The following is a 49,469-nucleotide window of genomic DNA, read 5'->3' on the forward strand; positions in this document are numbered from 1 at the left end:
GCAAATTTTAACACAAGATTTCATTTACAAGACTTAAAATTTATCTTATTTAAAAACAAAAATGCTAAAATCACAAAAATCACATACTTACTAGGTAAAACAATGAAAATACAAGAATTTATTTTAAACTTTATTTTTAAAGTTTCAAATCAACCTGTTAATTTAAAAGATTTATTAGAAGCAAATGCCTTGTTAAATGAAGGTATGATGATAGATCCTACGAAATTAAATTTTAAATTTAAGGTATTTAATTCTTATCTTATATATACCCTTTTTTGTATAGCTATTTTAGTTCCTATGCTTATCATCAGCCATTATTTTTTAACAATTATTGATTTTCATATTAGCATCTTGAGTGCTATTTTTGTTACCGCTTGTGTTTTTGTTGGCTATGATATTTTTAAAATTTATACTAGAAAAGTAATAAGCAAAAAATTATTGAAAAAAGCCTGGACTTTACATTTTCCATATTTTGCTTATGAAAAATATTCAAAAATAGCAGAAAATATTTATAATCAAGCTATTAAAGAAGAAATTCCAAAAAATCAACTTGAACAATATGTTTTGGAGAAAATCATTCAAACACAAGATTAATCTAAAAAGTCTAAAACTTGATTTTGAAAATACAATGCTTCAAGCTGTCTTTGAAGCTCTTTGTTTTCTTCATCTAAAACTAATTCTTGCGATCTTAAATCCGCTATTTCTCTACTTACATAATAAATTTGATTTCTAATATAAATTTGTGGGAAAAATATCAATAAAGCAAATGCTATCATCAAACCTGCATATAATAAATTTTTAGGGGTTAAATTTTTATTTTCCTCACTTACTATGCTATCTAAAAGTTCGTATTTATCTTCTTGATTATATTCTTGGTTTTCTTCAAGCCTTACCTTTTCTTCTAAAATTTTTTGCTCTTGCTTAGCTAATTTTTCTTTTTCTTTTAATTCTTCTTGAGCTTTTTTTATTTTTTCTTGTTCAATTTTTTTTTGCTCTTTTAATTCTTGTTTGAGTTTGACTTTTTCTTTTCTTTTTTCTTTTAAATCTTGAAATTTTGAAGTAACAAAGACATTACTTTGAGTAAGAATTTTAGATATTTGAATAGAATCTTTTTTTTCTTGTTGTATTTTTTCTACTTTTTTTACTTCCTGCAAAGTTTTAACATTTTTAGATGGCTTAAGATTTTTATCATTTTTTTTATCAAATTTTTCTTTTTGCTTTTTGAAAAAATTGAGTTGTAATTTAAAAGGCTTTTTTTCTTCTAATTTAACATTTATCAAATCTTCTTTTAAATAAATAGCGGATTGTTTTTTAGGTTTTTCTTTATATTCTTCATCAAAGTCTGTAAATTTAGGTCTTTTTTTACGCTGTATTCTATTTTTTAATATGCGATCGCTTTCATTGAAATTGTGCTCATACTCTTCATAAGGTCTACCTTCTTTAATAGCCCTAGAATATTTCAACATTTTTTCGCGTATATTTTGTTTTTCTTTTAAAAAATCATCTTCAATCATTATTTACCTAAAATAAAAAATTCTCATTTTTGCACAACTTGATCTACTATTATAGCTTATTTCTTCTTTGGAGGCACTTATAGCTTTTTTACTTAAAATTTTACCAAGACTATGTCCTTTACCGCATTCGCATTTTATAGCTCTTTCATCACAAATGCAGTCTTTTTCCCATCTTTTAAAAGTATTTTTTACTATTCTATCCTCTAAAGAATGAAAGCTAATAATAGCTAATTTACAATCTTTTAATTTTGCTTTCTCTATATTTTCAAGTAAGGATTTTAACTCACCAAGTTCATTATTTACTTCTATACGCAAAGCTTGAAATACGAGCAAAGCTAAAGATACATTGCGTCCTTTTAACTTAGCATTTCCTATAATTTGACTTAATTCTTTTGCACTTGTAATCTCTTTTTGACTTCTTGCATTGATAATTTTTTGAGCAAGCATTGAGGCAACCGGCGCTAGATCTCCATAGTCTTTAAAAATTCGTTCCAAAGATTCCTTGTTGTAAGAATTTACCACTTCTTTAGCACTTAAAGGATTATTTTGATCCATTCTCATATCTAAAAAATCAGAATTTAGTGAAAAACCTCTATCATTTTTATCAAGCTGCAAAGAAGATACACCAATATCAGCTAAAATTCCTCTTATGTTTTGCGTTGAAATTTGAGTTAAAATATCTTTAAAACCTATATGATTAAAACTTATTCTATCTTGAAAATTTTTTAAAAACTCTTTGGAAAAATTTAAAGCCTCTAAATCTTTATCGCAAGCAATTAATCTTAATTTTTCATGAGCTTGCAATAATGCTTTAGAATGCCCTCCATAACCCAAAGTACAATCTAAAAAATCTCCGCTATCAAAATCATCAAAAGTATTTAAAACTTCTTGTAATAAAACAGGAATATGTGGACTTTGCAAAATATACCTTTTAATATTTTTTAGTATAATACCTTAGCTAAGTTTAAAACAAGGTTTTTAATGAATAAAGAAAATATTATTTCCCAAATTCAAATTCTATCCTCATCAATGTTTAAAAAAAATTTTTTTGGAATTTGCCATGGTTCTGTTTCAGCAAAACTTTCCCAAGGCTCATTTATTATCAATAAAAGCAATGCTTTTTTGAATCAATTAGATGAAAAAAATTTAAGTATCTTAAAATTTGCAAAAGATTATAGCTGGGATGAAGCAAGCAGCGATAGTGAAATACATAAAAGCATATATGAAAATATACCTGAAGCTAAATTCGTATGTTTTGCTTATCCAGCTTATACCTTATCCATGAGTTTAAATCATGATTTCATAACACCTCAAGATTATTTTGGAGAAATTTTTTTAGAAGAAATTCGAGTTTACAATCCTAAAAGTTATGAGGATTGGGATGATAGATCGCAAACTGAAATTTATCGTTATATGTTAGAACAAAAACAAAATTTTGTCGTTGTGAAAGGATATGGAATATTTGCTTATGGAAGAACAAGCTATGAACTTGGAAAAATAATAGATTTAATCGAAAATTCTTGTAAAATTATCCATTTAGCAGAGACAAATTTATCATAAAATCATAAAATTAATTTTTTATTAATCACAAATTACCTATAATTTATGGTTTAATTTAATTAATTATGGATTGGGGTAAAAATGCTCACTTGGATGCAGCATCATAAAAAATATTTAGTTATTACTATTTGGATTAGTGTTATTGCTTTTGTTGGAGCAGGTTTTGTTGGCTGGGGAAGTTATGATTTTAACACCGATAGATCAAATTCTGTTGCAAAAGTAGGCGATGAAAAAATAAGCTATGATGAATTTAATCTAAAATATTCTCAATTATTTAACTACTACTCACAATTAAACAATGGCAATTATACACAAGAACAAGCACAAAAAGATGGCTTAGATACTCAAGCTATCAATAAACTTATACAAGAAAAACTTCTGCTTTCTTATGCTAAAACTTTAGGTTTAAATGTAAGCGAAGAAGAAATTGCTTATGATTTAGCGCATCAAAAAATTTTTCATAATGCTTCAGGTGTTTTTGATAAAGATTTATATTATAATTTACTTGCAAGAAACAACTATACACCAAAAGCTTATGAAAAAATTATCCATGATGAATTATTGCTTAAAAAAATCAATGCTATTTTAAATTTACAAATCAAACAAAATGAGCTTGATATGTTTGGTGCAAGTTTTTTAATGCAAGATAATTTAAAAATTCAAATAATAAAACTTGATAATAAAAATATTCCTATTGATGAAAAAGAACTAAAACAAACTTGGGAAAAAAACAAAAACCTATATAAAACACAAAAAAGCTATGAGCTTGCAACTTATTTTTTAGATCCTAATACAATCACAGTTGTTGATAAAGAAATTCAAGCTTACTATGAAGAAAATAAAAATGACTATAAAGATTTTGCAGGAAAAATTCTAAGCTTAGAACAAAGCAAAGATAAAGTTATAAAAGATTTAAAACTTTCCAAGCTTAAACTTAAAGCTAATGAAAGCTATGTTGCTTTGAGAAAAAACGAGCTTAGTTTTGACAAAAACATCACAATAAGCGATGCTGATATTTATTACCCTTTAGAAAACATACAAAAAGCTAAAGAAAATGATTTTATTAAGCCTTTTAAATTTGAAAATGGCTATATGATTGCAAAACTTATAAAAATAAATCCTATACAGACTATGACTTTTAAGCAAGCCAAAAATGAAGTGAGCAAACTTTACATCAGAGAAAAAACTAAAACTTTATTAGAAGAAAAAGCAAAGCTTGCCCTAGATAATTTCCAAGGCATAGATATAGGAACTTATAGTCGCGACTCAAGCAAAGGGGCAAAAGTAGGTGAAATGATAAACGATGCTGAATTTAGTGAGTTTTTAATGCATGTATTTGACTCAAATAAAGCTAAATCTTATGTTTTATTTGATGATAAAGCAATAGTTTATGAAATTACAAAGCAAACTCTAGAAAACAAAGATAAAGAAGAAATTTATAAATTTATCATAGAACAAAGTGCCAAACAAACTAAACAAGCTTTACTTAAGGAAGAATTATTAAAAAAACTTATAGAATTATATCCAATCCAACGCTATTATAAAGGAAATACAAATTGAATATTTTAGGAATTGATTTAGGCTCAATACAAACTTGTGCTATTTTGGCACAAAAAAGCGAAGAAGGACTTAAAATCATTGGTTTTGGAAAATCAAAATCAAATGGTATAAAAAAAGGAGCAATTACCAATATAGAGCTTGCTTCAAAATCTATAGAAGAGGCAGTAGCCGATGCACAAATGATGTCAGGTGTGCATTATGATAAAGTAATTGTATCTATTTCAGGTGCTTATGCAAAAAGTGTAGACAGTATAGGTGTAGTTAATATACCAAATCATGAAATAGGTATTAAAGAAATTCACAGAGCAGTAAGCACAGCAAAACATACCGCAAATATACCTAGTGGATATGAAATCATTCATGTATTGCCTTATAATTTTAAAGTAAATGATCTTGAGCATGTAGAAGATCCTTTGGGAATGAGTGGAAATCGTCTTGAAGTTTCTACACATATTGTAATCTCGCAAGAAGTGCATATTAAAAATCTAAAAAAAGCAGTTGAGCTTGCTGATCTTAGAGTAGATAATATCGTTCTTTCAGGATATGCTTCTTCTATCGCATGCTTTGATGATAGTGAAAAAGAATTAGGTGCTATTTTAATCGATATGGGTGGAGCAGTTTGCGATATGGTCATTCATGCGGGTAATTCTATACGATATAATGAATGCTTACAAATTGGTTCAGTAAATATCACTAATGATTTATCCATAGCTTTACATACCCCACCAAAAGAAGCAGAAAAACTAAAATTAAATTATGCATCTTTAGCACAAAATGAAAACTCAATTATACAAATTCCATATATGGGTGATGAAAAAAGAAAAAATGAAGTTTCAGTAGAAGTTATATCTAATGTTATTTATGCAAGAATTGAAGAAACTATTATTATTTTGGCTAAAATGCTAAGTGATAATGCTTGTGCAAATCAAGCAGGAGCAGGCATAGTATTAACAGGTGGAATGACAAAATTTGCAGGACTTGACAAACTTGCTTCAGCTTATTTTGATAATAAAGCTGTTAGAATAGCGACCGCAAAAAAAGATACTATGGATGGCTTTAAAGAAATTTTTGAAGATGCAGAAAATAGCTGCGCTATAGGTCTTTGTTTATATGGTGGTGGACATTTTACTCCTTATGAATTAGATTCTAATGAAAAACTAAGATACAAAGGAGAGCCTGAATTTATCAACAAACAGATAAAACAAAATCTCACCATAGAAGAACATGAAGAAGAAAATAAAAATTTTGAAGAAATTTTTCAAGAACAGAGAGATTTTGAAGATGAAAAAACAGAATTAACAAAAGTTGAAACCAAAAAAGATAAAAAATCAAGTTTTATGCATAATTTTTGGAATAAATTAATAAACCAGTTCTAATAGGAGATACAATGAGCGAATATCTAGTAGAAGAAATGCAACACGCAAAAGGTGCAAAAATAAAAGTCATAGGCTGCGGTGGCGGTGGCGGTAATATGATAGATCATATGGTAAATATGGGCTTACATGATCTTGATCTTATCTCAGCAAATACTGATGCACAAGCTATAGCAAAATCTTTAGCAAAAACTAGAATTCAACTAGGTGAGAAAAAAACTAAAGGTTTAGGTGCTGGTATGCAACCAGAAATTGGAGCAGAAAGTGCAAGAGAAAGCTTTGAAGAAGTAAAAGCAGCTTTAAGTCAAAGTGATATAGTATTCATTTCAGCAGGACTTGGTGGTGGAACTGGTACAGGTGCAGCTCCTGTTGTAGCACAAGCTGCTAAAGAAGTAGGCGCATTAACTGTTTCGGTTGTAACTATGCCTTTTGCTTTTGAAGGAAAACAAAGAAAAAAATTAGCTGAAGCTGGCTTGGCTGAATTAAAAAAAGAAAGTGATTCTATCATTGTAATCCAAAATGAAAAACTTCTTAGTATACTTCCAAAAAAAGCAGGTATAAAAGAAGCATTTAAACTAGTTGATGATATCTTAGCTAGAGCTGTTAGAGGTATGGTGTCTATTCTTTTAGAAGATGGCGATATCAATGTTGACTTTGCAGATGTTAGAACTGTTATGAGCCATAGAGGTTTAGCTTTAATGGGTGTGGGTCATGGAGAAGGTGAAAATGCTATCATGGACGCATTATCAAGTGCTATAGAATCTCCATTATTAGATGGTATGACTATGAAAGGCGTTAAGGGCGTGATTATCCATTATAAAATTGGACCTGAATGCTCATTGATAGAAATTTCACAAGCTACTCAAAGCATTAGCGATATAGCAGATGAAAATGCAAAAGTAATCTTTGGTGCAACTACTGATGAAAGCATGGGCGATCGTGTTGAAGTAACTATCATTGCTACAGGTTTTGAAGATAAAGCTGAAATAGAAAGTGCTAAAGAACAAGAAGAAAGTAAAAAAAATAGCTATATGAATTTGCGCAAAGCTAGCGGTGGGTTTGATGAGGAAGTAATTTCTCAACTTGATGTTCCTGCTTTCTTGCGTCGTCAAATGGATTAATTTGTAAGTAAAAATCCTTATATGAATTCTTCATTATTATGTGATTTTTACGAACTAAGTATGGCTTATGCTTATTTTAAACAAAATATGCATAAGCAGATTGTTTATTTTGAAGTTTTTTTTAGAAAAGCTCCTGATAGTGCTTCTTATGCTATTTTTTGTGGATTAGAACAAATCATAAATCATATTAATCATTTTTCTTTCTCTAAAGATGACATAGATTTTTTGAAAAATACTAAAAAATTTGATGATGATTTTGTAAACTACCTTTCAACTTTAAAATTTAGTGGAGATATACTAAGTGTTAAAGAAGGTGAATGTATTTTTGCTAATACACCTTTAATGATTATCAAAGCACCTATAATAGAAGCTTTATTATTAGAAACTTTCATACTTTTAACTCTAAATCATCAATGTCTAATTGCCACTAAAGCTAGCAGAATTGCTCAAATTGCAAAAGAAAAATTACTCTTAGAATTTGGCTCTCGCAGAGCCCATGGAGAAAGCGCAGCTTTAAATGGTGCTAGAGCTGCTTTTATAGGTGGTTTTCATGCAAGTGCTTGTACTTTAGCTGGGAGAAAATTTAATATTCCTATTAGTGGAACCATGTCTCATGCTTGGGTACAAATGTTTGATGATGAGCTAAGTGCTTTTAGAGCATATTGTCAAGTTTATAAAGATAATATAAGTCTTTTGATTGATACATATGATTATAAAAAAGGTATTGAAAATGCTATTTTAGTTTTTAATGAGTTAAATACGCAAGATTCTATGCAAAATTATTCCATCCGTATTGATTCAGGAGATTTGCTGAAAATCTCTAAATATATTAGAAAAAAACTAGATCTTGCTAACTTAACAAAATGCAAAATCATAGCTAGCAATGCCTTAGATGAGTTCATCATAGAAAAATTACTAAAAAACAAAGCTCCAATCGATGCTTTTGGTATTGGAGAAAAGCTTATTACTTCAGCAAGCTCGCCTATTTTTGGAGCTGTTTATAAGCTTGTTGCATTAGAAAAAAACAATCAAATCATCCCTAAAATAAAAATCAGCGCAAGCTCAAGCAAAACAACCTTGCCACATTTTAAAAAACTCATAAGGTATTATAAAAACAATAAAGCAAGTTTTGATATTTTATATACACATGATGAGAGTATCAAAAATTATCAAGGTTATACATATAAAAATTTACATGAGCTTATTTTTAAAGATGGAAAATTAATCTATGGGCTTCCTAACTTGAAAAATATTCAAGAGTATCATAAAAAAAGTGTTGATAGTTTGGATTTTAAACTAAAAAAACTTCAAAATCCAAGTATTTATAAAGTAAAAATTTCTAAAAAATTACAAAATATGCAAAAAACTTACTTAGAAAAAAATTAATCTTTTTCTCTAAGTTTTACTTCATCTTCTACTTCAAGTAAAAATCTATCAACAAGCTCATCTTCTTTTAATTTTGCCACCACTTCACCATGTCTTATAACTAAACCTTGATTTTTTCCAAAAGCAATAGCCACATCAGCACCCTTAGCCTCACCCAAGGCATTTACAACACAACCCATAACACTTATATTTAATGGTTCTTTTATATGTTTAGTTTTTTCTTCTACTATCTTAATCGCTTTAATCAAATCGCTTTGAATTCTTCCACAAGTTGGGCATGAGATGATATTTACTCCACTCTTTTGCACTCCACTATCTTGCAAAATAGCCCTTGCTACCTTAATCTCTTCTTCAAGCTCCCCTGTCATAGAAACTCTCATTGTATCGCCTATACCTTTTAAAAGCAAATTTCCTAAGGCAATCGAACTTTTAACCGTACTATGAAATTTAGTTCCTGCTTCAGTAACCCCTAAATGAAACGGATAATCACAAAGTGGTCTTAGAGCTTCATAAGCTTTTATGGTATTTTGCACATCTGAAGTTTTCATAGAAATTTTAATGTCAAAAAAGTCTAAATCTTCTAGTAATTTTATATTATATAAAGCGCTCTCAAGCATAGCCTCTATATTATAACCATATTTATCGCTAAATTGCTTTTCTATAGAGCCATGATTTACCCCTATTCTAATAGGAATTTTTCTTTGTTTACAAGCTTGCACCACTTCTTTTATATTTTCTTTTGAGCCTATATTTCCCGGATTAATTCTCACCCCATCGATAAATTCAGCACAAAAAACTGCTAGCTTATGATTAAAATGTATATCCACTATTAAAGGCAAGGGACTTTTTGCTTTGATTTCTTTTAAAGCTCTTGCATCTGCCATGTCCAAACAAGCTAAACGCACTATATTTGCACCGGCAAAATAAAGCCTATTAAGTTGCTCTAAACAACCTTCAATATCTCTTGTTTTAGTAAAAAGCATGGATTGCACAGAAATAGGTGCATCACCACCTATTAAAACATCGCCTACTTTTATTTGTCTTGTTTTATATCTTGTCATTAAAATCACTCTAAAAATATTTTTATATAATTTTAATAATTTAATCTAAAAATATCAAGGATTTAATATGAAAAATTTACTTAATTTTTTATCAGCTCATTTAGATAGCAAAAAAGCAAATTTTTTATTAAATTCACTCAAAACCAATCAAGATTATTTTTTTCAAAAATTTATACTAGATAATATAAATCATATTACAGCTTGGCTTAATAGTGACGATTTTAAACAATATGAAAATAAGACTTATCCACCATTAGTAAATCCAAAAAATATCGATATAGAACCTAGTGATTATTGCACAAAACTTGCTTGGAAACTAAACATACCTCTAGAAAATGCTAAATTTATCTATATTTCCCCTCATGGTGTTGGCGCTGCTGCTTTTTTAACACTACTCAATGAAGCATGCAATGTTTATTGCTCTGCTTCTTGGGTATCTCCAAACAACGGATATTACAGATATAATTTAAATTTTAAATCACTTCTTCAATACTCTCAAACAGCTATTAATATATCCGAGACAAATATTTTAGATTTGGATAAATATTTAAATTTAATTAGTTGTGATATACCTATACTAATTCAAACACGAGATCCCATATCTTTATTAAAACATTCATATGGAAGAGATTGGAGTAAAGTTCAAAGAAACTATAATCAAAATTTTAACTTAAATTTTAACTACCAAGAATATATTAATTTTTTAAAACCAAACAAAACTTACATGAAAGATGATTTTGAAAATTTACTAGAAAATACTTTTATAATGCATACTCTACTTAATAAAATTAACACAAACAATATTACTTATATAGATATGTGTGACTTAAACGAAAAGAAGGCTTATAATACTTTTATTAACTTGGCAGATAAATTTGATTTTACCCCCCCCCATAATGATGAAAATCTTTTTAAAAGAAAAGAATTTAGAGGTTATATAAGATATTTGCTTCCTTTAATTTTTCAAGTAGATTATGAAATAAAATTAATTATTAATAGATATCATATAAGCAACGAGCAAATAAATATTTTTTCCTACATTAGCAATAATGATCTTAAAAATAACATTGGCATTTATATCGATAAAAATAAAATATCTAAATTTTTAAATCATAAAAATTATGCAAGAATCAAACAATATTTATCCAATTTTTTAGATGCAATCAAAGAAATTGTTGACTACACAGAAACAAATCTTATGAAAGAAGATGAAGTATTAGACTATCTCAAGAAAAACAAAACAGCAAGGCTAAAACTCAAAGATATATTAGATAAAGAACTAATACATATTAAAAATTTCCGCCCTGATATTGTGAAATCATGGAAATATTACCAAGAATTTGAAAAATTCTTTAACTAAAATCAACCGGATCTATATCGCAAGTAATATTTTTAAAATTTAAAGCAAAGTGCTCAAATTTTACAAGTTCTTGATGAGTATTAGCGCGCAATAATACATAAAAACGCCATTTTTTATTTAGCATTTCAATGCCACAAGCACCATGGCCTACTAATTGCACTTGTTTTAATTCTTGAACTTTATTAGCTATAAATTCACATAAATTTAAAGCTTTGTTTTTATCCTCATCTTCAATAATTAGCCTTAAAAGTCTTTTAAATGGGGGATAAAGCTCATTTCTGGCATTTAATTCATCTTTTAAAAAACTATCATAATCTTGTATATATTTTTCAAAAAAAGATCTATTTTTAGTTTGTAAAAGTACCCTACCCTCACCCTTTCGACCTGCACGACCTGCTACTTGCATAGCAAGAGCCAAAGTCTCTTCCAAAGCTTTAAAATTAGGTCTGAATAAATACTCATCAAGACCTAAAATCACACTCAAATCCACATTGTGATAATCATGTCCTTTAGCAAGCATAGAAGTGCCTACTAAAATATCAATTTTTTCTTGATTAAAATCTTTTAAAATCATATCAAGCTTTTTTACACTGCTAATCTCATCACTATCAAATCTTTTTATGATAGGATTAAACTCAGCTAATTCTCTTTCTAAAAGCTCACAAAGCTCTGCTGTGCCCATTTTTTTAGCTTCAAGCATAACTCCATTGCAAGTTGGGCAGGTTTGATCGATTTCTTTAGTAAAATTGCAATAATGACATTTTAATGCATTTTTATTTTTGTGCAAACTCAAAGCAATAGAACAAAAAGGGCATTTAATGGTATTAGCACATTCTTTACATAAAATTTGTCTAAAATTTGCCCTTGTAGGTAAAAATACCACAGCTTGCTTTTTATTTCTTAAGCTAATTTTTAATTCTAAAAGTAATTTTGACGAGACACTAAGCTCGCTCTCATCATATAAAAACTGCTTTTTGCTTTCAAAAAAGGTTCCTTTAAGTCTAAAACAAGGATGTTTATAATAACTTACAACACTTGGAGTAGCAGAACCTAAAAGAACTTTTATATGCATTTTTTTTGCTATAAATAAAGCCAAATCTCTTGCATTGATTTTTGGATTATTAGAAGCTTTATAAGAATTATCATGCTCCTCATCAATAATAATCAAACTTAAATTCTTAAAAGGTAAAAACAAAGCCGACCTAGCTCCCACCACCAAAAGAGCTTTTGAATTTGTTAAATCTTGCAAATATTCTTGCTTTTTTTTCTTAGTAATTTTAGAATGCCACAAGAAAAAATGCTCGCCAAAATACACTTTTAATCTTTTTTGCATTTGCGGAGTTAGAGCGATTTCTGGCATTAAAAGCAAAACTTGCTTTCCTTGCTCTAGATATTCTTTTATCAAGCTAATATAAATTTCAGTTTTACCACTTCCTGTATCGCCAAATAACAAACTAGTTTGTTTAGTTTTTATAAATTCCAAAGCCTCTTGCTGGTTTTTACTTAAACTAGGTGCTTTTTCTATATGAATTTTTTCATTTTTATACTCTTTAATGCTTTCAAACATACCCAAAACAAAAGCTATTTTACTAGCATAATAATAAGCAATAAATTGAGCAAGTTCGTATTGGTATTGCGTTAGTTTAAAACCTGTTTTTTCTTTTATAGCTTGGGTTTTAAAATCAGGCTTTGAACATTTTTGTAAAATTATAGCTTTGAGATTTTTTTTCCTTGCAAGATCAACTATCACTTCATCTAAAATTTCAATTTCTTCTTCACTTTCATAAATTAAGGTATCTAAATAATATCCTTTTATAGCAAGTTGATAAAAATTCAAAACCCATAATCCTTACAATTTAAACTCACACATTCTAAAAAAACTTTTTCACCATTATAAGAAAAATCTATGTAATTTTTAGCATTTATAAAAAATCTATATTGAGTATTTGCTATTTTCATCCATGATTTTTTACTTGAAACAATTGGCTTATCTAATACACTATATGTACAATGATTTGTTTTTTTGTAATTTTGCAAACTATCACAAAAAAATAATTTTTGATTTTCACTATTTATCAAAGCTTCATCTAAAATGGCTGGAAAATCCTTACTTTCTTTAAATAAAAACTGATTTTTGAGTAAGGCCAAAGAAGCATTGATGAGCTCTACCTCACTTTTTGCTTGGATAAGTTTAGCATCATTTTTTCCAAAAGAAAAATACGGATAAGCAATTGTGCTAAGAATAGCAATAATCATCATACAAAAAATAAGCTCTACTAAAGTAAAAGCTTTTTTTACTTGCATTTATTGTATTTCTTCATCGATAGTGTTTATAAGTTTGTTGAGTTCTTTTTTTAAGATATAGTTTTCGTAGCTAAGTTTTACAAAAGCATTAATGAAATTTGCAAGTTCTATCTTACCTGTGCCTCCAGAAATTAAAGCAATCTCATCTTCAAGATGATTTGCAAATTCATTACTGCATGTTACAACAAAGTCTTTTGCATAGACATTGATTGTAACTTTTCTTTGATTATTGTTTGCCAAGAACTGCCTCTATTTTTTTGATCACATCTTCACTTTCAATATTTTTATTTTTAAGCTCTTCTTCCAAACGCGCAATTTGATTGTTTTTGGCTTCATTTTGTGCTTTTACGCTCACTAATTCATTTCTTAAATTTTCATTTATTTCACATACTTCATTATATTTAGCCAAAAGCTCATTTACTTTATCTGTCATTGTGTTGATTATTCTTTCATCATACATAATTTTTTGCCTTTATTGATTTTATATTTTAGAGTATTTTAAACACATATTGTAACAAAAAAAAATTTAATTTTGCATAGCTTTTTGTTTTAAAATTTAAATTTTTAGAAAAAATTTTGTGTAAAATTAGTAAAAATACAAGTTAGGAAAAATTATGTTTGAACTTACTAGCGAATTTAAGCCAAGTCCTGATCAAAAGCAAGCTATTGATGGTATAGTAAAAAGCATTAAAGCAGGTAATAAATACCAAACCTTGCTAGGTGTTACAGGTAGTGGAAAAACTTTCACTATGGCAAATATCATTAAAAACTTAAACATGCCTACTCTTATCATGAGCCACAATAAAAGCCTATGCGCGCAACTTTATAGTGAATTTAAAGGCTTTTTTGCAAATAATCATGTGGAGTATTTTATAAGCTATTATGATTATTATCAACCCGAGGCTTATATACCAAGAACCGATGTTTTTATAGAAAAAGACAGCTCTACTAATGAAGACTTAGAAAGATTAAGACTAAGCGCAAGTGCTTCGCTTTTAAGTTATGATGATGTTATTTGCATAGCTAGTGTTTCAGCAAATTATGGTTTGGGAAATCCAAGTGAGTATGTGGGTATGGTTTTGATTTTAGAGCTTAATATGCAAATAAATCAAAAAGAACTTTTAAAAAAACTTGTAGATATGGGTTATAAACGCAATGATAATTTCTTTGACAGAGCTGATTTTAGAGTCAATGGAGATATAGTAGATATATATCCAGCTTATTATGAGGATGAAGCTATTAGACTTGAATTTTTTGGCGATGAACTTGAGGCGATGTATCATTATAATATCTTAGAAAATAAAAAAGGTAAAGACTTAAAAAAATTTATACTTTATCCAACTAGTCAATTTAGCGTAGGTGAAGCTAGACTTAAAGAGGCTATAAAAGGTATAAAAGCTGAATTAAATAAACGCCTTGCTTATTTTGAAAATGAAAATAAACTCGTAGAAGCACAAAGACTAAAACAAAGGGTAGAATTTGACCTTGAAATGCTTCAAAGTACTGGCATGTGCAAAGGAGTTGAAAATTATGCCTTGCATTTAACAGGGCTTAAGAGCGGCGATACACCTTATACGCTTTTTGATTATTTTGCCATTAAAAATCAAGATTTTTTAGTCATTGTAGATGAATCTCATGTATCTTTACCACAATTTCGCGGAATGTTTGCAGGGGATAGAAGCAGAAAGCAAACTTTGGTTGATTATGGTTTTCGCTTGCCAAGTGCCTTAGGTAATAGACCTTTGATGTTTGATGAATTTATTAATAAAAATTGTAAATTTTTATTTGTTTCAGCCACACCTGCACCTTTAGAACTAGAATTAAGCAAAGAAAATATTTTTTATCAAATCATGCGTCCAACAGGGCTTTTAGATCCTAAAATAGAAATCAAAGATAGTGAAAATCAAGTAGAAATTTTATACGATGAAGCTAAAAAAGTTATAGAGCGTAATGAAAGAGTTTTAATAACCGTTTTAACTAAAAAAATGGCTGAAGAGCTTAGTAAATACTACTTGGAACTTGGCTTAAAAGTAAAATACATGCACTCAGAAATTGATGCAATTGAGCGCAATGAAATCATCCGTGGCTTAAGAAGTGGCGCTTTTGATATTTTAATCGGGATTAATCTTTTAAGAGAAGGACTTGATTTACCTGAAGTTTCCCTTATAGCAATTATGGATGCAGACAAGGAAGGCTTTTTAAGAAGCACCACCGCACTCATTCAAACGATGGGACGCGCGGCTAGAAATGTCAATGGAAAAGTATTGCTTTTTGCTAAAAAAATCACAAAATCTATGCAAGAAGCTATCGATACTACCAATGAAAGAAGAACCCTACAAGAAGCTTATAATAAAAAGCACAACATCACACCAACCTCAGTAAAAAGAAACATAGAAGAAAGTTTAAAACATGAGCTTGAACAAAGAGAAATTTATCGTAAAGGCAAAGAACTTGAAAAAATGCCTGCGAAAGAACGCGCTAAAATAGTAAAAGAATTAAGAAAACAAATGCTAGAAGCAGCTAAAAATCTTGAGTTTGAGAAAGCGGCAATGCTTAGAGATGAAATTAATAAATTAAGAACTTTATAATCCCTTAAAATAAGGGATTATTTATTTGCTCTTTCTATATACTCTCCACGCACAGTATCAACGCGGATTACTTCCCCTTCTAATACATGGAAAGGAATTTGCACTACCGCACCTGTTTCTAAAGTAGCTGGTTTTTTATTTGAGCCTTGAGTATCACCTTTAAAATTTGGTGCTGTTTCAATAATTTTAAGTTCCATTACTTGAGGTACTTCCACACCAATTGCTTTTCCATTGTGAAATAAAACATCTACCAAGGTTCCATCAAGCATCCATTTTTTAGCTTCACCCACATCTTCATCGCTAATTGCAACTTGCTCATAAGTTTGGGTATCCATAAATTGACAATTTTCACCATCATCGTATAGATATTGCATTTGTTTTTCTTCTAAAATTGGAGATTCACATTTATCCCCTGCATGGAAAGTTTTTTCCAAAACCTTACCATCGATAAAAGATTTAATTTTAATACGAACAAAAGCAGGACCTTTTCCTGGTTTTACATGTTGATATTCTACGATTTTAAAAGGAATACCATCAATTTCTATTTTTAAACCTTTTTTTAAATCTCCCATTCCATAAGAAGCCATATATTTTCCTTAATTTTAAAATTAAAAAATAATTGTAACAATTAAGGCTTATAAAAAGCCTTAAATTTCTGCATATTCTGCAAAAATACAAGCATCAATAGCTCTTAATTCCTCAAGCAAAGCTTTTGAAATTTTTGTATCAAGCAAAATTACAGCCAAAGCTTTTCCAAAGCCATTTCTACCAAGTCTAAAATCAGCTATATTGACATTATTTTTGGCTAAAATTCCGCTAACATTAGCAATAACTCCTGGTATGTCATTATTGTTTAAAATTATCATTTTCCCTTTTGGTTTAAAATCTACATCAAAACCATTTAACTCTACTATCCTTTGTTCATTTTCACCAAAAATAGTCCCTGAGATAGAAAGGTTAGAATTATCTGTAATTACTTTTATAGTGATTTTATTACTATAACCACTACTTGGTAGAATACAAGAAGAAAGTTCTACGCCCTTATCTTTAGCTACAAAATGTGCGTTAATATAATTAATATTCTCACCTAAAATTCCTCTTAAAACACTCACTGTTGCAAAAGTTAGTAAAGACTCATTATACTCGCTAATTTGTCCTTCGCTCTCAAGTTTAATAGCCTTAATAGGAGTTTTATCAAGCTGAGCAGCCAAAAAGCCCATTTTGGAAATAAGCTCAATATAAGGTGCTACAAAACTTGGTAAATCTTCAGTTTTAATCGGTAAATTTAAAGCATTAGGATAAGAAATTCCTCTTGCAGCATTTAAAGCTTGCTCGCATGCTTGGATAGCGATATTTTCTTGACTTTCTAAAGTGTTTGCACCAAGATGAGAAGTAACAGAAACATTTTCAAAGTCTAAAAATGGATGATTAGTTGCCGGTTCTTTATTAAACACATCAATACCAAGCCAAGCTATTTTACCACTTTTTAAACCTTCACACAATGCATCTTCATTATAAAGACCACCTCTGGCACAATTTATCAATCTTACCCCATCTTTCATTTTAGAAATTTCTTCAAAAGAAATCATATCTGTTGTTTCTTTTGTTTTTGGCGTATGTATGGTAATAAAATCACTTTGAGTTAAGATTACATCTAAAGAATTCACACACTCTATACCCAAATCAGTCATTTTAGAAGCTACCACATAAGGATCATAAGCTATAACTTTCATACCAAAAGCTTTTGCACGTACAGCCACTCTTGAACCTATATTACCAAAACCTATAACTCCTAAAGTTTTATTCATAAGTTCAACACCATACCACTTTTCTCTTTCCCATTTTCTTTGTATTTTTAAAAAATTATGAGCATTTACAAAAGATCTTGCAGAGCATAATAAATGATTCATAGTAAGCTCAACTGCTGCTATGGTATTAGCCGTTGGTACATTCATTACTATAATGCCTTTTTTAGAGCATTCATCTATATCAACATTATCAACCCCAACGCCTGCTCTAACTAAAGCTTTTAAATTAGAACATGCATTGATAAATTTCAAATCCACATCCGTTGAACTTCTAGTAATAGCAACATCTACATCATTTAATTTTGTTAAAAGTTCATCTTTAGGTAAATGTGCTGCTTCGATAAGCTCAACATCATCAGCTTTTCTTAAAAGTTCTACGCCTTTGTCTAATATCGCATCACATACAATAATTTTTTTCATAACCAAACCTCCTTTAATTTTGCATTTATGTTATAAATTTTTAATTTGTCGATCAGTGTATTTAATACTTTTTCATTATTTGTATCTAAATAAATTGCCACTTCATCTTTACTCTGTGTTAAAGTGTATTTGATAAAAAAAGAATGCAGAGTTTGCTTTAAACAAAACATAGAATAAACATCATTTTTATTTACATCGAGCATATAAAATTTTTGTTTTGGCTTTACTACAGAATCATCCATATTAAAACTCATATAAAATTCATTTGCTGCTGGAGAAAAATCATTGATTTTAATATTTGAAAGTTTATCTTGCCAAGTTTGTGGTAACTCTTTTTTTATTTCATCAAAAGAATATTTAACATTTTGTGAGATAGGTAAATTCCCAATATCTACATATCTCACCATAAAAATAAAAACAATAAATAAAATTAGGCTTAAAAAACCTAAAATACCATAAAGGGTATATTTTTTCATTTTTTATTATAAAAGTTGATCTTTGATAATATCACCTAAAGTTACTTTGTCATTATCATTGATTTCATTTAATGCTTCTCTTTCTTTCATTCTTGCAAGGCTTTTTACGCTTAAACGAATTCTATTTTTCTTTTCATCAATGAAAACAATCAAAGCTTCTATTGTATCACCTACTTTTAAACTTGAAAAATCAATATTTCCCAAATCCTCTTTATGAATAAGCGCATCAACGCCTTCTTCAAGCTCTACAAAAACTCCAAAATCTTTAATATCTCTAATTTTACCAGAAATAACATCATTTACTTGGTGTTTTTGAGCATAAACTTGAACAGGACTTTTTTGTAATTCTTTAGTACTTAAAGAAATTTTTTGATTTTCTTTATCTAGTTTAATGATTTTAACTTCTACAACATCACCAACTTTATACATATCTTTACATTTATCACTTCTATTCCAAGAAGCATCTTCATTATGCAACAAACCTTCTAAATTAGCAATTTTTATAAAGGCACCAAAATTAGTCACGGAAGTAACACTGCCTTTTAGCACATCACCTACTTTATATGATTTTAAAAACTCATCAAAAGGTTTTGCTAATAAATTTTTTAAAGAAACCCTAAGCCTTCTTTCTTTAGCATTAATTTCAATCACTTCCACATCAAGCTCTTGACCTTCGTTAATATAGTCTTTTGGATTTTTAGCATTTTTATCCCAAGAAATTTCACTTATATGTAAAAATCCTTCTATATCATTTCCTAAATCTACAAAAGCACCATATGGTTCTATATTTGAAACCGTAACTTTAATAGTATCGCCAACTTCTAAACCATCTTTAATTTCATCCCAAGGATCAGGCATGGCAAGTTTTATAGATAAAGAAAGATGTTTTTTATCTTTATCATATTTAATCACTTTTACAGGAACTTTATCACCTTCATTATACAACGAACTAGGATTTACTGGTCCTTTATAAGAAATTTCGCTATAATGAACTAAACCATCAACACCACCTACATCAACAAACATACCGTAAGTAGTGATTTTTTTAACAACACCTTCTATAATTTCTTCTTGATTTAATACATTTGAAATAATTTCTTTGCGTTTTTTTCTTTCCTCATCTACTATTTTTTTTCTAGAAACTACTATACTCTGAGCTTCTTTATCTATTTTTATAATTTTAACTTTAAAAGTTTTATTGATAATATTGTTTGAATCTTTAAAACTGCTTTGTGATTTTGGTAGGAAAAACTCCACTCCATTTTCATCCACAGCTACAAAGCCACCTCTATTTTTACCAATGATTTTTACATCAAATATACTTTCATCATCTTTATAATTGTTAATAAATTCTTTAACTTTTTGTTTTCTTAAAGCTTTTTTATGAGAAAGTAAAGATCTGCCACCGCGAGAACCTACTATAGCAACTTCTAATGTATCACCTTCTTTGAAGATAAATTCGCCTTTTTCGTTTTGAATTTCTTCTGCTACTAAAATACCTTCTGATTTTTGTCCTACATTTACAAATACCTCATCGCCTTTAATCGCGACAATTATACCCTGTGTAGTTGCCTCCTCATCAGACTTAAAAGATTCTTCAAGCATTTGCTCAAAATCTTCTTCTATGATAATATCCTCTAGTCTGTTTTGAACTTTTTTGTTCACCTCGCTCATTGTGGTCCTTTGTTTTAAATTTTAATTGTTGATTATAGTATTGTTTTCTTTAAACTTAGTTAATTTTGGCGTATTCTTTGATTTTTTCCAAAACCAAATCAATCACCCAATCAGGTGTAGAAGCACCCGCACTAATGCCACATTTTTCTTTACCGCTAAACCATTCTTTCTGAATTTCTTTTTCATTTTCGATTAAATAACTATCTTCACAATAGTTTTTTGCTATCAAAAAAAGCTGTTTAGTATTGGCTGAGTTCTTCCCTCCAACTATTATCATTACATCACTTTTTTTAGCAAGTTCATTGATTGCTTCTTGATTTTTAAAAGTCGCATCACATATTGTATTAAAAACACGCACTTCCTTAACCCTAAGCATTAAAAAATTTACAATTTCCATAAATTTTTCTATCTTTTTTGTAGTTTGTGATACTACTGCAATTTTAGAAGGCAATTTAATATCAAGCAATTCTTTTTCATCAAGCACTACATAAGCTTTAGTACTTACATAACTTCTAACCCCTTTTACTTCAGGATGATTTTCATCCCCAAAAATAACAACTTCATAACCTTCATTGCTCATTTGTTCACAAATTTTTTGAGGTTTAGTCACAAAAGGACAAGTTGCATCAAAAATTTCTATATCTTTTTGTTTTAATTTTTCTAAATCTTGCTTTGTAATACCATGAGTTCTAATGATGGCTTTTTTTTCTGTGCTTAATTCATTGATATCATTTAATGTTTTAACATTATAATTTTTCCAAAGTCTTGTGATTTCTTCATTATTATGAATTAAAGGGCCTATGGTAGCTGCATCTTTAATCTGCTCAGCCTTTTTAATAGCTCTTTTTACCCCAAAACAAAATCCATAACTTTTTGCTAATTCAATCTCCAATCTTAGCTCCTATTTGCTTTAAAATCTCAATAAAATTTGGAAAAGAAGTTTTGATGCATTCACTATCATCTACTTCCATTCCACATCTTAAACCTAAAATTAAAAAACTCATCGCAATTCTATGATCTCCAAAGCTTTCTATTTTAGCATTTTTAACTTCGCCACCTTCTACTTCAAAGCCATCTTCAAATTCTTTTACTTTTATGCCACATTTTTGCAAATTTAATACAATTGATTTGATTCTATCACTTTCTTTTACGCGCAATTCTTTAGCATTTTTTATAATGCTTTTTCCTTTTGCACAAGCAAAAGCTATAGCCAAAGCTGGAATTTCATCAATCAACCATGCGATATTTTCACTCACATTTACCGCCTTTAAAGGCGCACTTTCAACACAAATTTCTCCAATACTTTCAAAATCTTCATTAGTAATATTATAAGTGATCTTTGCACCCATTTTTTCTAAAATTTTAAAGGCTTCGATGCGTGTTTTATTTAACAAAACATTTTTTAAAACTACTTTTGAATAAGGTAAAATACAAGCAGCTAAGGCAAAATAAAAGGCTGATGATGGATCATTTGGTACACATACTTCAAATGCTTTTAATTTTTCTTTTAAAGGATTGATTTTGATAAAAGTTTTATCCTCATTTAAATACTCAATGCAAGCTCCCATTTTATTAAGCATAATCTCACTATGATCCCTTGAAAGCTCAATTTCTTTAAAATAACTTTCTTTTTTGGCAAATAAAGCTGCTAAAATTAAAGCTGATTTTACTTGAGCTGAAGCAATATTACTACTAAAGTCAAAACCATCTAACTTAGCCCCTTGTATGCAAATAGGCGCTAAATTTGCGTTAGCTCTTCCAAAAATCTTAGCTCCTAAACTCATCAAAGGCCCACTCACTCGCTTCATTGGCCTAGCATTTAAATAACAATCTCCACTAAGAACAAAAAATTCATCTTCAATAGCACTTAAAAAACCTATTAAAAGTCTCATAGCTGTACCTGAATTTCCACAATCTAAAACGCAATTTGGAGATTTTATATATTTTGGAGCTTTAATATAAATTAATCCATCAATTTCTTCAACTTCAGCTCCTAAAGCTTGAATGATTGCTAAAGTATGTAAAGTGTCTTGTGCTTTTAGATAATTTTTAATCTTACAAGTTCCTTGAGTAAGCAAAGAAAAAATAGCAAAGCGATGAGATATAGACTTATCAGAAGCTATATCTTCAAGCTCTACTTTAAAAGAATCAATAGGGCTTATCTTCATCGAAGTTTTAAACCATGCTCATCATCTAAAGCTTTGATAATTTTATCAATATATTCAAGGATAATATTATCTTCTAAGGTTTTTTCAAAATCTCTAAATACCAAATTAATAGTCAAGCTATAAAAATCGCCTAAATTCTCATCTGTATATAAATCTACCACTCTAAAGCTTTCTAATCTTTCGATATTTAATTTAGCAATAGTGTGTTTGATTTTTTCATATTCAAAACCCTTAGGTATAACTATACTTAAATCCCTGCTCATAGATGGAAATTTAGAATATGCTTTAGCGGTTTTAAAGTCTTGTTTTAAGCCTTCCAAATCAAGCTCACAAATATAAGTTTTAACCAAATCCCTTTCATTTTCTATACTTAAATGCACTCTACCTACAAAACCTATACGCTTGCCGTTTTTATATACATTTGCTTGTTCATATGGACTTAAAAATGCATATTCTGATTTTTGTAAACTAAACTCACCTATAATGCTTTTTAATTCTGCTAAAAAGGTATAAAAATCCACTAAAACAGGCTTGGCCTTATTTGTGATTTTAGCTTCTTCTTTATAACCACTAAAGATCATTGCAAATTTAGCATGCTCATTTGAAAACTCATCAAAAACACTACCACACTCAAAAAGTTTAATTTTCTTTTTTGAATTTCTTAGATTAAAGCTTACTGCATTTAAAAGATGATTTATCAAAGTACTTCTTAAAGTATTAAGTTCGTTAGTAATAGGATTAATGAATTTGTTTTTAATACATTTAAATCCTAGCTGACTTAATTCTTCTTCATTATCTAAAACATAATGCACACTTTCAAAATATCCATTGTTGCTTGCTTTTAATCTTAAATTTTTAAGCTCTTGATAATCAAAATATACTTGATTTAAACGATTTTTTTCTCTAAATTCTAAAGCTTTTGATGGGATATTATCAATACCGATAATTCTTACTATTTCTTCACTAATATCAGCTATATTTACTATATCACTACGGTGAAGTGGAATTTTAATATTAAATTGTTCATCATTTACCACACTTATTTCAAAGCCTAGTTTTCTAAGAATTTTGACTAAATTATTTTTATCTATAGGCATACCAATGATTTTATCAACCTCTGCACCAAAAATCCCAATAATATTTGCTTCATTTTCTTTAAAAACTTGTTGGCTTCCTGAAAAAACACTCATTGCACTAATTTTTAAGCACTCATTAAATAAATACTCCATTCCCAAAGAAAGCTTAGGCTCACTGCCTCTTAAAGAACGATATATAGTGTCATTTTTCTTTTTATAAAAGGCTATTGCGTTTGCTATAGTTTGAGGATGAGTATAGCTTGCTTCTATAATGATGATTTTACTCTCATCATTGATTTTAAATTTATCTTCTTGCTCTATACCTGCTAAAGCAATCAACTCATCTTTATAATAAACCCCATATTCTCCATGTTCTTGAGTTTTAATCTCTAAAACAATCTTTTCATCAATTTGACAATCTTGACAAAGCTTATGAAAATCATAAGCACAAAAAATCACTCCACTTGCATGAGTTGCATAAGTTAAAAGATTTTCTATGTTGTTATTTTTATATGCTTCAATCAAAGCAAGACGAATTTGTATCGTGATATTTAACTTAAATTCTTCTTTAATCTCTAGTGCCTTATAAGCAAAAAATCCTTCAACATCACTTTGATTTTTAACACTTAGTATTCTTCCTATACCTACGCTATTTTCACTTTCTTTTAAAGGGTTTAATTCTTTTAAATTTAAATCAAGTGCTGCACTTAAATCTCTAGCAACACCATATAAACTCAAGCAATCCCCGCGATTTGGAGTAAGTTCTATTTCAATTAATTCATCATTAAACAAATCATATTCATTAAGAGCTTTTCCTAAAACTAACTCTCCCATACTTTCATCTAAAACCATAATGCCTTCATTACTTTTTCCAAAACCAAGCTCACTAGAAGAGCAAATCATACCCATAGATTCAACCCCTCTAAGTTTGGCAGGTTTTATCTCAAGTCCGCTAGGAAGCACTGTACCTACTAAAGATACGGCTACAAATTGATCTTTATCAACATTTTTTGCACCACAAACAATTTGTAAGATTTCATTCCCAATATCTACTTTACAAATATTCAATTTATCTGAATTTTCATGTTTAACTTTTTCTAAAACCTTACCTATTACAACTTTTTGAGGAGCTTTAACACTTTTGAAACTATCAACCTCTAATCCTATGGAATTTAAAGTATTTACTATAGTTTGTGTTGATATTTCACTTAAATCAATCCATTCATTTAACCAATTTCTACTAATAATCATCTAAATTGCTCCAATAATCTTAAATCACCTTCAAACATAGAACGCAAATCAGGAATTTTATGTAAAAGCATAGCAAAACGCTCCACACCCAAACCAAAAGCATAACCACTTACATTTTTATAACCAACAAATTTATAAACATTAGGATCAACAACGCCACATCCTAAAACTTCAAGCCATCCTGTTTGCTTACAAACCCTACATCCACAACCTTTACAAAACACACAAGAAATATCTACTTCAGCAGATGGCTCTGTAAAAGGAAAAAAGCTTGGTCTAAAACGCACTTTTACATCGCCAAACATATGTTTTAAAAAATGCTCTAGCATATCTTTTAAATTTGCAAAATTTACCTTATCGCCTTCTTCTACCACAAGTCCTTCTACTTGATGAAACATAGGGGTATGAGTAATATCAAAATCTCTTCTAAAAACTGCACCTGGTGCTATCATTCTAATAGGTGGTTTTTGAGATAGCATAGTTCTAATTTGAACTGGAGAAGTTTGAGATCTAAGCAAGGTTTTATCTTCAAAATAAAAAGTATCTTGCATATCTCTTGCAGGATGATTTTGTGGTAAATTCAATGCTTCAAAATTATGAAAATCATCCTCAATCAAAGGCCCTTTTTCTATACTGAAATTTAAAGCTGTAAAATATTCTATGATTTTATCCATAGTTTGCATGATTGGGTGCAAAGCACCTGCATTTGAAGTTTCATCAAAAAAGCTAAAATCTTGCACATCTTGTTTCATTTTTTCATTTAAAGCTTTTTCTTCTAATTCTTTTAATTTTATTTGATAAGCTTCATTAAATTCATCTCTTGTTTTATTTAAACCATTAGCGAATTCTTTTTTTTCTTCACTTTGCAAATCTTTTAACTTTGCAAATTCTAAAGTCAAAATACCTTTTTTTCCCAAAACACTTACTTTTATATTTTCAAGTTCTGCTAAAGTATTTGCAGAAGCAATTTTTTCTATCATATCTTGCAATTTTAGCTCCAACTAAATTTTTTTTAAACATTCTAATGTAAAATTATTTAAAATTAGCAAAAATAATAAAAAAAGGACTACTAAATGAGAGAAAAAACCGTATTTGAACTAATCGTAGAAGGAAAAATCCCTGCTAATAAAGTTTTAGAAAGTGAAAAATTTTTAGCTTTTCATGATATTAATCCTAAAGCACCTATTCATATTTTAATCATTCCAAAAGAGCATTTTGAAAACTTTCAAGAATTAAGACCTGAATTAATGAGTGAAATGACACAATTTATCCAAGAACTAGCTACTCTTTTAGGACTTGATAAAAGTGGATATAGATTAATCACAAATTGTGGAAAAAATAGCGGACAAGAAGTTTTTCATTTACATTTTCATATGTTAGGTGGATTTGAGCTTCCAAAAAATAAAGAAACCCAAATCAATCCTCAATCTTTATTCTAAAAAGAGCTAACTCTTTTTAGATAGCAGGACCAGCTAGTTTAAATTCTGCTCCTTCTTTTACATCTTCATAGCGTTTGAAATTTTCTATAAACATTTTTGCAAGCTTTAATTTAGTTTCTTCATAAGCTTTTTTATCCTCCCAAGTATTAACAGGGTTTAATAACTTACTTTCTACACCCGCTAATTCTTTTGGAACTGCAAGATTAAATAAATCATAGTTTTCAAACTCACAATTTTGTATGCTACCATCTAAAATCGCATTAATACAAGCTCTAGTAGCTTTAATACTCATTCTTTTGCCTACACCATAAGCTCCACCGCTCCAACCGGTATTTACCAGATAAACATTTACATTATGCTTGCTGATTTTTTCGCCCAAAAGTTTTGCATAAACAGTTGGGTGTAATGGCAAAAACACTTCTCCAAAACAAGCTGAAAAAGTCGCAACAGGTTCGGTAATGCCTCTTTCAGTACCTGCTACTTTAGCAGTATAACCACTTAGAAAATAATACATTGCTTGTTCTTTACTAAGCTTACTAACCGGAGGTAAAACACCAAAAGCATCCGCTGAAAGGAAAATGATATTACTAGGATGACCTGCACTAAGGCTTGGCTCGTGATTTAAAATATGCTCTATCGGATAAGAAACTCTAGTATTTTCAGTTTTAGAACCATCATTGAAATCAACGCTTAAATCATCTTTTAAAACTACATTTTCTAAAAGTGCATTTTGCTTTATAGCTCCATAAATTTCTGGTTCACTTTGAGGATCAAGGTTAATACATTTTGCATAACAACCTCCTTCAAAATTAAACACACCCTCATCATCCCAACCATGCTCATCATCGCCTATTAATTTTCTTTTTGGATCAGTTGAAAGAGTAGTTTTACCTGTACCACTAAGCCCAAAGAAAAGCGCTACATCACCTTTTTCTCCAACATTAGCACTACAATGCATAGAAAGTTTATTTTCTAGTGGAAGCCAATAATTCATCATAGAAAAAATTCCTTTTTTCATCTCTCCACCATACCAAGTTCCACCAATTACTGCTATATTTTTTTCTATGTTAAAAATGACAAAAACCTCTGAATTTAAACCATCTTTTTTATAATCTTCATTAATACATTTGCAAGCATTATACACCACAAAATCAGGTTTAAACTCACTAAGTTCTTCTTCTTTTGGACGAATAAACATATTTTTTACAAAATGTGCTTGCCATGCAATTTGAGTTACAAAACGCACAGCTTTACGACTTTTTAACGAAGCTCCACAATATGCATCTTGGATATAAATATCACTATTACTAAGTTGTTTTTTAGCTTTTGCTAAAAGCTTTTCAAATAATTCCTCACTAATAGGCTGATTAATCTTACCCCAAGCAATGTATTTTTGCGAAGGATCTTGTTTTACAAAATATTTATCTTTAGGACTTCTTCCAGTAAAAATTCCTGTATCTACACTAAAGGTACCATTTTTAGTACATACACCTTCATTATTGTTTTTTTCGTGCTTTAAAAGCTCATCATAACTAAGATTGTGAAAAACTTGTCCGATATTTTCTAAGCCTAAATTTTCTAAACCTTTCATCTTTACCTCCTTATTTATAAGTCATTAAAGCTTGACCTTCACTTACGCTCTCACCAGCATTTACTAAAAGTTCTGCAATTTCTCCATCTTTACTTGCACTAATCTCAATTTCCATTTTCATAGCTTCAAGTACAGCTACAACTTGACCTGCCTTTACACTATCATTTTCTTTAACTAAAATTTTAAATACATTTGCATTCATACTTGCAACAATAGCATTATCATTTACTTGAGTTTTTGCAACTTTTGCATTATCTGCACTTACTTTTACAGCACTTTTAACATTAACATCTCTATCAAAACCTGCACTTACTTCTACATGGTATTTGTTACCATTAACTGAAACGGTAAATTGATTTTCATCGATAAGACTTGATTTTAATTTGCTATTTTTTCTAACATTAACCTTAGCTTCGCCTTTTAAGAAAGCTATGCCTTTTTCTTTACAAGCTGCAACGATAAAAATATTTTCTTCACTTGTTTCTAAATTTTCTTTTTCTAATAAGTTTTTAATATAAGCTATACTTTTGCTCTCATCAGCATCAGCAATATCTGTGGCTAATTTTGTAGTTGGTTCTAGTTTTAATTGCTCACTTGCAAGCTTAATTACTTCCGGATCTGGAGCAACGGGAGTTTTTCCAAAATATCCTAAAACCATTTTTCCATATCCATCTGCAATTTTTTTCCAAGGACCAAACGTTACATTATTAAAAGCTTGCTGGAAATAAAACTGCGATACAGGAGTAACAGAAGTACCATAACCACCTTTTTCTACTACTTCTTGCATAGCTTTTATAACTTGAGGAAATTTATCTAAAATATTATTATCTCTCATCATTTGTGTATTAGCAGTTAGTGCTCCACCCGGCATAGGTGAAAAAGGTATTAAAGGATTCACCGCCGTTGCTTCAGGTGGTAGAAAATAATCTTTTAAACAATCTTTTAACACTTCTTCGTATTTTAAAATTTTTTCTTCATCTAAACCAAGATCAAAATTGCTTCCTTTTAGAGCATGAAGCATTGTTAAAATATCAGGTTGAGAAGTACCGCCACTAACAGGAGCTGCAGCTAAATCTATACCATCAACACCTGCTTCTAAAGCCGCTAAATAGCATGCTATGCTTACCCCTGCGGTTTCATGCGTATGTAATCTTATATGCATATTTTCAGGCAGGTTTTTTCTAGCCATTTTAATAACTTCATAAATTTTATTTGGATTTGAAGTTCCGCTTGCATCTTTAAAACAAATACTATCAAAAGGAATTTGAGCTTGTAGAATTTCTTTTAAAATTCTTTCATAAAATGGCACATCATGCGCACCTTTACATTTTGGAGGTAAATCCATTAAAGTAATGGTAATTTCATGTTTTAAACCATGTTTAACTATACATTCTCCACTAAATTTTAAATTATTTACATCATTTAATGCATCAAAATTTCTTATTGTAGTTGTGCCGTGTTTTGCAAACATTTTTGCATGCAAATTGATAATTTCTTTACTACCTGTATCAAGTGCTACGGTATTAACCCCTCTTGCAAGAGTTTGTAAATTTGCATCTTTTCCAACGATGGCTCTAAATTTGTCCATCATTTCAAAAGCATTTTCGTTTAAATAAAAAAATAAACTTTGGAATCTAGCTCCACCACCAAATTCAAAATGCTTAATATCTGCTTCTTTAGCTGCTTCTAGGGCAGGAAAAAAATCATTCATTAAAACTCTAGCACCATAAACAGATTGAAAACCATCCCTAAATGTGGTATCCATCACATCAATTAACTTTTTAGCCATAATTTTTCCTTATTTTTACATCTTTGCAATTATAACTCTACTTTCTTAAAAAATAAATTTATAAAATTTGATTTAACATAATGATAATAATCGCAATAGGTGCAACAAATCTAAGTAAAAAATACCATACTTCAAAAATACTTCTACTCATAAACTTAGAAAATAAATTGTAAATTTTTATTTTTTCCACAAAAAATCCTACGAAAATAGCACTTGCAATAGCTCCAAGTGGGAGCATAAAATTAGAAGTTAATTTATCTAAAATATCAAAAAAACTTAAACCAAAAAAACTAAAGCTAGCCCCATAATTAGCACTAAAAGATAAAATACAACTCATTCCCAAAAGAAAGACTACAAAGCCTATAAAAACCAAAGCTTTTTTTCTTGAAATTTTATATTCATTTACAAGATAAAAAGTAAAAGGTTCTATCATAGAAACTGCTGAAGTAATCCCTGCAAAAAATAAAGCTAAGAAAAAATAAAAAGCTAAAAAATGTCCAAAGATAGCACCTAAATTAGAAAATAAAGTTGTTAAAGATATAAATACAAGCCCAGCTCCTTCTGCAGGATTAGCATTAAATTTAAATATAAAAGTAAATACAATAAGTCCCATCATCAAACCTATACTGATATTTAAAAGCACAATTATGGCCGAACTTGTAATTAAATTTGTATCGTCTTTTAAGGAGGCTGCATAAGTGGTAATACAACCTATACCTAAACATAAAGTAAAAAAAGCAAGACCTAAAGCTGTTAAAACAGAGTTTAAACTAAGCTTGGTAAAATCAGGATAAAACAAATAAACAAAAGCTTCCTTAAAACCATCTTGAAAAAAACAATATACTAGCATTAAAACAAGCATAATAAACAAACTTGGCATAATCCAAACATTAAGTTTTTCTATACCGCTTTTAACCCCTCTTGAAACAACAAACAAGGTAAGAAAAAAAGCAATTAAAAAATACAAACTACTTTCTAAAATACTATTTTGTATTAAATTTCCAAATAAAGCTCCTGCTTCTTGAGTATTGCTAGGTAGATAATAAATCGAAGTTATCATGTATTTTAAAACCCAACCCATAATAACAAGATAAAAAGATAATACAAAAATTCCACCGAGCATAAAAAATCCAGCAAATTTCCATTTTTGAGCATATTTAGTTGCTAAGCTTTTATAAGCATTTACAGGATCACTCTGACTTAATCTTCCCATAGCAATTTCAGCCAAAAATACACAAAATCCTATACTAATAGTCAAAAGTAAATACAAAAGTACAAAAGCAAAACCACCATTTTGGCCTACTAAGGTTGGAAATTTCCAAGCATTTCCAAGCCCTATAGCTCCACCTGCTACTGCTAACACAAAACCTATTTTAGAAAATTTATCATTCATTTTAACACCTTAGAAAAAAAGCTGTCTGGCCATGATTAAAATAACCGCTAATGGAGAAATGTATCTTAAAAAGATATACCAAATTTCAAAATATATCCCACGCATAAATGGGTAAAATAAAGTTTGTAAAGCTTCTTTTTTAAGCACAAAACCCACAAAAAATGCTGTAATTAAAGCAGAAATTGGCATTAATAAATTTTGTATGAAAAAGTCTAAAATATCAAAAAAACTTTTCCCAAAGAAATTTAAACTTGATGCACTTACATGATAAAAAGAAAGTATAGATAAACTTCCAAGAAAATAAACAATCATACCCACAAAAACCAAAGCTTTTTTTCTTGAAATTTGATAACGATTTATAAGATAAAAAGTAAAAGGTTCTATCATAGAAATAGCCGAAGTAATCCCTGCAAAAAATAAAGCTATAAAAAAGGCTATGGCTAAAACATTTCCCAAAAATCCTAACTTTGCAAAAAGCGTTGTTAATGATATAAATATAAGTCCTGGACCTTGTTGAGTAGGATCGGCTCCGAATTCAAATATAAAAGTAAATACAATAAGTCCCATCATCAAACCAATGATAGTATTAATAATGATAATATTTAAAGCACTGCTTATAAAATTTGTTTTATCAGGCAAGCTTGCTGCATAAGTTAAAATCACACATACACCCAAAGACATACTAAAAAATGCAAGCCCTAGTGCGTCTAATATAGAATTAACACTTAATTTTGAAAAATCAGGTACAAATAAAAACTCACTTGCTTTAGAAAAACCATCCATACTAAAAGAATATCCAAGCATTAAAATAAGCAGTATAAATAAGCTTGGCATCATCCAAACATTGAGTTTTTCTATACCACTTTTAACACCTTTTGATACTACATAAAAAATTACCATAAACACAAAAGTAAAACATATAAATTGAGATAAAACATCATTAGAAAGTAAATTTCCAAAAATAGCGCCTGCTTCTTTTGTATCTTTAGGTAATTCAAAAAACCCAAAATAAGCATATTTTGCTATCCAACCTATAACAACACTATAAAAAGACACTAAAATAATAGCACCAAGCATAAAAAATCCCGCAAATGACCATGCCTTTTTATTTTTTGGCGCTAAAGTATAATAAGCATTTACAGGATCTTTTTCACTAAGTTTTCCTATGCTAAGTTCAGCCAAAAATATCACAAAAGCCACACCCAAGGTTAAAAGTAAATATACCACCACAAAAGCTGAACCGCCATTGTTACCCACTAAAGTTGGAAATTTCCAAGCATTTCCAAGTCCAACAGCTGAACCTGCTACCGCTAATACAAAGCCTATTTTAGAAAATTTTTCATTCATCTTTTAACCTTAAAAAAATAATTGTTTTGCCATGATTAAAATCACAGCTAAAGGCGAGATATATCTTACAAAAAAATACCAACACTCAAAGTATTTACCCCTCATATAAGGATAAAATAAAGTTTGTAAAGCTTCTTTTTTAAGCACAAAACCTACAAAGATTGCACCAAATAATCCACCTAAAGGCATCATTAAATTTGAAGCAATAAAATCTAATATATCAAAAAAACTTTTTCCAAAAAATTCTAAAGAATCTTTACTCCACTCAATTCCTGATAAAATACACAAACTTCCCAAAAAATACACAATGAAAGCTATAAAAATCAAAGCTTTTTTTCTTGTAAAATTATAAGAATTGATTAAATAAAAGGTTAAAGGTTCTACCATGGAAACTGCTGAAGTAATCCCTGCAAAAAACAAAGCTATAAAAAAAGCCACAGCTAAAATATTTCCTAAAGGTAAAAAGCCAATTGGGTCAATATTTGAAAACAAACTCATCAAAGATACAAAAATCAAGCCTGGGCCTTGTTGAGCTGGATCTCCATTAAATTCAAATATGAAAGTAAATACAATAAGTCCCATCATAATACCAATAATAATATTAATAATGATAATGTTAATAGTGCTTGTAATAAAATTTGTTTTATCAGATAAACTTGCAGAATAAGTTATAATCGAACCAACTCCAATAGATAAAGAAAAACAAGCAAGCCCTAATGCACTTAAAAATGCTCCTACACTAAGCTTAGAAAAGTCCGGAGAAAATAAAAACTCACTTGCTTTAGAAAAACCATCCATACTAAAAGAATATCCAAGCATTAAAATAAGCAGTATAAATAAGCTTGGCATCATCCAAACATTGAGTTTTTCTATACCACTTTTAACACCTTTTGATACTACATAAAAAATTACCATAAACACAAAAGTAAAACATATAAATTGAGATAAAACATCATTAGAAAGTAAATTTCCAAAAATAGCGCCACTTTCTTCTATACTTTTTGGTAAAGGAAAAAACCCAAAATAAGCATACTTAACAATCCATCCTATTATCACGCTATAAAAAGAAACAATCAAAATAGCACCTATTAAAGAAAAACCAACTATAGACCAAGCTCTTTTATGTTTTGGAGCTAAAGTATAATAGGCATTTACAGGATCTTTTTCACTAAGTTTTCCTATGCTAAGTTCAGCCAAAAATATTACAAACCCTACCCCCAAAGTCAAAAGCAAATATAAAAGTACAAAAGCTGAACCTCCATTTTGTCCTACCAAAGTTGGAAATTTCCAAGCATTTCCAAGTCCAACAGCTGAACCTGCTACCGCTAATACAAAGCCTATTTTAGAAAATTTTTCATTCATAAAGATAACCTTAAATTTATAAAACTATAAAAATTTTTAATGTAGCTAAAAAAAACTTTAATTTATTTTAAAATATATAATATTAATTTAAATTTCAATAATTTTAAAGTTATATTTGTATATAATTTCGCTTTTATAAATCACGAGTAGGGATACGCAAGCCGAAAGGATTTAAATTTTTACAAGGAAAAACTATGAAAAAAATCGTATTTTTAATGCTAGCTTTAAGCGGTTTTGCATTTGCAGCTGAAGGTTCTATGAATCAATGGTTAGCTTCTTTTTCTATCTTAGCAGCAGGTTTAGGACTTGGTGTTGCAGCTTTAGGTGGAGCTATCGGTATGGGTAATACTGCAGCAGCAACTATAGCAGGTACTGCTAGAAACCCTGGTCTTGGTGGTAAATTAATGACTACTATGTTTATTGCTTTAGCGATGATTGAAGCTCAAGTTATTTATGCACTTGTTATTGCTCTTATCGCTCTTTATGCTAATCCATTCCAAGCATTAGTAGCAGCTTAAAATTTTCAAAGCCCTCTTGTGGGGCTTATGCGGTTATGGTGGAATTGGTAGACACGCCATCTTGAGGGGGTGGTGCGCTCAGCGTGTGCGAGTTCAAATCTCGCTAACCGCACCATTTTTATTTTTTAAGGATTATCAAAACAAAATGACTTTCTATATTTTAGTCAGTGCAATAGCTTTTTTAATTCTTTTTTTTGCCATAAAAAAATATACTCTAAAACTAGATGAACAAGCCTTACTTGAACCTATTAAAAATGATATTTATCCTGAATTTTGTGATCTAATTAACGAAGAGATAAGAAATATAAAAAATAATCTTTTGCAAAATACCTTTACACTCCAAGATGAAAATTATAAAGATGAATTTTTAGAGAATTTAAGCAATATGAGTAGAAAACTTAATCATATCCAAACAATGAATTTAAGTAAAAGAAATAATGCTTTGTGGGAAGAAACACTTTTTGGATTTTTAAAAGAGCTTGAAGAACTTAACAAACAATATCTAAATGACAATGAGAAAATTAACGATGAAATAAGAAATTCTCTCCAAGAAAAATTTTATAATTTAACAAAAAGCTAATATAAACAAATTATTTATTTTAAAAAGCACTATATAATTCCGAATTATTTTATAAAGGGGTTTTATGTTTATCAACAAGAAAAAAATTAATGAACAAATTACTCAATTAGAGCAATCTAATCAAGCTTTTCAAGATATACTTAATGCTATTAGCAAAACTATGGCCATGATAGAATTTCAAACAGATGGAACTATTATTAATGCTAATGAAAATTTTCTAAAAACTATGAATTACTCTTTAAATGAAATCAAAGGTAAACACCATAGTATGTTTTGTTTACCAGAGGTTGTAAAGTCGCAACGCTATGTTGATTTTTGGAGAGATTTAAAAAGTGGTATATCAAGAAATGGACTTTTTAGACGTATTGCAAAAGGCGGGAAAGATATTTATCTTGAAGCCAATTATCTTCCTATTTTAGATCAAAATAATGAAGTGTATAAGGTTATTAAATTTGCAAATGACATTACTCAAAGAAACTATGAAATGCTTGATCTAAAAAACACCATAGATGCTGCTAATCGTTCTATGGCTATTATTGAATTTAATCCTTATGGAGAGATTTTAAATGCTAATGAAAACTTCACTCAAACCATGGGTTATTCACTAAGTGAAATCAAAGGAAAACACCATAGTATGTTCTGCGAGGAAAAATTTAGAAATTCCAAAGAATATACAATTTTTTGGGAAGAGCTAAGAAGTGGTAAATTTCAATCAGGAAAATTCATACGCTTTGGTAAAAACAACAAACTAATCCATTTAGAAGCAAGTTATAATCCTATCAAAAATGATGATGGAGAAATTTACAAAGTTATTAAATTTGCAACAGATATTACCGAACAAGTTGTAAGAGATGAGGAAAAATTAAAGCTCATTAGTGAATTAGCTGAACAAAATGATAATCTCACTCAAGAGGGCGATAGTGTTATAGAAAATACGGTTCAAAATATTCAAGGCATTGCTGATATGATGAACAATAGTAGCAATCTCGTATCATCATTAAATGAGCAATCAGAAGAAATTAAAAATATTATTCAAACCATTAGCGATATAGCCGATCAAACCAATCTTTTAGCTCTAAATGCGGCTATTGAGGCAGCGCGTGCAGGTGAGCATGGTAGAGGTTTTGCTGTTGTTGCTGATGAAGTTAGAAATCTAGCTGAAAGAACTGGACATTCAGTAAATGAAATCACTACTACCATTAATTCTATCAGAAATGTAACAGCTGAAGTTGTACAAAGTATTAAAGATGGCTTAAGTGGCGTAAATCAAAGCGTGGATTTAGCCAAAGAAGCTAGAGAATGTATGGAAAAAATTAGAAATAGTTCAGCTCAAGTAGCTCAAGCTATGCAAGATAAATAAAAGTTTTTAGCTTAAAGGCTAAAAACTTTTCCTGCTATAAAACTTTTTTCTACCTTACCTTGCAAGATATCATTTGCATATAAACCTTCTCCATTAAAAGAAAGTTTTTCATCAAATATAACTAAATCAGCATCAAAACCAAGTTCTATTTTACCTTTATTTAATCCTAAAAATTGCGCTTGATTATAGCTTGTAAAATCACATAATTCTTTCCAAGTTAAGATACCTTCTTTTACTAAATATGTAAAACATAAACTCATATATATAGCTATGGCATTAACTCCAAAATCTGCTTCATCAAAAGCCAAATCTTTTTTAGTGTTAGGAGTATGCAAAGAACTTAAGAAAGTAATTTTCTTATCTTGAAGCAACTTTTTAAGATTTGTTGCCTCATCTTTTGTTCTTAATGGAGGTAAAATTTTTGCTTGAGTGTTAAAATTTTCACAAGTACTTTCATCTTTGATTAAATGATGGATTGAAATTTCACTATATTGATCATGCAATAATTCAAACGATCTTGCAATTGCTAAAGAGCTAAAACAAGCTTTGTTTTTATAAAATTCCACTAATTCTTTCATTTTTGCCACTTCACTAGTTTCAGCTATATCACTAATTCCTATAAGTCCTAATTCAAAGCTTATTTGTCCATCATTCATTACTCCATGATCGTCAAAACTCCCATCAAAACACTTTAAAAATACAGGGGTTGATTTCATATTGGCATATTGCATACATTGTCTTAAATAATTTGCTCCTAAAGTACTTGAAAGCTCTAAGCCTTTTGCGCCCATATCAATTAAGGTAGCAATATTTTTTAATTTTTCTGTTTTATCTAATACATTAATAGTAGGTAAAACATTAATATCTAAAGATTTTAATTTATCAAAATAAAGCGCATAGCCTTGAGTGTTAGCTTCTAAACTATCTTTTAAAACAATAGTCCCTACCCCACCTTTTAAGCATGCTTTTTCAAGATCATATAATTTATCTATACTAAATTCATTATCAAGCAAACTAACATTTAAATCAATAAACGAGGGAAGTAAAGTTTTGCCTTCTATATCAACAATATACTCATCATCATTTAAATCATTAGCAATTTGAGTAATTTTCCCATCTTCTATTTTAAGATCAAGCTTTTGCTCGCCATAAATTTTTGCATTTTTGATGATCATGATATTTCCTCCTTTGATGACATCAAATCTTTTAAAGATTCCCAAGCATTCTTACCCTCTAGCATTAAGACTACTTCGTTAACAATCGGGGTATAAATTTGAAATTGTTTCGATAAAGAATGTATAGCATAAGCAGTTTGCACTCCTTCAGCTACCTCGCCAAGTTCCATTAAAATATCTTTTATATTTTTGTCACTAGCCAAACTCAAACCTACTCTATAATTTCTTGATAAGTTACTTGAAGCTGTTAAAAATAAATCTCCAGCCCCACTAAGCCCTAAAAATGTTTCTTCTTTAGCATTAAAAAATTGTCCAAAGCGGTGCATTTCCACTAAACCTCTTGAAACTAAAGAAGCTCTTGCATTATTGCCTAAATTTAAACCATCGCAAACTCCACTTGCAATTGCTAAAACATTCTTATATGCACCACAAATTTCAGCGCCTTTAACATCAGAACTTGTATAGGTTTTAATATAATTTGGAAAAAAACTTGCAAATTGATTACAAAGCTCTTGATTTTTACCACTAACAACCAAAGCACAAGGTTTTTTTTCTAAAACTTCACTTGCAAAAGAAGGACCACTTAAAAAACAAAGTCTATCACTACTTATGAACTCACTAAAAACCTCATCCATAAATTTTAAACTTTTACAATCAATACCCTTAGAAGCTACAAGAATTTTTTGATTTAAATCTTTAAAATTATTTGCAAGCCATTCATGCATTCCTTGAGCATATAAAGCAAAAACTAAATATTCATATTCTAAAGCTTCTTTGGTACTAACAAAATAAGAAAGATCTTTTTCATGAAAAGAAGTTATTACGCATTCATTTTTAACGCTCAATGCATCATATAAAGCACTTCCCCATTTTCCTGCACCAACAACTGCTATTTTCATATTTAACCAAGTTTTGCTTTTAAAATTTCATTTACCTTAGCAGGATTAAATGCACCCTTACCTGCTTTCATTGCCTGACCGACAAAGAAACCAAAAAGTTTATCTTTACCACTTTTATATTCAGCTACTTTATCTTCATTGTTTGCTAAAATTTCATCAATAATCTTTTCAATAGCACCATCATCACTTACTTGTTTTAAACCAAGTTTTTCAATAGCATCATCAATTTCAACTTCTGTATTTTCAAATACATAAGCTAAAATATCCTTACCTGCTTTAGCGCTAATAACACCTTCTTCTATACGTTTGATCAAAACAGCTAATTTTTCTTGTTTTATAGGTGAGTTTTCTATAGTCAATTCGCCTTTTAGAAGCCCCATTAACTCTGTTGTAAGCCAAGTAACACAAAGTTTTGGATTTAATTTTTGATTAATTAGATACTCAAAATATCTACAAAGCTCTAATGAAGAAACAATCACTTCACTATCACTTTCTTTAATGCCCAATTCACTCACAAATCTAGCTTTTTTCTCATCAGGAAGTTCAGGTATATCTTGATTTAGCATTTCATCATCTAAAATTACAGGTAAAAGATCAGGATCAGGGAAATATCTATATTCAGCAGAATCTTCCTTACCTCTCATACTTCTAGTAACTAAATTAACCGTATCAAATAATCTTGTTTCTTGCACAACTTCTTGATCGTATTTTCCATCTTCCCAAGCTTCACTTTGGCGTTTTACTTCATACTCAATCGCCTTTTGAATAAAACGGAATGAATTTAAATTTTTAATCTCCACTCTAGTATAAAGCTTATCATCACCCTTTGGACGAATACTAACATTAGCATCACATCTAAAACTACCTTCTTGCATATTTGCATCTGAAATATCTAAAAATCTTATAATAGAATGTAATTTTTTCAAATAAGCCACTGCTTCATCGGAACTTCTAAGTTCAGGTTCACTGACAATTTCAAGCAAAGGCGTGCCTGCCCTATTTAAATCTACTTTTGAAAAATTACTCTCATGTATATTTTTTCCTGCATCTTCTTCTAAATGAGCCCTAGTGATACCTATGCGTTTATTTTCTCCATTTACATTGATAAATAACTCACCATTTTCCACTATAGGAATATCAAATTGCGAAATTTGATAAGCTTTTGGTAAATCAGGATAAAAATAATTTTTTCTATTAAAAATACTTTTTTTATTTATAGTTGCATTAACTGCTTTTCCAAATGCTATGGCTTTTTTTACCGCTTCTTGATTTAATACAGGTAAAGCACCTGGTAAAGCTAAACATGTTGGGCATACATTAGTATTTGATTTTTCTCCAAAAGAAGTCGCACATGAGCAAAAGATTTTTGTTTTTGTATTTAATTGTGCATGAACTTCAAGTCCTATAACAACTTCAAACATTAAAATTTTCCTTAGAATTTTTTGTTTATTCTAGCGTTTTTTATTTCAAAAAGAGTTTAAAAAAGAATAAAAGAAGAAGATTAAAAAAGAAAAAAGCAAAAAATATTTTTTGCTTTTTAAAAATTAATGATGCTCATCAACTACAGTTGCACCTGCTAAATAAACATAAGTTAAAATCATAAAAATAAAAGATTGTAAAAATGCCATAAAAGTTAAAAGCATATAAGCAGGCAATGGCGCAACCCAAGGCACAAGAGCTAAAATAACTGCTAAGAATAAATCATCTCCCTTGATATTACCAAATAAACGGAAAGATAAAGAAATAACTCTTGAAAAATGAGAAACCACTTCTATAGGAAACATCAAAGGTGCTAGAATTTTCACAGGTCCCATGAAATGTGCAAAATACTTAAAAAATCCTTGAGTTCTAATACCTTCAAAATGATAATACACAAATACTATAATAGCCAAAGAAGCACTAAAATTTAAACTTGCTGTTGGAGCTTCAAAACCAGGGATGATTCCTATGATATTACTAAAAAATACCATAAAACCTATAGTTGCAACTAAAGGTAAATATTTTCTAGCAGCTTCATCGCTACCCATAGTATCCCTACCCATGCTTAAAATGCCTTCCATATAAGCTTCAGCCAAATTCTGACTACCTCTTGGGACAATTTGCATAGATCTTGTAGCAAGTTTTGCTAAAATCAAAGAAATCACAACCACTATACCCAAATGAAAAAAGTATGCAAAAGTGTGGCTAGAATCTATAAAAGAACTAAATAAAAATAAATCTTTCATTAAAAATCCTTAGCAGAATAAATATTTCAAAGCTAATATTATAAAAAAAAATTGCTTATATTTTAATGAAAATTCATTTTATTAGCACAAAAATATCCACCCAAAATTGCACCTGTAAAACCACCTCCAGGAAATATAAAAGCATTAGCAAAATATAAATTTTCTATACTTTTACTTTTATAATGCAATCTATATTTAACCCCTTCTTGATCTTGAGAAAATCCATAAATTGTACCCTCGTAAGCTTTAGTATATCTTTGTATAGTTTTTGGCGTGGCTAATTCTTGATGGATTAAGTGTGAACTTAAATTTGGAAAAATCTCATCTAGTCTTTGCACTATGGCTTTTAATACTTCTTCTTTTTTAACTTTATAATCTTGCTTATTTAAATCCCACTCTTGATAATTTGAGCTAAAAGCTACAACACCTATGTATTTATCGCTAGCCAAGCCACTATCAACCTTAGAATAATTCACAAAAGCCATAGGCCTTTGTTTAATATCTAGTTTTAAAATATTAGTGTTTTCATATGAACTATTTAAAAAATCATCTTCAAATATAAAATTACAATAATCCATATTTTCATAAATTTTAGAAATATCTTTATCATAAATAAAATAAGCGCTCACTAAAGAACAAGCACGCTTTTTAGATTCTATTGCTTTGATTTCTTGGGTTAAATTTAACTCTTTAAGCAAGTCTTTATATACGATTAAAGGATCGCAATTTGCGATGATATTTTGCGCATGGATGGTATGTTTTTGATTATTTTGAATGTATTCTACTCCATAAGCTTTTTGTTCTTTTGTGAGTATTTTAACAACTTCAGCCTTAGCTAAAACCTGCCCTTGATTTTCTTTGATAACCTCAGCCAAAGCATCACTTAAAGCTTGTGAGCCACCTTTAATATACACCCCACCATCATAATAATGCTTTTGAGCAATGCCATGAAAACTGAAAATAAATTCTTTACTATCATGATGATAATAACTCATATTTGCATTTAAAATCTTTTTTAGCTTATCATTTTTAATATAAGCATTTAAAACATCATAAACTTTTTTATTAAACAATCTATTTTTAATAAATATCCAAGCAGTGTCAAAAGGAAACAACAATAACTCACTTAATTTTAAATCCCAAGGAAATCTTCGAATAGCATAAGCTTGCGTTTTTATAGCTTTAAAATATTTATCTATACCTTTGCACTCTTGCGGAAATTCTTTTTTCAAAACTTCTTTTACTTTTTCTATACCATGAGGTAAAGTTAGATTATAATTTTTACTTTTAATACTCCATGCACTTGGTAAAGGTAAAATTTCAATTTTATCCTTTATACCAAGTTTTTCAAAAACCAAATGCTTCATATCAGTTTTTGCTTCACCTAGGTCCATCTCATGAAGTCCCGCATCAATTAAAGCGCCTTTTCTTTTAAAACAAGTAGCACAACCACCAATTAAAGAATGCTGTTCTAAAACTAAAACCCTTTTTCCATTTTTAGCTAAAAAAGCGCCTGCACTTAAGCCTCCAAGTCCCGAACCTATAATGATTACATCAAATTTTACATCCATTCTAAAACCTCACGCAATTCTTTAGCTACAAAACATTTTAAGCCAAGTTCCTCCATAGGTTTTACAGGTACTATGGCATTTTTAAATTTTTGCATTTTAGCTTCTTTCAAACGCACATCAAGTGAAAATACTTCTTTGATTTCACCATTTAAACTAAGCTCACCCACAAAAACACTATCTTTACTCAAAGGGCGGTTTTTAAAACTTGAAATAATTGCTGCAACCACCGCTAAATCCGCTGCAGTTTCACTGATTTTTACCCCACCACTTACATTAATAAAAACATCATAATGCCCCAAGGGAATTTCAAGCTTTCTCTCTAGTAAAGCTATAAGCATATCTAAACGATTTTTTTCATAGCCTGTTGCACTACGCTTTGGATAAGCACTCTCACAAACTAAGGCTTGAATTTCTAGCACTAAAGCTCTGCTTCCTTCCATCACTACACTCAAAGCGCTACCACTTACTGCCTTACCACGCGTAAAAAATCTATTAGCTATATCTTTAGCACTAATCAAGCCCTTGGAAGTCATTTCAAAAATACCAACTTCGGAAATATTTCCAAAACGATTTTTAAAGCCTCTTAAAATTCTTATTTCTTTATTGGCATCGCCTTCAAAATAAAGCACTACATCTACCATATGCTCTAAAATTCTAGGTCCAGCTATAGCCCCATCTTTAGTGATATGTCCTATGATAAAAGTGCTAATATTATTGGCCTTAGAATAGCGCATTAATTCAAAAGTAATTTCTCTAACTTGAGTGATACTACCTGCTGCTGAAGTAATTTTATTAGAATATAAAGTTTGAATAGAATCAATAATTAAAATTTCATAATCTTTTTTAGAAAGCTCGCTTAAAATATCTTCTAAGCAAAGTTCAGTAAGTAAAAATAAATTCTCACAATTTGCATTTAAACGATCCGCACGCAGTTTGATTTGAGATTTACTCTCCTCGCCACTTACATAAAGCACTTTTTTACCACTTTTAGCCAAATTCGAAGCAATTTTTAATAAAAGTGTGGATTTTCCAACCCCAGGTGAACCCCCAATTAACACCAAAGAACCCACAACAAGCCCACCACCTAAAACTAAATCAAGCTCATTATCATCAGTGCTAATGCGTGTGAAATTTTCTGCTATAACATCATTTATACATACTGCAGAACTTGGGGTGTTTGAGAGTGAATTTAACTCTTTTAAAACCTTAATTTGTTCTTGCTTTAGCTCAACAAAACTATCCCAAGAACCACATTCAGGACATTTGCCCAGCCATTTACTTTGTTGATTTCCACAAGCTTGACATTCAAATAAAATGTGTTTTTTAGCCATAAATATTACCTAAATTTTTAAAAAGATTATATATTTTATTTTTAAATATTATCTAGTTGTCTTTTTCGAATCTCATCTTTTAACGGATCTAAATGTTTATTTATCTCATCTTTTGCCATTTTTATATTTGCTATTAAAATTTCAAATAAAAATATATGATCTTTTACCCAAGCTATATTCTTATCAAACCATTCTTCATTAGTCCTTGGATTAATCACATAAATTCTTGCTAAATTAAATTCAAATTGCTGCAAAAAAGGTCTAATAAATTCATATAAAAAAGTTTTACAATACTCATCAAGCTTAGTTTTATAAAAATCTAAATTTTTTATACTTTGGATAATCAAACTCTTCTTATCTTCAAATACCTCCAAAGATTGAATTTTATTTTCTATTTGAATCAAATTTTCAAAATAAAGTTCAAATTCTTTAACAAATCTATCGCAAAACTCTAAATTATCATTAATTACTTTATAACTTTGCAATAACAAATCATCTTGAGCATTCTTATCTATTGGCGATGGTTTTTCAAAAGGCTTTGTTAAATTTTCATCTAAAAATTCTTCACAACACTCTTTAAATGGTTTTTCTATAGTGCCTTCTATCCTAGCTCCACCTTCTGTGGCATTATAAAATTTAAAACCTTTTTTATTAGCTATATAATTTTGTATAGTAAATCTGAATGTATTCCAAGTACTATGAGTAAAAACTTCGCCATACCCTCCATAAGCTGTAGATAATTCTTTTGTCATATTACTTTCATAACCTGCACCATAAATGTAATCTTTAGGATGCGAACTTCCATCTTCTCCATATGCTAAATCTTGACCTATAAAAATGATATTTTCATGATTAAAATCACACGCTAATTGCAAGGCATTATAAGCAACAGTTCCTCCAGATGGAGATTTTCCAAAATCAAACAAATTTAATTTATTAAAAAATATAGTAGGATATGGGATTAATAAAAATTTTCTATCAGTATTTTCTAAATATTTTATTGTTAAAGGATGTACTAAAGATAACAATATAAATACAATATTCTCATCTATATTTTCATAATTTTGTTTTAATAATTCAGATGTTACTTTAGTTCTTTCACTCATTAAAACAAAATCGGGCTTAATATTATTTTTTGCTAATATAGAATAAGCACTATCAACACAAAATATACTAAATTTATCTTGATATTGTTTTAGTAAAGGAAGTTGCTTACTTAAAGATGGGCCAGTAGAAACTATAATAGCTGATTTAACTTTTTTGTTTCGCATAAGCCATAAATTTTTCAAGGGAGGATTTTTTATCATATTTGGTAAATTATAAATATATTGCACTAAACCTTGCAAAGAATCTTTAATATCATTACCTTGATGCAAAATAATAATTTTTAAAATTTCTGAAATTTTTTTGTTTAATTTGAGAATGTTATTTTCAAATTTTTCATAGTACTCATTATGTATGTGCATATCATATATTCTTAAAAAATTGTAAAAAGGTTTTATATAAAGTAAATACTCTAAATCTTGATTTGAAATTTCACTATTTAAAATGATTATTTTTCGCTCTTTTAATTCGTTCGAAAAATCTAAAACACTAAACACACTATATAACAATTCTAAATCATCTTCAAAAACAACTATATGCTTTAAATTTGGATTATTCAGTAGGCATTTATACAAAACACCACTACCAAAACCATAAAAATATAAAACAGGATATAGTAGATATTTATTTTGATATAAAGCAATGGTTTCTTCTAAATATTTTTTTGGGTTTTTATATAAATATTCTCCATTTTGATTTATCCAATTTAGCTGATCTACCCCCCCCCTATTATCCATCACCCAAGTGCTACTGTGTTTTTGCTTTAATTTTTCCATCAAGTAAGGATTATTTAGTGCGGATAAATTTTTTAAAAAAAAGCTCATTTATACATCGGTTCCAATATAGCTTCTAAATAGTCTTTAATACTAAATTCACATAAATCTTGCATTTTTTCCCCTACTCCTACATATAAAATAGGAAGTTCAAGCTCTCTTGCTATGCTAAATAAAGCTCCACCTTTGGCAGTTCCATCAAGTTTTGTAATAATCACTCCATCAAGTTTTACTAAATCATTAAAAGCTTTTGCCTGCAAAATTCCTGCCACACCTTGAGTGCCATCAAGTACAAGGATTTTTCTATGAGGAGCTCCTTGCATAGCTTTATCACTTATGCGGACAATTTTTTCAAGCTCATTAGCAAGATTTTTTTGATTTTGCAAGCGTCCTGCTGTATCTAAAATAACCCTATCATAGTTTTTTGCCAAAGCTTTAGAAATAGCATCATAAGCAACTGCCGAAGGATCATGTCCTTGTGAAGTAGCTATGATATCTATATTTAATTTTTGTGCCCATAATTTTAACTGCTCTATGGCTCCTGCTCTAAAAGTATCACAAGCCCCAAGTATAACTTTTTCACCATTTTCTTTATGCAAATGTGCCATTTTAGCAATGCTTGTAGTCTTACCTACCCCATTTACACCTAAAATCAAATCCACAAAAGGCTTAGCATTAGCAAGTTCAGGCTTATCATAAATAAAATAAGTCCCCATAACACGCTCTAAATCAGCCTTTTTAACCTCATCACTTGGAGGAAGATAATAAATAATCTCTTCAACTATCTCATACGCCACATCAGCTTCTAAAAGCATTTCTTCAAGCAAATCTTTAGTAATAATTTTATTTGAAGCCTTAACTAAATGAATACTTTCTAAGGTTTTTTTCAAACCATTTTTTAAAAATCCAAACATTACATTATCGCTTTTTGTATATCTATATCTAACATTTCTTCAGGAATTAAACCTAAATACTCTTTAACTTTTTCGCCCTTTGCATTAAATAAAACCATTGTTGGAATAGAGCTGATATTTAAAACTTTAGAAAAAATAAAACTATTCTCTCCTAAAACCGAAGAAAAATTCATCTTTTCTTTTTGTATAAACTCCAATAATTCTTGTTTTTTATCTTCTTCTAAAAAAAGCGCTATGACTTCAAATCTATCTTGATATTTTTTATTTAAATTATTTAAATGTGGAATTTCAGCTTTGCATGGCTCACACCAACTTGTAAAAAATACAAACAACTTAGCTTTTGCTGTATCATCAAAATTAAATTCTTGTTCATGGTATTTCACATACATTTTTCTACCATCTAAAAATTTCAAAGTAAAATCAGTATTTTCACTTTGACTTAAACTTGCATTATCAGTATTTTCATTACTAGAATTTTCTTTATCACTTGAGCATGAAGTAAAAAAAATCATAGCAAAAATTGCTAAAAAAATTTTAAATTTCAAGTCATATCCTTATGATTTTTTAAGCTTAAAAGTATAACATAAAAAGTTAAAAAACCAAGGAAAGCTTTGATAAAAAATGACTTTAGAATAAAACAGAAATTTAAAATGAAATTAAAACTAAAATTTCAATACAAAAGAGATTTTTTAGTTTTTCAAGAAGTAAATAAAATTTTAAAATCTTGTAAAAATTATAAAAATATCCTTATATATATTCCTTTAAAATATGAAATTAATCTTTATAAATTCAGACATTTTTTAACAAAAAAATACCGAATTTTTGTTCCATTTATGCAAGATAAAAGTTTAAAGGTAGTAAAATTAAGGTTAACTCTTGATAAAAAGAGTTTTGGGGTATATGAACCAAAAGATTCTTTTTTGCAAACTCGTATAGATGTTGCAATCATCCCTGTTATAGGAGTAGATGCAAAATTAGGAAGAGTTGGTCATGGCCAAGGATTTTACGATAGGTTTTTTGAAAATATTTCTTATAAAAAACCTTTAGTTATTTTCACACAAATGATGGATGCAAAATCTCATCAAATTTTTAGTCAAGACCATGATATAAAAGGAAATTTTTATATAAACCCATATAAAAAATATTTTAGGAAAGTTAAAAACAATGATAGAAATATTAGTTGCATTAATAGCCGTTTTCATAGGCGGAGGGATTGGATATATAGTCGCCAAAAAGATTAATGATGCAAATTTCAATATCTTTTTAGAGCAAGCAAAAGCAAAAGCAAAAGCCATTGAATATGAAGCTGAGCTAACACTTAAAGATGCTAAAAATTCAGTTGCTGAGGCTGAATTTGCAGCAAAGAAAAAATTTGATGAAAAAATTCAAAAACTACAAAAAGAGCATTCTATTAAGCTAGAAGAACTCAACAAAAAAGAACAAAATCTTCATTATCAAGAAAAACTTCATGAAGAAAACAAAAACAAATTAGCAAAAGAGCAGCAAACTATAAAAGCTTTACATGAAGAAAATGAAAATTTAAAACAAAGCTACGAAATAAAGTTAAATGATGTTTTAAAAATTCTTGAACATTCAGCTGGTCTCACACAAGAAGAGGCAAAAAGCATAGTCTTACAAAAAGTAGAAGAAACCTCAAGAGCTGAAATTGCTCATATTGTTAGAAAATACGAAGAAGAGGCTAGAAATGAAGCCAAAAGAAAGGCTAATTTTATCTTAGCACAAGCTACTTCAAGATTTGCAGGAGAATTCGCTGCTGAAAGGTTGATCAATGTAGTAAATATCAAAAATGATGAGTTAAAAGGACGCATTATAGGTAAAGAAGGGAGAAATGTTAAAACCTTAGAAATGGTTTTGGGTGTTGATATTATCATAGATGATACGCCTGGAGCAATTATAGTAAGTTGTTTTAATCTTTATAGACGCGCCATTGCTACAAAGGTGATTGAACTTTTAGTTGAAGACGGTAGAATACAACCTGCAAAAATAGAAGAAATCCATGAAAAAGTTTGCAAAGAATTTGAAGATAATATCTTAGAAGAAGGTCAAACTATAGTAATGGATTTAGGACTTAATAATATCCATCCTGAAATTGTTAAATTAATAGGAAAATTAAGATATAGAGCAAGTTATGGACAAAATGCTCTAGCACACTCTTTGGAAGTAGCGCATTTAGCTGGAATCATAGCAGCTGAGTGTGGTGGCGATGAAAAACTAGCAAGAAGAGCTGGAATTTTACACGATATAGGCAAGGCTTTAACGCATGAATTTGAAGGTTCTCATGTAGATTTAGGAGCTGAACTTTGCAAAAGATACAAAGAACATCCTATAGTGATTAATGCGATTTATGCTCACCATGGACATGAAGAGGCTACAAGTATAGAATCAGCTGCAGTTTGTACAGCAGATACACTAAGCGCTGCACGCCCTGGAGCAAGGCGTGAGGTGCTTGAGGCCTTCTTGAAACGAGTTAGCGAACTTGAAGATATAGCAAAAAGTAAAGAAGGGGTTAAAAAAGCTTATGCTATTAATGCTGGTAGAGAAATTAGAGTTATTGTTAATGCAAAATTAGTCAATGATGATGAATCTGTGCTTTTAGCTAAAGAAATAGCTGAAGAAATTCAAGAAAAAGTTCAATACCCTGGTGAAATAAAAGTTAATGTCATCAGAGAGCTTAGAGCTGTTGATTTTGCAAGATAGGGTTTTTCATGCAAGAAATGATTGATAATCTTAGCACTTATGGTTATTTGATTTTATTTTTTTATTCTTTTGGTGGAGGAATGGTGGCCATACTTGCTGCCGGGGTACTTTGTGCAAGTTCAACTAAACTTGATTTGCATTTATGTATATTTTTAGCCTTTTTGGCTAATACCATAGGTTCAACCCTATTATTTATTCTAGGAAAATATTATAAAAAAGACATAATGCCTTATTTTAAAAATCATAGAAGAAAAATCGCTCTTGCTATGATAAAAATCAAAAAATATGGAGATTTACTTTTAGTAGTGCAAAAATTTATTTACGGGGTAAAAACTATCATTCCTATAGCAGCAGGCCTTTGCAAATTTAGCTTTGTAAGATTTTTTATCATCAATACCCTAGCTAGTTTAATTTGGGCTATAATACTTGGTTATGCTGGATTTATTTTTGGAAACACCTTAAAGGAGGCTTTTGAAATTTTTTCAAATCATCCTTATATAGCACCTGCCTTTATAATCACTTTAATTTTTATTATATGGTTATACTTATCACGCTTTTCTAAGAAAAAATGAATTTAAAATTCTCTATAAAAGATTCTTATGGAGAATTTTTAATTTTATTATTATGTTTTTTAGCAATTTTTAGCCTAAATCTCATTTATGAGTATAAAAAATACCAAA

44 protein-coding genes and 1 tRNA gene are annotated in these 49,469 nt (G+C 29.4%); 16 read left to right on the forward strand and 29 right to left on the reverse strand.

Going from position 1 to position 49,469, the window contains the following annotated elements:
- The first annotated feature begins 102 nt into the window (after positions 1–102).
- A complete protein-coding gene (locus L8W56_RS06180) occupies positions 103–594 on the forward strand; it encodes a hypothetical protein (protein ID WP_263659765.1) in 492 nt (163 codons plus the stop codon).
- Here L8W56_RS06180 and L8W56_RS06185 read toward each other — a convergent pair.
- Both L8W56_RS06185 and rsmH read right to left on the reverse strand, forming a co-directional pair.
- Positions 591–1,514: a hypothetical protein gene (locus tag L8W56_RS06185; protein WP_263659738.1), complete on the reverse strand. Its 924-nt coding sequence runs from the start codon at positions 1,512–1,514 to the stop codon at positions 591–593. The two genes, L8W56_RS06180 and L8W56_RS06185, sit on opposite strands and share 4 nt — an antisense overlap.
- A 3-nt stretch (positions 1,515–1,517) precedes the next feature.
- Positions 1,518–2,435, reverse strand: coding sequence for a 16S rRNA (cytosine(1402)-N(4))-methyltransferase RsmH (gene rsmH, locus L8W56_RS06190; protein WP_263659739.1), 918 nt, complete (start codon positions 2,433–2,435; stop codon positions 1,518–1,520).
- A 60-nt stretch (positions 2,436–2,495) separates the two neighbouring features.
- On the opposite strand from rsmH, the gene L8W56_RS06195 reads away from it, so the two are divergent.
- The 5 genes from L8W56_RS06195 (at position 2,496) to L8W56_RS06215 (ending at position 8,514) form a co-directional block, all read left to right on the forward strand.
- On the forward strand, positions 2,496–3,074 hold the full coding sequence (locus tag L8W56_RS06195; RefSeq protein WP_263659740.1) for a class II aldolase and adducin N-terminal domain-containing protein: 579 nt from the start codon (positions 2,496–2,498) through the stop codon (positions 3,072–3,074).
- 81 nt (positions 3,075–3,155) lie between these two features.
- A complete protein-coding gene (locus L8W56_RS06200; RefSeq protein ID WP_263659741.1) occupies positions 3,156–4,634 on the forward strand; it encodes a peptidylprolyl isomerase in 1,479 nt (492 codons plus the stop codon).
- Positions 4,631–6,010, forward strand: a complete 1,380-nt coding sequence (ftsA, locus tag L8W56_RS06205; RefSeq protein WP_220566695.1) for a cell division protein FtsA — start codon at positions 4,631–4,633, stop codon at positions 6,008–6,010. The genes L8W56_RS06200 and ftsA overlap by 4 nt, the downstream gene beginning before the upstream one ends.
- 11 nt (positions 6,011–6,021) lie before the next feature.
- Positions 6,022–7,128 (forward strand): cell division protein FtsZ, encoded by a 1,107-nt coding sequence (ftsZ, locus tag L8W56_RS06210; protein WP_039626779.1) that lies wholly within the window; start codon positions 6,022–6,024, stop codon positions 7,126–7,128.
- Between the two features lie 21 nt (positions 7,129–7,149).
- On the forward strand, positions 7,150–8,514 hold the full coding sequence (locus L8W56_RS06215; protein ID WP_263659742.1) for a nicotinate phosphoribosyltransferase: 1,365 nt from the start codon (positions 7,150–7,152) through the stop codon (positions 8,512–8,514).
- Here L8W56_RS06215 and ispG read toward each other — a convergent pair.
- A complete protein-coding gene (gene ispG, locus L8W56_RS06220) occupies positions 8,511–9,575 on the reverse strand; it encodes a flavodoxin-dependent (E)-4-hydroxy-3-methylbut-2-enyl-diphosphate synthase (protein ID WP_250322407.1) in 1,065 nt (354 codons plus the stop codon). The two genes, L8W56_RS06215 and ispG, sit on opposite strands and share 4 nt — an antisense overlap.
- 67 nt (positions 9,576–9,642) lie before the next feature.
- Between ispG and L8W56_RS06225 the strand changes: the two genes are divergently transcribed.
- Positions 9,643–10,935, forward strand: a complete 1,293-nt coding sequence (locus L8W56_RS06225) for a DUF2972 domain-containing protein (RefSeq protein ID WP_263659743.1) — start codon at positions 9,643–9,645, stop codon at positions 10,933–10,935.
- On the opposite strand, the gene L8W56_RS06230 is transcribed toward L8W56_RS06225, so the two are convergent.
- The 4 genes from L8W56_RS06230 to L8W56_RS06245 are packed head-to-tail and all read right to left on the reverse strand — an operon-like array spanning position 10,928 to position 13,699.
- Positions 10,928–12,772 (reverse strand): primosomal protein N', encoded by a 1,845-nt coding sequence (locus L8W56_RS06230; RefSeq protein WP_263659744.1) that lies wholly within the window; start codon positions 12,770–12,772, stop codon positions 10,928–10,930. The genes L8W56_RS06225 and L8W56_RS06230 overlap by 8 nt on opposite strands.
- The gene (locus L8W56_RS06235; RefSeq protein WP_133319897.1) at positions 12,769–13,239 is read right to left on the reverse strand and encodes a type II secretion system protein; all 471 of its coding nucleotides are present in this window, start codon (positions 13,237–13,239) and stop codon (positions 12,769–12,771) included. Before L8W56_RS06235 ends, L8W56_RS06230 begins: the two co-directional genes overlap by 4 nt.
- The gene (locus tag L8W56_RS06240; protein WP_133319896.1) at positions 13,240–13,479 is read right to left on the reverse strand and encodes a hypothetical protein; all 240 of its coding nucleotides are present in this window, start codon (positions 13,477–13,479) and stop codon (positions 13,240–13,242) included.
- Complete coding sequence (locus tag L8W56_RS06245) at positions 13,466–13,699, reverse strand: hypothetical protein (protein ID WP_012661890.1); 234 nt, start codon at positions 13,697–13,699, stop codon at positions 13,466–13,468. Before L8W56_RS06245 ends, L8W56_RS06240 begins: the two co-directional genes overlap by 14 nt.
- A gap of 154 nt (positions 13,700–13,853) precedes the next feature.
- On the opposite strand from L8W56_RS06245, the gene uvrB reads away from it, so the two are divergent.
- Positions 13,854–15,827, forward strand: a complete 1,974-nt coding sequence (gene uvrB / locus L8W56_RS06250) for an excinuclease ABC subunit UvrB (RefSeq protein WP_263659745.1) — start codon at positions 13,854–13,856, stop codon at positions 15,825–15,827.
- Positions 15,828–15,844: 17 nt separating this feature from the next.
- Here the strand turns inward: uvrB and efp are convergent, their stop codons facing one another.
- From efp to pheS, 8 genes are read right to left on the reverse strand one after another with little or no spacing between them, the layout of a single operon-like run.
- Entirely contained in the window at positions 15,845–16,414 is a 570-nt protein-coding gene (efp, locus tag L8W56_RS06255) for an elongation factor P (protein ID WP_263659746.1), read from the reverse strand.
- Between the two features lie 60 nt (positions 16,415–16,474).
- A complete protein-coding gene (serA, locus tag L8W56_RS06260; RefSeq protein ID WP_263659747.1) occupies positions 16,475–18,055 on the reverse strand; it encodes a phosphoglycerate dehydrogenase in 1,581 nt (526 codons plus the stop codon).
- Positions 18,052–18,531, reverse strand: coding sequence for a hypothetical protein (locus L8W56_RS06265; protein WP_263659748.1), 480 nt, complete (start codon positions 18,529–18,531; stop codon positions 18,052–18,054). The genes serA and L8W56_RS06265 overlap by 4 nt, the downstream gene beginning before the upstream one ends.
- A gap of 6 nt (positions 18,532–18,537) precedes the next feature.
- Positions 18,538–20,205: a 30S ribosomal protein S1 gene (locus tag L8W56_RS06270; protein ID WP_220566688.1), complete on the reverse strand. Its 1,668-nt coding sequence runs from the start codon at positions 20,203–20,205 to the stop codon at positions 18,538–18,540.
- Positions 20,206–20,260: 55 nt separating this feature from the next.
- Positions 20,261–21,097: a 4-hydroxy-3-methylbut-2-enyl diphosphate reductase gene (locus L8W56_RS06275; RefSeq protein WP_263659749.1), complete on the reverse strand. Its 837-nt coding sequence runs from the start codon at positions 21,095–21,097 to the stop codon at positions 20,261–20,263.
- Positions 21,087–22,373: a 3-phosphoshikimate 1-carboxyvinyltransferase gene (gene aroA / locus L8W56_RS06280; protein WP_263659750.1), complete on the reverse strand. Its 1,287-nt coding sequence runs from the start codon at positions 22,371–22,373 to the stop codon at positions 21,087–21,089. The genes L8W56_RS06275 and aroA overlap by 11 nt, the downstream gene beginning before the upstream one ends.
- On the reverse strand, positions 22,370–24,700 hold the full coding sequence (gene pheT, locus L8W56_RS06285; RefSeq protein ID WP_263659751.1) for a phenylalanine--tRNA ligase subunit beta: 2,331 nt from the start codon (positions 24,698–24,700) through the stop codon (positions 22,370–22,372). The genes aroA and pheT overlap by 4 nt, the downstream gene beginning before the upstream one ends.
- Positions 24,697–25,689 (reverse strand): phenylalanine--tRNA ligase subunit alpha, encoded by a 993-nt coding sequence (pheS, locus tag L8W56_RS06290; protein ID WP_263659752.1) that lies wholly within the window; start codon positions 25,687–25,689, stop codon positions 24,697–24,699. Before pheS ends, pheT begins: the two co-directional genes overlap by 4 nt.
- Positions 25,690–25,773: 84 nt before the next feature.
- Between pheS and L8W56_RS06295 the strand changes: the two genes are divergently transcribed.
- On the forward strand, positions 25,774–26,139 hold the full coding sequence (locus L8W56_RS06295; protein ID WP_220566684.1) for a histidine triad nucleotide-binding protein: 366 nt from the start codon (positions 25,774–25,776) through the stop codon (positions 26,137–26,139).
- A 16-nt stretch (positions 26,140–26,155) separates the two neighbouring features.
- On the opposite strand, the gene pckA is transcribed toward L8W56_RS06295, so the two are convergent.
- From pckA to L8W56_RS06320, 5 genes are read right to left on the reverse strand one after another with little or no spacing between them, the layout of a single operon-like run.
- Positions 26,156–27,730, reverse strand: coding sequence for a phosphoenolpyruvate carboxykinase (ATP) (pckA, locus tag L8W56_RS06300; RefSeq protein ID WP_263659753.1), 1,575 nt, complete (start codon positions 27,728–27,730; stop codon positions 26,156–26,158).
- A gap of 10 nt (positions 27,731–27,740) precedes the next feature.
- A complete protein-coding gene (locus L8W56_RS06305) occupies positions 27,741–29,519 on the reverse strand; it encodes a biotin/lipoyl-containing protein (RefSeq protein ID WP_263659754.1) in 1,779 nt (592 codons plus the stop codon).
- Positions 29,520–29,577: 58 nt separating this feature from the next.
- On the reverse strand, positions 29,578–30,912 hold the full coding sequence (locus L8W56_RS06310) for a sodium-dependent transporter (RefSeq protein ID WP_133319885.1): 1,335 nt from the start codon (positions 30,910–30,912) through the stop codon (positions 29,578–29,580).
- A 9-nt stretch (positions 30,913–30,921) separates the two neighbouring features.
- On the reverse strand, positions 30,922–32,259 hold the full coding sequence (locus L8W56_RS06315; protein ID WP_263659755.1) for a sodium-dependent transporter: 1,338 nt from the start codon (positions 32,257–32,259) through the stop codon (positions 30,922–30,924).
- A gap of 9 nt (positions 32,260–32,268) precedes the next feature.
- Positions 32,269–33,621 (reverse strand): sodium-dependent transporter, encoded by a 1,353-nt coding sequence (locus tag L8W56_RS06320; RefSeq protein ID WP_263659756.1) that lies wholly within the window; start codon positions 33,619–33,621, stop codon positions 32,269–32,271.
- A gap of 194 nt (positions 33,622–33,815) precedes the next feature.
- Between L8W56_RS06320 and L8W56_RS06325 the strand changes: the two genes are divergently transcribed.
- The 4 genes from L8W56_RS06325 (at position 33,816) to L8W56_RS06340 (ending at position 36,079) form a co-directional block, all read left to right on the forward strand.
- Positions 33,816–34,139 (forward strand): F0F1 ATP synthase subunit C, encoded by a 324-nt coding sequence (locus tag L8W56_RS06325; RefSeq protein ID WP_012661906.1) that lies wholly within the window; start codon positions 33,816–33,818, stop codon positions 34,137–34,139.
- Between the two features lie 29 nt (positions 34,140–34,168).
- A tRNA-Leu gene (locus L8W56_RS06330) sits at positions 34,169–34,254 on the forward strand.
- 30 nt (positions 34,255–34,284) lie between these two features.
- Positions 34,285–34,719 carry a hypothetical protein gene (locus L8W56_RS06335; RefSeq protein ID WP_263659757.1) on the forward strand — a complete coding sequence of 145 codons (435 nt, stop codon included), beginning with the start codon at positions 34,285–34,287 and terminating at the stop codon, positions 34,717–34,719.
- 64 nt (positions 34,720–34,783) lie between these two features.
- Positions 34,784–36,079: a methyl-accepting chemotaxis protein gene (locus L8W56_RS06340; RefSeq protein WP_263659758.1), complete on the forward strand. Its 1,296-nt coding sequence runs from the start codon at positions 34,784–34,786 to the stop codon at positions 36,077–36,079.
- Between the two features lie 11 nt (positions 36,080–36,090).
- Here the strand turns inward: L8W56_RS06340 and L8W56_RS06345 are convergent, their stop codons facing one another.
- The 9 genes from L8W56_RS06345 to L8W56_RS06385 form a co-directional block, all read right to left on the reverse strand.
- Entirely contained in the window at positions 36,091–37,254 is a 1,164-nt protein-coding gene (locus tag L8W56_RS06345; protein ID WP_263659759.1) for a metal-dependent hydrolase, read from the reverse strand.
- Positions 37,251–38,153 carry an NAD(P)H-dependent glycerol-3-phosphate dehydrogenase gene (locus L8W56_RS06350; RefSeq protein WP_133319694.1) on the reverse strand — a complete coding sequence of 301 codons (903 nt, stop codon included), beginning with the start codon at positions 38,151–38,153 and terminating at the stop codon, positions 37,251–37,253. The genes L8W56_RS06345 and L8W56_RS06350 overlap by 4 nt, the downstream gene beginning before the upstream one ends.
- A 2-nt stretch (positions 38,154–38,155) precedes the next feature.
- Complete coding sequence (gene gatB / locus L8W56_RS06355) at positions 38,156–39,574, reverse strand: Asp-tRNA(Asn)/Glu-tRNA(Gln) amidotransferase subunit GatB (protein ID WP_133319695.1); 1,419 nt, start codon at positions 39,572–39,574, stop codon at positions 38,156–38,158.
- A gap of 123 nt (positions 39,575–39,697) precedes the next feature.
- On the reverse strand, positions 39,698–40,378 hold the full coding sequence (locus L8W56_RS06360; protein WP_133319696.1) for a F0F1 ATP synthase subunit A: 681 nt from the start codon (positions 40,376–40,378) through the stop codon (positions 39,698–39,700).
- A 62-nt stretch (positions 40,379–40,440) separates the two neighbouring features.
- Positions 40,441–41,949, reverse strand: coding sequence for a phytoene desaturase family protein (locus L8W56_RS06365; RefSeq protein ID WP_263659760.1), 1,509 nt, complete (start codon positions 41,947–41,949; stop codon positions 40,441–40,443).
- Positions 41,940–43,280, reverse strand: a complete 1,341-nt coding sequence (gene radA / locus L8W56_RS06370; RefSeq protein ID WP_258108000.1) for a DNA repair protein RadA — start codon at positions 43,278–43,280, stop codon at positions 41,940–41,942. Before radA ends, L8W56_RS06365 begins: the two co-directional genes overlap by 10 nt.
- Positions 43,281–43,321: 41 nt before the next feature.
- A complete protein-coding gene (locus L8W56_RS06375) occupies positions 43,322–45,160 on the reverse strand; it encodes a motility associated factor glycosyltransferase family protein (RefSeq protein ID WP_263659761.1) in 1,839 nt (612 codons plus the stop codon).
- Between the two features lie 44 nt (positions 45,161–45,204).
- The gene (gene ftsY, locus L8W56_RS06380) at positions 45,205–46,071 is read right to left on the reverse strand and encodes a signal recognition particle-docking protein FtsY (RefSeq protein ID WP_263659762.1); all 867 of its coding nucleotides are present in this window, start codon (positions 46,069–46,071) and stop codon (positions 45,205–45,207) included.
- A complete protein-coding gene (locus L8W56_RS06385; protein ID WP_133319700.1) occupies positions 46,071–46,616 on the reverse strand; it encodes a TlpA family protein disulfide reductase in 546 nt (181 codons plus the stop codon). The genes ftsY and L8W56_RS06385 overlap by 1 nt, the downstream gene beginning before the upstream one ends.
- 66 nt (positions 46,617–46,682) lie before the next feature.
- On the opposite strand from L8W56_RS06385, the gene L8W56_RS06390 reads away from it, so the two are divergent.
- Genes L8W56_RS06390 through L8W56_RS06400 form a run of 3 tightly spaced genes read left to right on the forward strand, consistent with a single transcriptional unit; the run spans position 46,683 to position 49,361 of the window.
- A complete protein-coding gene (locus tag L8W56_RS06390) occupies positions 46,683–47,312 on the forward strand; it encodes a 5-formyltetrahydrofolate cyclo-ligase (RefSeq protein ID WP_263659763.1) in 630 nt (209 codons plus the stop codon).
- On the forward strand, positions 47,236–48,789 hold the full coding sequence (gene rny / locus L8W56_RS06395) for a ribonuclease Y (RefSeq protein WP_263659764.1): 1,554 nt from the start codon (positions 47,236–47,238) through the stop codon (positions 48,787–48,789). The genes L8W56_RS06390 and rny overlap by 77 nt, the downstream gene beginning before the upstream one ends.
- 8 nt (positions 48,790–48,797) lie before the next feature.
- Entirely contained in the window at positions 48,798–49,361 is a 564-nt protein-coding gene (locus L8W56_RS06400) for a DedA family protein (protein WP_133319703.1), read from the forward strand.
- Positions 49,362–49,469: the final 108 nt, after the last annotated feature.

It is taken from the genome of Campylobacter sp. IFREMER_LSEM_CL1085 (assembly GCF_025772235.1).
In the GTDB taxonomy this organism is placed as follows: Bacteria; Campylobacterota; Campylobacteria; order Campylobacterales; family Campylobacteraceae; genus Campylobacter_D; species Campylobacter_D lari_D.

Bases quoted from the DNA above. Each gene is read 5' to 3' on its own strand.
- L8W56_RS06180 (WP_263659765.1), top strand. From the start codon at position 103: ATGAAAATACAAGAATTTATTTTAAACTTTATTTTTAAAGTTTCAAAT.
- L8W56_RS06185 (WP_263659738.1), bottom strand. From the start codon at position 1,514: ATGATTGAAGATGATTTTTTAAAAGAAAAACAAAATATACGCGAAAAA.
- L8W56_RS06195 (WP_263659740.1), top strand. From the start codon at position 2,496: ATGAATAAAGAAAATATTATTTCCCAAATTCAAATTCTATCCTCATCA.
- L8W56_RS06200 (WP_263659741.1), top strand. From the start codon at position 3,156: ATGCTCACTTGGATGCAGCATCATAAAAAATATTTAGTTATTACTATT.
- ftsZ (WP_039626779.1), top strand. From the start codon at position 6,022: ATGAGCGAATATCTAGTAGAAGAAATGCAACACGCAAAAGGTGCAAAA.
- L8W56_RS06215 (WP_263659742.1), top strand. From the start codon at position 7,150: ATGAATTCTTCATTATTATGTGATTTTTACGAACTAAGTATGGCTTAT.
- ispG (WP_250322407.1), bottom strand. From the start codon at position 9,575: ATGACAAGATATAAAACAAGACAAATAAAAGTAGGCGATGTTTTAATA.
- L8W56_RS06225 (WP_263659743.1), top strand. From the start codon at position 9,643: ATGAAAAATTTACTTAATTTTTTATCAGCTCATTTAGATAGCAAAAAA.
- L8W56_RS06235 (WP_133319897.1), bottom strand. From the start codon at position 13,239: ATGCAAGTAAAAAAAGCTTTTACTTTAGTAGAGCTTATTTTTTGTATG.
- L8W56_RS06245 (WP_012661890.1), bottom strand. From the start codon at position 13,699: ATGTATGATGAAAGAATAATCAACACAATGACAGATAAAGTAAATGAG.
- uvrB (WP_263659745.1), top strand. From the start codon at position 13,854: ATGTTTGAACTTACTAGCGAATTTAAGCCAAGTCCTGATCAAAAGCAA.
- efp (WP_263659746.1), bottom strand. From the start codon at position 16,414: ATGGCTTCTTATGGAATGGGAGATTTAAAAAAAGGTTTAAAAATAGAA.
- serA (WP_263659747.1), bottom strand. From the start codon at position 18,055: ATGAAAAAAATTATTGTATGTGATGCGATATTAGACAAAGGCGTAGAA.
- L8W56_RS06265 (WP_263659748.1), bottom strand. From the start codon at position 18,531: ATGAAAAAATATACCCTTTATGGTATTTTAGGTTTTTTAAGCCTAATT.
- L8W56_RS06270 (WP_220566688.1), bottom strand. From the start codon at position 20,205: ATGAGCGAGGTGAACAAAAAAGTTCAAAACAGACTAGAGGATATTATC.
- aroA (WP_263659750.1), bottom strand. From the start codon at position 22,373: ATGAAGATAAGCCCTATTGATTCTTTTAAAGTAGAGCTTGAAGATATA.
- pheT (WP_263659751.1), bottom strand. From the start codon at position 24,700: ATGATTATTAGTAGAAATTGGTTAAATGAATGGATTGATTTAAGTGAA.
- L8W56_RS06295 (WP_220566684.1), top strand. From the start codon at position 25,774: ATGAGAGAAAAAACCGTATTTGAACTAATCGTAGAAGGAAAAATCCCT.
- pckA (WP_263659753.1), bottom strand. From the start codon at position 27,730: ATGAAAGGTTTAGAAAATTTAGGCTTAGAAAATATCGGACAAGTTTTT.
- L8W56_RS06305 (WP_263659754.1), bottom strand. From the start codon at position 29,519: ATGGCTAAAAAGTTAATTGATGTGATGGATACCACATTTAGGGATGGT.
- L8W56_RS06310 (WP_133319885.1), bottom strand. From the start codon at position 30,912: ATGAATGATAAATTTTCTAAAATAGGTTTTGTGTTAGCAGTAGCAGGT.
- L8W56_RS06315 (WP_263659755.1), bottom strand. From the start codon at position 32,259: ATGAATGAAAAATTTTCTAAAATAGGCTTTGTATTAGCGGTAGCAGGT.
- L8W56_RS06320 (WP_263659756.1), bottom strand. From the start codon at position 33,621: ATGAATGAAAAATTTTCTAAAATAGGCTTTGTATTAGCGGTAGCAGGT.
- L8W56_RS06325 (WP_012661906.1), top strand. From the start codon at position 33,816: ATGAAAAAAATCGTATTTTTAATGCTAGCTTTAAGCGGTTTTGCATTT.
- L8W56_RS06335 (WP_263659757.1), top strand. From the start codon at position 34,285: ATGACTTTCTATATTTTAGTCAGTGCAATAGCTTTTTTAATTCTTTTT.
- L8W56_RS06340 (WP_263659758.1), top strand. From the start codon at position 34,784: ATGTTTATCAACAAGAAAAAAATTAATGAACAAATTACTCAATTAGAG.
- L8W56_RS06345 (WP_263659759.1), bottom strand. From the start codon at position 37,254: ATGATCATCAAAAATGCAAAAATTTATGGCGAGCAAAAGCTTGATCTT.
- L8W56_RS06350 (WP_133319694.1), bottom strand. From the start codon at position 38,153: ATGAAAATAGCAGTTGTTGGTGCAGGAAAATGGGGAAGTGCTTTATAT.
- gatB (WP_133319695.1), bottom strand. From the start codon at position 39,574: ATGTTTGAAGTTGTTATAGGACTTGAAGTTCATGCACAATTAAATACA.
- L8W56_RS06360 (WP_133319696.1), bottom strand. From the start codon at position 40,378: ATGAAAGATTTATTTTTATTTAGTTCTTTTATAGATTCTAGCCACACT.
- L8W56_RS06365 (WP_263659760.1), bottom strand. From the start codon at position 41,949: ATGGATGTAAAATTTGATGTAATCATTATAGGTTCGGGACTTGGAGGC.
- radA (WP_258108000.1), bottom strand. From the start codon at position 43,280: ATGGCTAAAAAACACATTTTATTTGAATGTCAAGCTTGTGGAAATCAA.
- L8W56_RS06375 (WP_263659761.1), bottom strand. From the start codon at position 45,160: ATGGAAAAATTAAAGCAAAAACACAGTAGCACTTGGGTGATGGATAAT.
- ftsY (WP_263659762.1), bottom strand. From the start codon at position 46,071: ATGTTTGGATTTTTAAAAAATGGTTTGAAAAAAACCTTAGAAAGTATT.
- rny (WP_263659764.1), top strand. From the start codon at position 47,236: ATGATAGAAATATTAGTTGCATTAATAGCCGTTTTCATAGGCGGAGGG.
- L8W56_RS06400 (WP_133319703.1), top strand. From the start codon at position 48,798: ATGCAAGAAATGATTGATAATCTTAGCACTTATGGTTATTTGATTTTA.